The organism is Kitasatospora sp. NPDC059577 (genome assembly GCF_042735475.1).
GTDB lineage: Bacteria > Actinomycetota > Actinomycetes > Streptomycetales > Streptomycetaceae > Kitasatospora.
In genome coordinates, this window is sequence record NZ_JBHWBZ010000004.1 from 183,001 (window position 1) to 224,612 (window position 41,612).

Annotated in this window: 35 protein-coding genes and 1 pseudogene (1 of these 36 running past the window's edge); 12 read left to right on the forward strand and 24 right to left on the reverse strand. The window is 74.2% G+C overall.

The genetic code is table 11. The annotated features are described in order from the left end of the window. From ACFV0O_RS06250 to ACFV0O_RS06260, 3 genes are all read left to right on the forward strand, one after another. On the forward strand, positions 1-102 hold the final stretch of the coding sequence (locus ACFV0O_RS06250; protein WP_380337024.1) for an ABC transporter permease. It extends 726 nt beyond the left edge of the window; 102 of the gene's 828 nt are visible here — the last part of the coding sequence; its start codon lies beyond the left edge, outside the window; the stop codon is at positions 100-102. A gap of 96 nt (positions 103-198) precedes the next feature. Next, on the forward strand, positions 199-1,416 hold the full coding sequence (locus tag ACFV0O_RS06255) for a sensor histidine kinase (RefSeq protein ID WP_380337214.1): 1,218 nt from the start codon (positions 199-201) through the stop codon (positions 1,414-1,416). 77 nt (positions 1,417-1,493) lie between these two features. Next, positions 1,494-2,114 (forward strand): response regulator transcription factor, encoded by a 621-nt coding sequence (locus tag ACFV0O_RS06260; RefSeq protein ID WP_380337027.1) that lies wholly within the window; start codon positions 1,494-1,496, stop codon positions 2,112-2,114. Between the two features lie 50 nt (positions 2,115-2,164). Here the strand turns inward: ACFV0O_RS06260 and ACFV0O_RS06265 are convergent, their stop codons facing one another. From ACFV0O_RS06265 to purD, 4 genes are all read right to left on the reverse strand, one after another. Beyond that, positions 2,165-3,064, reverse strand: a complete 900-nt coding sequence (locus ACFV0O_RS06265; RefSeq protein WP_380337030.1) for a phosphoribosylaminoimidazolesuccinocarboxamide synthase — start codon at positions 3,062-3,064, stop codon at positions 2,165-2,167. A gap of 90 nt (positions 3,065-3,154) precedes the next feature. Next, the gene (locus ACFV0O_RS06270; RefSeq protein WP_360260111.1) at positions 3,155-4,693 is read right to left on the reverse strand and encodes a N,N-dimethylformamidase beta subunit family domain-containing protein; all 1,539 of its coding nucleotides are present in this window, start codon (positions 4,691-4,693) and stop codon (positions 3,155-3,157) included. A gap of 365 nt (positions 4,694-5,058) precedes the next feature. Beyond that, complete coding sequence (locus ACFV0O_RS06275; protein ID WP_380337034.1) at positions 5,059-6,642, reverse strand: hypothetical protein; 1,584 nt, start codon at positions 6,640-6,642, stop codon at positions 5,059-5,061. Positions 6,643-7,211: 569 nt separating this feature from the next. Further along, the gene (gene purD / locus ACFV0O_RS06280) at positions 7,212-8,459 is read right to left on the reverse strand and encodes a phosphoribosylamine--glycine ligase (protein WP_380337037.1); all 1,248 of its coding nucleotides are present in this window, start codon (positions 8,457-8,459) and stop codon (positions 7,212-7,214) included. Positions 8,460-8,827: 368 nt separating this feature from the next. On the opposite strand from purD, the gene ACFV0O_RS06285 reads away from it, so the two are divergent. Next, positions 8,828-9,613 carry an SLATT domain-containing protein gene (locus tag ACFV0O_RS06285; RefSeq protein WP_380337040.1) on the forward strand — a complete coding sequence of 262 codons (786 nt, stop codon included), beginning with the start codon at positions 8,828-8,830 and terminating at the stop codon, positions 9,611-9,613. Positions 9,614-9,681: 68 nt separating this feature from the next. Here the strand turns inward: ACFV0O_RS06285 and ACFV0O_RS06290 are convergent, their stop codons facing one another. From ACFV0O_RS06290 to ACFV0O_RS06300, 3 genes are all read right to left on the reverse strand, one after another. Beyond that, complete coding sequence (locus ACFV0O_RS06290) at positions 9,682-10,329, reverse strand: hypothetical protein (RefSeq protein WP_380337042.1); 648 nt, start codon at positions 10,327-10,329, stop codon at positions 9,682-9,684. Positions 10,330-10,443: 114 nt separating this feature from the next. Continuing rightward, positions 10,444-11,466 carry a GntR family transcriptional regulator gene (locus ACFV0O_RS06295; RefSeq protein ID WP_380337045.1) on the reverse strand — a complete coding sequence of 341 codons (1,023 nt, stop codon included), beginning with the start codon at positions 11,464-11,466 and terminating at the stop codon, positions 10,444-10,446. Between the two features lie 135 nt (positions 11,467-11,601). Next, positions 11,602-12,399 (reverse strand): carbon-nitrogen family hydrolase, encoded by a 798-nt coding sequence (locus ACFV0O_RS06300; RefSeq protein ID WP_360260101.1) that lies wholly within the window; start codon positions 12,397-12,399, stop codon positions 11,602-11,604. A gap of 173 nt (positions 12,400-12,572) precedes the next feature. Here ACFV0O_RS06300 and ACFV0O_RS06305 point away from each other — a divergent pair, with 173 nt between their 5' ends. Then, positions 12,573-13,394: a maleylpyruvate isomerase family mycothiol-dependent enzyme gene (locus tag ACFV0O_RS06305; protein ID WP_380337049.1), complete on the forward strand. Its 822-nt coding sequence runs from the start codon at positions 12,573-12,575 to the stop codon at positions 13,392-13,394. 156 nt (positions 13,395-13,550) lie between these two features. Continuing rightward, the gene (locus tag ACFV0O_RS06310) at positions 13,551-14,363 is read left to right on the forward strand and encodes a Bro-N domain-containing protein (protein ID WP_380337051.1); all 813 of its coding nucleotides are present in this window, start codon (positions 13,551-13,553) and stop codon (positions 14,361-14,363) included. 60 nt (positions 14,364-14,423) lie between these two features. Here the strand turns inward: ACFV0O_RS06310 and ACFV0O_RS06315 are convergent, their stop codons facing one another. The 3 genes from ACFV0O_RS06315 to ACFV0O_RS06325 all read right to left on the reverse strand — a co-directional run bounded on the left by ACFV0O_RS06315 (position 14,424) and on the right by ACFV0O_RS06325 (position 18,790). Then, positions 14,424-15,776 carry a nitrate/nitrite transporter gene (locus tag ACFV0O_RS06315; RefSeq protein ID WP_380337217.1) on the reverse strand — a complete coding sequence of 451 codons (1,353 nt, stop codon included), beginning with the start codon at positions 15,774-15,776 and terminating at the stop codon, positions 14,424-14,426. A 243-nt stretch (positions 15,777-16,019) separates the two neighbouring features. Next, entirely contained in the window at positions 16,020-17,252 is a 1,233-nt protein-coding gene (locus ACFV0O_RS06320; protein ID WP_380337054.1) for a M64 family metallopeptidase, read from the reverse strand. A 314-nt stretch (positions 17,253-17,566) separates the two neighbouring features. Continuing rightward, positions 17,567-18,790: a benzoate/H(+) symporter BenE family transporter gene (locus ACFV0O_RS06325; RefSeq protein WP_380337057.1), complete on the reverse strand. Its 1,224-nt coding sequence runs from the start codon at positions 18,788-18,790 to the stop codon at positions 17,567-17,569. A gap of 207 nt (positions 18,791-18,997) precedes the next feature. Here ACFV0O_RS06325 and ACFV0O_RS06330 point away from each other — a divergent pair, with 207 nt between their 5' ends. Then, positions 18,998-19,945 carry a hypothetical protein gene (locus tag ACFV0O_RS06330; protein WP_380337060.1) on the forward strand — a complete coding sequence of 316 codons (948 nt, stop codon included), beginning with the start codon at positions 18,998-19,000 and terminating at the stop codon, positions 19,943-19,945. A 222-nt stretch (positions 19,946-20,167) separates the two neighbouring features. Then, complete coding sequence (locus ACFV0O_RS06335) at positions 20,168-21,160, forward strand: hypothetical protein (RefSeq protein WP_380337063.1); 993 nt, start codon at positions 20,168-20,170, stop codon at positions 21,158-21,160. Between the two features lie 89 nt (positions 21,161-21,249). Here the strand turns inward: ACFV0O_RS06335 and ACFV0O_RS06340 are convergent, their stop codons facing one another. The 3 genes from ACFV0O_RS06340 to pdhA are packed head-to-tail and all read right to left on the reverse strand — an operon-like array spanning position 21,250 to position 24,839. Continuing rightward, the gene (locus ACFV0O_RS06340; RefSeq protein ID WP_380337066.1) at positions 21,250-22,695 is read right to left on the reverse strand and encodes a dihydrolipoamide acetyltransferase family protein; all 1,446 of its coding nucleotides are present in this window, start codon (positions 22,693-22,695) and stop codon (positions 21,250-21,252) included. A gap of 15 nt (positions 22,696-22,710) precedes the next feature. Next, complete coding sequence (locus tag ACFV0O_RS06345) at positions 22,711-23,685, reverse strand: alpha-ketoacid dehydrogenase subunit beta (protein ID WP_380337069.1); 975 nt, start codon at positions 23,683-23,685, stop codon at positions 22,711-22,713. Beyond that, complete coding sequence (gene pdhA, locus ACFV0O_RS06350) at positions 23,685-24,839, reverse strand: pyruvate dehydrogenase (acetyl-transferring) E1 component subunit alpha (RefSeq protein ID WP_380337072.1); 1,155 nt, start codon at positions 24,837-24,839, stop codon at positions 23,685-23,687. The genes ACFV0O_RS06345 and pdhA overlap by 1 nt, the downstream gene beginning before the upstream one ends. 426 nt (positions 24,840-25,265) lie before the next feature. Here pdhA and ACFV0O_RS06355 point away from each other — a divergent pair, with 426 nt between their 5' ends. After that, on the forward strand, positions 25,266-25,925 hold the full coding sequence (locus ACFV0O_RS06355) for a response regulator (protein ID WP_380337076.1): 660 nt from the start codon (positions 25,266-25,268) through the stop codon (positions 25,923-25,925). Between the two features lie 64 nt (positions 25,926-25,989). Beyond that, positions 25,990-27,090, forward strand: coding sequence for a phosphotransferase (locus ACFV0O_RS06360; protein WP_380337079.1), 1,101 nt, complete (start codon positions 25,990-25,992; stop codon positions 27,088-27,090). Between the two features lie 5 nt (positions 27,091-27,095). Here the strand turns inward: ACFV0O_RS06360 and ACFV0O_RS06365 are convergent, their stop codons facing one another. The 10 genes and pseudogenes from ACFV0O_RS06365 to ACFV0O_RS06410 all read right to left on the reverse strand — a co-directional run bounded on the left by ACFV0O_RS06365 (position 27,096) and on the right by ACFV0O_RS06410 (position 38,574). Further along, positions 27,096-28,826, reverse strand: coding sequence for a protein kinase (locus tag ACFV0O_RS06365; protein ID WP_380337082.1), 1,731 nt, complete (start codon positions 28,824-28,826; stop codon positions 27,096-27,098). A gap of 113 nt (positions 28,827-28,939) precedes the next feature. Further along, entirely contained in the window at positions 28,940-30,394 is a 1,455-nt protein-coding gene (locus ACFV0O_RS06370; RefSeq protein ID WP_380337085.1) for a protein kinase, read from the reverse strand. A 279-nt stretch (positions 30,395-30,673) separates the two neighbouring features. Further along, entirely contained in the window at positions 30,674-31,282 is a 609-nt protein-coding gene (locus ACFV0O_RS06375; RefSeq protein WP_360260077.1) for a bacterial proteasome activator family protein, read from the reverse strand. 281 nt (positions 31,283-31,563) lie between these two features. Then, a complete protein-coding gene (locus ACFV0O_RS06380) occupies positions 31,564-32,430 on the reverse strand; it encodes a hypothetical protein (RefSeq protein WP_380337088.1) in 867 nt (288 codons plus the stop codon). 161 nt (positions 32,431-32,591) lie between these two features. Then, positions 32,592-33,569, reverse strand: coding sequence for an NAD(P)H-quinone oxidoreductase (locus ACFV0O_RS06385; protein ID WP_380337091.1), 978 nt, complete (start codon positions 33,567-33,569; stop codon positions 32,592-32,594). A gap of 67 nt (positions 33,570-33,636) precedes the next feature. Further along, on the reverse strand, positions 33,637-34,683 hold the full coding sequence (locus tag ACFV0O_RS06390) for a potassium channel family protein (protein WP_380337094.1): 1,047 nt from the start codon (positions 34,681-34,683) through the stop codon (positions 33,637-33,639). Between the two features lie 22 nt (positions 34,684-34,705). After that, the gene (locus ACFV0O_RS06395; protein WP_380337097.1) at positions 34,706-35,932 is read right to left on the reverse strand and encodes a molybdopterin molybdotransferase MoeA; all 1,227 of its coding nucleotides are present in this window, start codon (positions 35,930-35,932) and stop codon (positions 34,706-34,708) included. Then, positions 35,929-36,871: pseudogene (locus ACFV0O_RS06400) on the reverse strand (NTP transferase domain-containing protein). Before ACFV0O_RS06400 ends, ACFV0O_RS06395 begins: the two are co-directional and overlap by 4 nt. 31 nt (positions 36,872-36,902) lie before the next feature. After that, positions 36,903-37,817 (reverse strand): MBL fold metallo-hydrolase, encoded by a 915-nt coding sequence (locus ACFV0O_RS06405; RefSeq protein ID WP_360260068.1) that lies wholly within the window; start codon positions 37,815-37,817, stop codon positions 36,903-36,905. Positions 37,818-37,926: 109 nt separating this feature from the next. After that, positions 37,927-38,574, reverse strand: coding sequence for an FMN-dependent NADH-azoreductase (locus tag ACFV0O_RS06410; protein ID WP_380337100.1), 648 nt, complete (start codon positions 38,572-38,574; stop codon positions 37,927-37,929). Between the two features lie 107 nt (positions 38,575-38,681). Between ACFV0O_RS06410 and ACFV0O_RS06415 the strand changes: the two genes are divergently transcribed. Next, entirely contained in the window at positions 38,682-39,095 is a 414-nt protein-coding gene (locus tag ACFV0O_RS06415) for a winged helix-turn-helix transcriptional regulator (RefSeq protein ID WP_380337103.1), read from the forward strand. 95 nt (positions 39,096-39,190) lie between these two features. Here ACFV0O_RS06415 and ACFV0O_RS06420 read toward each other — a convergent pair whose 3' ends face one another. Further along, complete coding sequence (locus tag ACFV0O_RS06420; protein ID WP_380337106.1) at positions 39,191-39,955, reverse strand: polyprenol monophosphomannose synthase; 765 nt, start codon at positions 39,953-39,955, stop codon at positions 39,191-39,193. 330 nt (positions 39,956-40,285) lie between these two features. Here ACFV0O_RS06420 and manA point away from each other — a divergent pair, with 330 nt between their 5' ends. Then, a complete protein-coding gene (gene manA / locus ACFV0O_RS06425; protein WP_380337109.1) occupies positions 40,286-41,482 on the forward strand; it encodes a mannose-6-phosphate isomerase, class I in 1,197 nt (398 codons plus the stop codon). Positions 41,483-41,612: the final 130 nt, after the last annotated feature.

Consider the following 41,612-nt stretch of genomic DNA (forward strand, 5'->3'; position numbering starts at 1 on the left):
AGCTGGGGCACCGCCGCCCCGCACCTCGTCACCGGCACGGTCTGGCTGGGCCTCGCGGTCTGGGGCGCGGTGCGCTACTTCCGCTGGGAGCCCCGCCGCTGAGCGATCGTCGGCAATCCGAAGGACCGCCCCCCGTTCGACCTCTGATATGAAGGCAGCAGCAGGATCATGGTCGGACCGGGGGGACAGCACGTGGACATGCGCTCACCGCTGCGCAGGTGGCGCGGCTTCGGCAAACCCCAGCGCGCCGAGATCTACTTCCGCTGGTCGATCTACCTGATGCCGCTGGCCGCGGTGCCGACGGCGCTGCTCAGCCTCGGCGCCCACCTCGACCAGTACTCGGCCGGCTCCGCCCGGGTCTCCCTGGCCGTCTCGCTGGCCACCACGCTGGTCGGCCTCCGGGCCTGCCGGACCTCGCTCGACCACTACCTCGGACGGCCCGCCGACCACCGCCGCTGGCTCGTGATCAACGGCGCGGTCACCGTCGCCGGCACCTGGGCCCTGCTGCTGACCGGCCCGACGGCGGACGGGACCGGCGCTCCGCCGTCCACCGTCCTGGTCACCACCGTCCTGCTGATCGTCGCCTACGGCCCGATCTCCATCGGCCTGCGGCTGTGGTGGTCCGCCCCGGCCGCCGTCCTCCTCGCCCTGCTGATCGCCCCGGCGATGGTCCTGGCCGGGCTGAGCGCCGCCACCACCGCCGGACAGCTGATCGGCACCCTGCTCGGGATGCCCTTCATCGCGGCGAGCTGCCGCAGCTTCGCCTGGCTGACGGCCGTGGTCTGGGAACTGGACGGCGCCCGCGAGACCCAGTCCCGGCTCGCCGTCGCCGAGGAGCGGCTGCGCTTCTCCCGCGACCTGCACGACGTGATGGGCCGCAACCTCACCACCATCGCGCTGAAGAGCGAGCTCGCCGTCCAGCTCGCCAAGCGCGGGCGCCCGGAGGCCGCCGACCAGATGGTCGAGGTGCAGCGGATCGCCCAGGAGTCGCAGCGCGAGGTCCGCGACGTCATCCGCGGCTACCGCACCGCCGACCTGCACGCCGAGGCGATCGGCGCCCGCGCGGTGCTCCGCTCCGCCGACGTCACCTGCGAGATCGACCTCGGCGAGGACGCCGACGGACTGCCGCCGCACGTCCAGTCGGTGTTCGGCTGGGTGATCCGCGAGGCCACCACCAACGTGCTGCGGCACAGCGAGGCCGAGCGCTGCCTGATCCGGCTGCGCCGGGAGGACGGACGGGCGGTGCTGGAGCTGGAGAACGACGGGGTGCCCGCCGTCCCGCTCCCCTCCCAGGGCGGTGGCACCGGGCTGCGCGGCCTGCGCGAGCGGCTCGCCGCCCACGACGGCGAGCTGACCGTGCCGACGGCCGGGACGGGCGTCTTCCGGATGCTCGCCACCGTTCCGCTGCCGGACTGAGCGGGCCGAACGCCCCGGCCGACCCGAGCGAACCGACCGACCCGAGCGAACCGAGCGAACCGAGGAAGTGCCGACCGATGACCGACACCGCGCCCGTCCGCGTCCTGCTCGCCGACGACGAGCACCTGATCCGCGGCGCGCTGGCCGCGCTGCTCTCGCTGGAGGACGACATCGAGGTGATCGCGCAGGCCGGCTCCGGCCCGGAGGCGCTGGCGATGGCGCAGTCGCACCGGCCCGACGTCGCGGTGCTGGACCTGCAGATGCCCGGCAGGGACGGCATCGAGGTGGCTGCCGAACTGCGCCGGCTGCTGCCGGACTGCCGCTGCATGATCGTCACCGGCCACGGCCGTCCCGGCTACCTGAAGCGGGCGCTGGAGGTCGGGGTGCGCGGCTTCCTGCCCAAGACCGTCTCGGCCGCGGACCTGGCCGGCATCATCCGCACCGTGCGCTCCGGCGGCCGGTACGTCGACCCGGAGCTGGCGGCGGACGCGATCAGCGCGGGCGAGACCCCGCTGACGCCCCGCGAGACGGACGTCCTGGAACTGGCCGCCGACGGCACCCCGATCGCCGAGATCGCCGCCCGGGCCGCGCTCTCCCAGGGCACCGTCCGCAACTACCTGTCCTCGGCGGCCACCAAGCTGGGCGCGGAGAACCGGCACGCGGCGGTGCGGATCGCCCGCGAGCACGGCTGGATCTGAGCAGCCGCGCCCGCGGGCGCTGAGCAGCCGCGCCCGCAGGCGTCATGGGGTCACTGCCAGGTGGTGCCGGTCAGCCGCTCGTACACCTCGATGTACTTGGACCGGGTCTTCTCCACGACCTCGGCGGGCAGCGCCGGCGGCGGCTGCTCGCTGTAGCGGTCCCAGCCGGAGGCCGGGGAGACCAGCCAGTCGCGGATCAGCTGCTTGTCGAAGGACGACTGCGAGCGGCCCGGCCGGTACTCGTCGGCCGGCCAGTAGCGCGAGGAGTCCGGGGTGAGCACCTCGTCGCCGATCACCAGCTCGCCGTCCGACAGGCCGAACTCGAACTTGGTGTCGGCCAGGATGATGCCGCGGTCGCGGGCGATGTCGCGGGCGCGGGCGTAGACGTCCAGGGTGGTGCGGCGCAGCTGGTTGGCCAGCTCGGCGCCGATCCGGCGGGCGGTCTCCTCGTAGGGGACGTTCTCGTCGTGCTCGCCGACCTCGGCCTTGAGCGCCGGGGTGTAGATCGGGGCGGGCAGCTCGGAGCTGTTCTCCAGGCCCTCGGGGAGCGCGATGCCGCAGACCGTGCGGCTCTCCTCGTACTCGGTCAGGCCGGAGCCGGCCAGGTAGCCGCGGGCGACCGCCTCGACCGGGATCATCTCCAGGCTCCGGCAGACCAGCGTGCGGCCCTTCCAGTCGGCGGGGGCGCCGGCCGGGACCTCGGTGGAGATCACGTGGTTGGGGACGATGTCCTCGATCCGCTCGAACCACCACAGCGAGAGCTGGGTGAGGATGCGGCCCTTGTCGGGGATCTCGTTCGGCAGCACCCAGTCGTGGGCGGACGTCCGGTCGCTGGCGACCATGACGAGCTCACCCGACTCGGTGCGGTAGAGGTCGCGCACCTTGCCGGTGTGCAGGTGGACCAGGCCGGGCACCTGGACCGGCTCGGGCTTGGTGACAAATCCGCTCAAGGTGTCTCAGTCCTCAGGGGTCGTTCGCGGGCGTGGGGCACTGCGAAAGGGGAGGTCACTGCCCCCGCAGTCTTTCACGCCCGGCGGACCTCAGTTCTTGCAGAGCCGGTCCAGCAGGTTGGCGGTGGCCCGCTGGATCCGCTCGTCGGTCAGTCCGGGGCGGCCGAGCGCGGGCGACCAGGCGAAGGTGCCGGCCGCGAAGACGTACGCGCCGCTGGGCGCCCGGTACAGCGAGGTCTCCTGGTAGCGGGTGCGGCCGGCCGGGTCCTGGTAGGGCGAGTGCGCCAGCAGGACCCGCTCGGTGTGCTCGGGCAGCGCCACCTTGGGGTAGTAGCGGTCGGCCTCGCCGGCGACCAGGCCGGGCAGCTCGTCGCCCTCCTGCAGGCCGGTGCCGTCCCAGAGCCAGTGCGCGGTGTGCCGGGCGACCAGCGGGACGGGCGCGGCGACCCGGCCCGAGTACTGCACGCCGAGCAGGTGCTGCTCGGGCTCCCCCGCGTCCCGCCACAGCGCGCTGGAGGCGCCGGTCGCGCCCGCCGCCGGACTGCCGGGCCCGACCTTCTGGCGCTTGCGGCAGTTGAGCAGCCGATTGGGCTCGCCGGAGGCGGCGGCGGTCAGCTCGACCCGCCAGTACATGGTGTTGGCGGAGAGGAACACCAGCGAGGTGCCGCCGTCCCTGGCCCGCTCGGCGGCCCGGCGCATCGGCGCGGACCAGTACTCGTCGTGGCCGGGGAAGACCAGCGCCCGGTGCCGGGACGGGTCGACCAGGCCGGCGTGCAGGTCGGTGGCGGTGGCGTAGGAGAGGTCGTAGCCGTAGCGCTCGGCCCAGCGGATGAAGTCGTACGCGTGGCCGACGTGCAGCGGCAGTCCGGCGGTCGCGTGCGGGCGGTCGAAGGAGACGGTGACGGCCGCCTCCGGCTCGCCGACCAGGCCGCCCAGGCCGTCCCAGGCGTGGTAGAGGCTGGCCCCGGTGCGACCGTCCTCGGGGAAGAGGTTGTAGGCCTGCCAGGTCACGTCGGGGAGCACCAGCAGCAGCTCGGCGGCGTGCCCCTGGTCGTCGAAGTCCCGCACGGTGAAAGGGATGTGGCTGCGGTGCAGCATGTCCGCGGTGGTCAGCACGGCGACGTACGAGCCGGGCTTCCAGTGCACCGGGACCTGCAGCCGCCAGGAGTGCCACCAGTGGTGGCAGGAGACCGTCCGGTCGACCACCAGCGGCGCGGGCTGGGCGAGGCCGGCGATCAGCGGGCTGGAGGTGACGTGGCGGGCGCCGTCGCCGCCGTAGTGGCCGATCCGGTAGACGTCCACGGTGAACTCGCGGGGCGGGTTGACGGTGACCCGGAAGTCGACCGACCCGCCGGGCCGGATCACCCCGGCCGAGGCGAAGCCCTTGATCTGCTGGTCCACGTCGTTGGCGCCCTGCGGGGTGCCGACCGGCGGCTTGGGGCGCACACCGGCGGTCAGCGGCTGCTGGCCGGGCGCGTCCACCGAGACGTACCAGGGGACGGCGCCCTCCGCCCCGGCCAGGTACTGGTCCGGACTGCGCAGCCAGGGCAGCGGTCCCTGACCGAAGGGGTCGGAGACGCTGTAGGCGTGCGTTCCGGACTCCCAGCGGGGGTTGAGTTCGGTGCCCACGCGCCCCTCCCAGGTGCACTTCCGTGACTCCTCGCCCGCCTCCGGGCGCTCCCGATCCGGTGTCGACGCTCCTCGCTCCGGCGCTCTCCCCCGGCCTTCCGGCCGGGGTACCCCCATCGCTCACGTGTTGCTCGTCGCTTTCGGCACCGGCGCGCCCTTCGGCTCCCGAGGCCCGGTTGGCACGTGCCCCCCGGGTGTGCGTGCGGTCCAATACACCACAGAGTGCTGGTGCTCCGTCACCCTCCGGCGCCAATTGGTGCCGGGAATCTCGCGGGCCGCCCGGAGGGGGCCCCCGGCCTGCGAGGACGACCGGCGGCCGGGCCGTCCGGGGGCGCGTGCGGGAGCGTCGAGCGCCGTCCCACCCGTCACAGCCGGACCGGCTTCTCCAGGCGGACGTCGGCCGCGTCCAGCCAGGCGCGCAGCGGGCCGTCCTGGCCCTGCTCGACGGCCTGGGCGACCGGGCCGGCCAGGTCGGTGCGGCGGACCCCGCCGAGCAGCAGCACCGGGCCGTCCAGCCAGTCCAGGCCGGGGGCGCCGCCGGCGGTGTCCACGGCCGCGCAGCAGACCATCGCGGTGACGTGGTCGACCAGCAGGTCGCGGCCGGAGCGGTCGGGTTCGAGCAGCGGCGCCGGGGCCGTGGTCCGGGCCAGCTGGGCGGCGAGGGCGGCGGCCAGCCGCTCGCCGTCGCCCTCGGCGAGCCGGACCAGCAGCCGGGTGAGGGTCGGGGCGCCGGGGCGGGACTGCGGGGCGAGGCGGTCCAGGGCCGCCTGCAGGGCGGCGGCGCCCGCCCGCCAGCCGGCGTCCACCGCCTCGGCCGGGTAGTCGGTCCACTCCAGCTCGTGCCAGGCGCCGGCCGCCGGGCGGCCGAAGAACAGCTCGGCGGCGAGCCGGGACACCGCCCGGTCGACGCTGCCGGGCTGCTCCAGCAGGTCGCAGGCGGGGCGGTCGCCGAGCCGGCTGCCGTAGCCGTCGGCCAGCCGGTCCCGACGGGAGAGCTCGGTCAGCGCGGAGACCACGCCGGCGTTGAGGTGGGCCGGGTGGCGGCCGAGCCGCCAGGCGGGCAGCGCGACCCGGGTGAGCAGCCGGTCCCAGCCGGCGTAGGCGAGGCCGACCTGTTCCTGGGCGGCGATCCGCAGCCCGTAGTCGACCGTCCTGGCCTGCTCGGAGGCCCAGGCCGCGACGGAGCGCTCCAGCTCGGCGGAGTGGCCGCGGCAGGCGCCGAGCAGTCGGCGGGTGATCCGGCGGGTGATCCGGTCGGCGAGGGCGGCCGGGCCGCGCCGCGGCGGCCGGGGCGGGGCCGCCAGGGTGCCGCCGCCGAGACCGGGGGCGGCACCCCGGCCGGAGTCCAGGCAGGCGTCCAGGCTGCGCAGGAAGCGGCGGGCGGCGGCGATCTCCGGGTCGGCGGAGGCGGCGCTGCCGGCCACCACGGGGGCGAGCAGGGCGCGCAGCTCGCCGGCCCGCATCCACCAGAGGAAGGGCGAGCCGATCACCAGCACCGGCGCGGGCGCACCGGGGTGCGGCCGCAGCGGGCCGGGGCGCCGCGGCGGCGGGACGTCCTCCAGCCAGCTGTCGCAGTCCGGGGTGAGGGCGACGGCGGAGGGCGCGGGGACGTCCAGCCGGCCGGCGAGTTCGTCGATCAGCCGGTACAGCTCGGGGGCCTCGGCGCGGTCCAGCGGGACGGCGGGGGTCCGGGGCGGCTCGGCCCGGCGCAGGGCGCGGGCGGTCAGCCCGGCGACCAGCAGGGTCAGCGCGGCGACGGCGCCCACCGCCCAGCGGGCGGCGTCCCAGCCGGCGGCGTCGGCCGCGCCGGGCGCGCCGATCCGGCCGGTGAACCGGCCCGCGAGCAGGACCACCGCCACGGCGGCGGGCAGGACGGCGGCGGCCCGGGCGAGGCCTCGGACCCGCAGGACCGCCTGGGCGTGAGCGCGCGCGGTGTCGACAGCGGCCATACGGTGCGGCACCCCCTTCGGAGTCCTCGGGTGCCCGGCTAGGGGCCCTGAGCCGACTCGAAACGATCGGTTCCGACCGGGAAGCGGAGGCGTCCGATCCCGGTAGTGCATGCTGCGTGGCGCTACTGACATTTTCGACGCCCCGGTGCGGGTGGTCGTTCCGGATCGCCCCGGTTTCCACTCGTCCCGGTGACATCGCCCGGATTCCGGACGCCGACGACCGGTCCGGTGCGAAGCACCCGGCGACCGCCCGGCCGGACGCCGTCCAGCATCCCCCCGCGGCAGCGTCGCTACCCGGCGGCGCCCCCCGCGCGCGAGCCCCGCACGCTGCGATCCAGCGCACCATAAGGCCGTGCGCGTGGTTACGTCAGCCGGATGCGGGTGCTGTCACTCGATGGGCTGGAATCCGTCCGCCGAACGGTACGGCCGCCCCCGGAGCCGCTCCGGCCCCGAAACGCCGGGGGCGCTGCGTCCATGGGAGTTGGTTCCCACGGTCCGCAGCGCCCTCGGAGCGGTCCCGACGCGGTCCCGGAGCGATCCCGGATCCGCCTCGGCTCGGTCTGACTCCCCTACGCGGTGGCCGCCTTCAGCGCGATGTCGGTGCGGTGCTGGCCGCCCTTGAGGGAGATCCGGTCCACCGCCGCGTACGCGTGCCCGCGCGCCTCGGCCAGGTCCGCGCCGGTCGCGGTGACCGACAGCACGCGGCCGCCGGCGCTCAGCACCTGCCCGTCCTCGCCCGCCCTCGTGCCGGCGTGCAGCACGAACGCGGTGCCGTCCGCCTCGGCCTCGGTCAGGCCCTCGATCGGGTCGCCGGTGCGCGGCGCGGCCGGGTAGCCCTCGGAGGCGACGACCACGGTGACGGCCGCGCCCTCGTCCCAGCGCAGCGGCTCCAGCTGGTCCAGGGTGCCGGTGGCGGAGGCCAGCAGCACCGCGGCCAGCGGGGTGCGGAGCCGGGCCAGCACGACCTGGGTCTCCGGGTCGCCGAAGCGGGCGTTGAACTCGATCACCCGGGTGCCGCGCGAGGTGAGCGCCAGGCCCGCGTACAGCAGGCCGGAGAACTCGGTGCCGCGGCGGCGCAGCTCGTCCACGGTCGGCTGCAGGACGGTCTCCAGGACCTCCTCGACCAGCCCGTCGGGCGCCCACGGCAGCGGCGAGTAGGCGCCCATGCCGCCGGTGTTGGGGCCCTCGTCGCCGTCCAGCGCGCGCTTGAAGTCCTGCGCGGGCTGCAGCGGGACCACGGTGGTGCCGTCGGTGATCGCGAACAGCGAGACCTCGGGGCCGTCGAGGTACTCCTCGATGACCACGCGCTCGCAGGACGCGGCGTGCGCCAGCGCGGCCTCGCGGTCGGAGGTGACCACGACGCCCTTGCCAGCGGCGAGGCCGTCGTCCTTGACCACGTACGGGGCGCCGAAGGCGTCCAGCGCCTCGGCGGCCTCCGCGGCGGTCGTGCAGACGTAGGAGCGGGCGGTGGGGACGCCGGCGCCGGCCATCACGTCCTTGGCGAAGGCCTTGGAGCCTTCGAGCTGGGCGGCCGCGCCGGACGGGCCGAACACCGGGATGCCGGCCGCGCGCACGGCGTCGGCGACGCCGGCGACCAGCGGGGCCTCCGGGCCGACCACGACCAGGGTGGCGCCGAGCCGCTCGGCCAGCCCGGTGACCTGGGCACCGTCGAGCTGGTCGACCGGGTGGACCGTCGCCACCTGTGCGATCCCGGCGTTGCCCGGGGCACAGTGCAGCTCGGTCACGGCGGGATCTTGGGACAGAGAGCGGCACAGGGCGTGTTCGCGGGCGCCGCCGCCGATGACGAGGACCTTCACGCCTCGGAAGCCTAGTCGGTGGCCTGTTCAGGCCGCTCTCCGGTCCCGTCGGATCGTCCAGGAGAAGAGCTCCGTACGCCGACGATCCAGGAGGATCCTCCAAGCCCGGAGGGGTCCGGAGCGCGCTGGGTGTCCGGGTCACGACCACGGGTCACCGGCCCCTCGCTCGGACGGGTGAAATCCCGCCGACCCCCGCAACCCGCTCACCTCGGGTTCCGATGGCCGAAACCGGTAACGATCAACCGGGAAGCTTCCCCACGGTCAGCCATTTGGCGGTAAGAAGTGCTGTTGGACAACCACCGGCAGACACCACGTCAGCCGATGCGCCGACAGACCCAGCCGCCCGCCCGCCACAGGGAGCCCCACAGGTGAGCCAGCCGGAAATGCAGCCCGAGGAGAGTGCCTGGGGCAAGGAGATCGGCGAGGAGGACCCGCCCGCCGCCGCCGTGGTCCGCCGGGCCCCGACCCGCCACCACACCGACCTGAGCACCCGCCAGTTCCCGCTCGGGGACTGGGGTGAGCCGGCCGAGCGGCTGGAGGAGCTCTACCGGTGGTCCGAGGAGCGGGCGGTGGAGGCCATCGAGTGGTACCGCCGGGACCGGGTCTGGAAGCGCCGGTGGGCGCGCCTGCTGCGGTTCGGCACGGCCGGCTTCGCGGTGGGCGGGGTGACCGCCCCGCTGGTCGACCTGGCCGGCGGCTTCGCGCACGGCACCGGCTGGGGCTACGTCGGCCTGGCGCTCTCCGCCGCCTGCTACGGCGCCGACCGGGCCTTCGGCCTCACCTCCGGCTGGATGCGGGACGTCTCCACCGGACAGGCCCTGCAACGCCGCCTGGAGGCCTTCCAGTTCGACTGGGCGTCGGAGTGCGTGCGCGAGGTGCTCGGCCCCACCGAGGGCACCGCGGGCGAGGCCGCCGAGCGCTGCCTGGGCGTGCTGCGCCGGTTCTGCGAGGACATCTCCGACATGGTCCGCACCGAGACCTCGGAGTGGATGCTGGAGTTCCGCGCGTCGATGACCCAGCTGCCCACCCAGACCCCGGGGAGCTGGGGCGGACGCTCCGAGCCGGGGGTGGGCGCCCAGGTGCGGGTGCTGCCGCCGCCGGGCACCCGGCCCACCATGCCGCGCCAGCGGCCGCCGGAGGGGCCGCTGCGGTAGGGCGCCGCGGGCGGGCAGCCACTGCGGGCGGCTCCGACGGGCGGGCGGGCGGGCGGGCCGGCCGGGCGCTACGCGAAGACGATCATCGAGCCCTGGGTGACGCTCCTGGTCGCCGCCGCGTACAGGCCCGACCAGGCGTGCCGCTCCCGGGCGAAGGGGTGCACGTCGTCGATCGGCGGCCCGAAGGGCTGTTCCAGACCGGTCGGGCCGAGCGGCCGGGTCGGGTCCGGCGGGTTGAGCGGGTCGATGCCCAGCGCCGGTGCCACGGCCTGCAGTTCGCGCAGCAGTCCGTGGCTGGAGCCGAGCGGGCCGCCGGAGGCCAGCAGCGCGTCGTCCACCAGCGGCACCGCGAACTCGACCGGCACGTACGCGCCCGCGTGGTCGAAGTGCCAGACCAGGTGCGACTGTTCGGCGCTGCTCTCGAACATCTCCAGCAGCTGCTCGTAGTCGCCGCCGAGCGCGTCGACCGGGGTGATGTCCAGACCGGTGAGGCCCAGCAGGAAGGCGCGGCGCAGGAAGTGCAGCGAGTCGTAGTCGAAGGCTGCTATCGGCTCGACCGCGCCGCTGATGCCCGGGACGTACTCGTAGACCGGCACCTCGGGCAGCCCGCGCGAGGCCAACACCGTGTTGTAGAGGGCTAGATCGTCCCGGAAGGGGTTGTCGGGGCTGTGGCTCAGCACGTCCACCAACGGGACGAGCCAGAGGTCGCAGGCCATGGCCGGCAGTTCCTCTCCGGGCGGCGGGGGATCGCCCTCGGGGCGGGGCGACGACGGGGGGGTCGGTACCCGGACGGCCCTTTCGCGGGGCCCCCGGTCCGATGCCCGACCACCCTACCGGCCCGGGGCGGCGTGCGGGCCGGGCCGTCCCTGCGGGGCCTCGGGGGGCGGCGCGGACAGCCGACGGCCGAACCGGCCGTACGGCACCGAGCGCGGCTGCGGCACCAGGCCGAGGCCCAGTCCCAGCTCACGGCCCAGTTCGCGGCCGACCTCGTCGCCGCGCGGGGGCCGCTCGGCGCGGGCCGCACCGGGCTCGGCGGCCGGTCCCGGCGGGGGCCCGGGCAGGGGCTCCGGGGCCGACGGCCCGCCGGGGCCCGGCGGCTCCGGCGGCGTCTGCGGTCCGGTGGTCTCGGCGAGCAGCCCGAGCACCGTCACGGACTCCAGCGGCTGCCCGGCCAGCTCGGCCAGCAGCCGGGCGGTGTACAGGTTGTACTCGCAGATGATCCGGTGCGCGCCGGCCAGGTCGTGCGCCTCGATCGCCCCGACCAGCTCCGGGTGGCGGTCCCAGCAGACCCCGGCCAGGCTGGGCATCTCCCGCAGGTAGGGGGCGGCGAACATCCAGGACTGCACCCGCAGCCAGTCCAGGTACTCGGCGATCCGGCGGTTGCCGAGCAGTCCGGCGACCTCCTGCCAGAACCTGCGGTCGCAGCCCACCATCACGTCCAGGTTCCCGGCCCGGGCGGCCCGGACGGCCGCGTCGGCCCGGCGGTGCAGCGAGGGCAGCCGGCTGAGGTCGGGCAGGGCCCGGCGGGTGACGAACTGGCGGTGGAAGCTGTCGGTGAGCAGCACCCGGGACTCGAAGATCTCCAGGAAGTCGTCCCAGCACAGCTCGGGCACCGTGAAGCCGCGGTGGTGCTCGGCCCGCAGCAGCCCCTGCGCGCCGAGGTCGACCAGCGCCTCCCGGGCCGGGGTCGCGGAGACGCCGTACAGCTCGGCGATCTCCTTGACGGTGAAGTTGCGGCCGGCCGCCAGGCGGCCGGCCATCATCTCCTCCCGCAGCGCACCCGCGATCTGCTCGCGCAGGCTGTTGCGCTGGATGACGGGGCGGGGGGCGTCGCCTGCGCCGTTGACGGGCATGGGCGCGACCTCCTCGGGCGGTCCTACCGTGCCGGCCCTCTTGGGCCGACGGGAACACGACGAGTGCTCATCTTCTCAAACCCGCCCGGGCCGGGTCCGAACCAACCCTCCCGAACGCCGCCCGCCCGGCCCGGATCAGCGCTGGACCGGCGCCGGGATCCCCAGCAGGCGGTCCCGCAGCACCGGGAAGTCCGCACGCGCCGCGGCCACCTCGGCCGGGTCGAACTCGACCGTCAGCACCTCCTCCTCCGTCCCCGCCTCGGCCAGCACCCGGCCCCACGGGTCCACCACGATGCTGTGCCCGGCCTGCTCCACCCCCGCGTGCGTCCCGGCGGTGTTGCACGCCAGCACGAAGGCCTGCTCCTCCACCGCCCGGGCCCGGGCCAGCAGCGTCCAGTGCTCGCGCCGCCGGGCCGGCCAGGCCGCCGGGACCACCAGCAGCTGCGCACCGGCGTCCAGCAACGCCCGGAACAGCTCCGGGAAGCGCAGGTCGTAGCAGGTGGCCAGGCCCAGCGTGGCGAAGTCGGTGGGCGCGGTGACGATCTCCTGACCGGCGCCCATCACCACCGCCTCGCCACTGTCGAAGCCGAAGCGGTGGATCTTGCGGTAGGTGTGCACCAGCTCGCCGTCCGGGGCGAACAGCATCGAGGTGTTGTAGATCGGCCCGTCCGGGTCGCGCTCGACGATCGAACCGGCGTGCAGCCAGACCCCGGCAGCCCGGGCGGCGGCCGCCATCGCGTCCGAGGTGGGCCCGTCCAGGCCCTCCGCGCCGTCCGACCAGAGGTCGTACGCGAAGCCGCCGAGCGGCCACAGCTCCGGCAGCACCACCAGGTCGGCGCCCTGCTGCGCCCGGACCAGCGCCGCCGCCCTGGCCCGCCGCTCGGCGGGCGGCTCGGCGTCGGAGACCGCGAGTTGGATCAATGAAGCGCGCACAGTACCACCGTCCACGGCAATAGACCTACGATCGTCACCCGAAAGCGCTGCCCAGCTGTCCCCCGGCAGCGTAACGTGCGGTTAGCGTGCGCGCCCGGAAGCCGGACCATCCCGGTCGGCGGTGACGGCGGGGCGCGGACGGCAAGGAAGCTGACGGAGGGCCGGAGATTCCCGTGACGGACAACCAGACCGTGCAGGCTTACACGGAGGCGTGGGCCCAGAGCATCGAGTCCATATCGGAGCTGGTCGCCCCCCTCCCCGAGGGCTCCTGGAACCGGGCCACCGAGTGCCCCGGCTGGTCCGTCCGGGACGTCGTCTCACACGTCATCGCGGTCGAGTCCGAGCTGCTCGGCGACCCGCGCCCGATCCACTCGCTGCCGCGTGACCTCCGTCACGTGACCACGGAGTTCGCCCGCTACGTCGAGCTGCCGGTCGACAAGCGCCGCTGCCACACCGCGCTGGAGATGACCGGCGAGCTGGAGTACACGATCATCCGCCGCTCCCGGGCGCTGCGGAACGCCAAGCAGACGCCCTCCGAGCCGGTGCGCTGGCCGGCCGGGCCGCTCGCCCGGGACGTCCCGTACCACGAGCTGCTGCGGATGCGGGCCTTCGACGTCTGGGCGCACGAGCAGGACCTGCGCCGGGCCCTGGACGCCCCCGGCAACCTGGACGCCCCGGCCGCGCTGATCGCCCGGGACCTCCTGCTGGAACTGCTGCCCAAGGCCGTCGCCAACAAGGCCGGCGCCCCGGCCGGGACGGCCCTGGTGCTGGACGTCACCGGCCCGGTGGAGTTCCTGCGCACCGTCCGGGTCGACGCCACCGGCCACTGCACCGTGGACGAGTCGATCAGCCTGGCCCCCGACGTCCAGCTCACCATGGGCTGGGAGACGTACGTCCGGCTCGCCTGCGGCCGCGGCCGGCCGGGACCGGTCTCCGTCGAGGGGGACAAGGAGCTGGCCGAGCGGGTGCTGGCGAACTTCTCGGTCACCATCTGAGCTCCGGCCCCCACCACCCGGCGTGCACGCACCACCGCACGCCGGGTCGGCACCACTCGTGCGTCCATGCGTCAACCCGGCACCAGCCACCTCACCTGTTCGGCCTCGTTGTTCCCGGCGGTCCTGCCATCACCCGGAAGAACGAGGAGCAGTCCCGTGGACGACGAACAGAGGGCGATGGTGCTGGTGCGGTCGAGCTTCCCGGTCACCGGGCAGCCGATCAGAGTCGTGATGATCGACGGGGAGCCGTGGTTCGTCACGACGGACGTGTGCCGGATCCTGGGCCGCGGCAACCCGACGGACGCCGTCAAGGTGCTGGAACCCCACCAGCACCTCGTCGTCGACCTTCGATCGGTAACCCTTGTTCGGAACAAGGGTTACAACGTTTCCGCAGGTCAGAAAGCCTACCGGCGGGGGAATCCACTACTCGGCGTCGTCAGTGAAGCCGGTCTGTACGGCCTCCTGATGAGGTCGGACAAAGCCGCTTCCAGGCCGTTCCGGGAGTGGGTCACCGACGACCTCCTGCCCTCCGTCCGCCGCGGGGACACCGACGTCCCGACCCAGCAGCGGAGGATGGCGGAGACCCTGGCCGAGGCGATCGGACAGCAGGTGGAGGTCATCGCCGAACTCGATCGCGAGGGTTGGCCCCGGGTCTACCTGCGGTCCGACGGGACCGTGCACTGCAAGCACGGGGAGATGCGCTTCGACGTACCGACACGCGAGGACGACAGCGGCCCGCCCTTCGGCGGCTACTTCTCCTGTCCGAGTGTCGAGCGGGTCGGCATCAGGGGTGGCACGGCCGTCCCGCGGTGCTCGAAGGTCAAGATCGTGGATCTGGTCCGCATGCTCGTCCTGGCACCTGCACCGCTCCCTGTCGGTGACGGACCGCTGACCGTGGAGCTGCACGGCGCGCGGATCCTCGGAACGGCCCGGCAGATTTCGGACCTGATGCGCGAGTACGGCCGCTGAGCCGCGTGCGCATGCTCTCGGAAATTCCGAGGGCCTGCGCATGTCCGCAGGTCGGAAACCCTACGCCCCGGCCGCCGCGACCTTCCGGCGCAGCCGCAGGATCATCGCCGCGCCCACCGCCAGCGGGACGTACTGCCAGCAGAACGCCCAGCGGAAGGCGGTCGCCGAGTACGACCCGGCGCCGTCCGGGGAGAGCGCGTCCAGCAGCACGCCGATGCCGAACAGCGTGATCATCGTGCCGATGAAGCCGCCCATGTTGACGATGCCGGAGGCGGTGCCGAGCCGCTCCGGGGGGTTCCCCGAGCGCGCGTAGTCCAGGCCGACCAGCGAGGCCGGGCCGTTGCTGCCCATCACCAGGATGATCCCGACCAGCAGCCAGGTCGGCGGGTGCCCACCGGGCCAGGACAGCACCAGCGCCCAGCCGAGCGCGGTGGTCACGATGACGGTCAGCACGATCGGCATCCGGGCACGCGCCGTGGCGGAGAGCAGCCGCCCGAAGACGAAGCCGAAGGTCATGTTGCTGAGCACCAGCAGGGTCAGCAGCCCGCCGGCGCCGGCCCGGGACATCCCCTGCGCCTCGACCAGGTAGGGCAGGCCCCAGAGCAGGCCGAAGGCGTTGCCGGGGAACTGGGTGGTGAAGTGCACCCACAGGCCCAGCCGGGTGCCCGGCTCCCGCCAGCAGGCCGCGACCTGTCGGCGGAGGCCCGGCCGGTCGCGCCGCTCCACCGGCCGCACCGGGGCTGCCGGCGCGGCCGACGCCTGCGGCGCTTCCGGGGCTCCGTGGTCCGGTGACTCCCGGAGGAACAACGCGACCAGTGCGAACACGGCGACGCCGAGCAGCGCGATCGCGGCGAAGGTGGGGGTCCAGCCCTCGCTGTGCAGCGCCTGCGCCAGCACCACGGTGGTGACCAGGTTGCCACCCATCCCGGCCAGACCGGTCAGCTGGGCCACGAACGGGTTCCGGGCCGCCGGGAACCAGCGGGCGGCGATCCGCAGCACGCTGATGAAGGTCATCGCATCGCCGCAGCCGAGCACCGCCCGGGAGGCCAGCGCGGGGGCGAAGGAGGAGCTGAACGCGAAGGCCAGCTGTCCGGCGCTCAGCAGTACGACCCCGAGCAGCAGCACCCGGCGCGGGCCGAAGCGGTCCACCAGCAGACCGACCGGGATCTGCATGGCCGCGTAGACCAGCACCTGGAGGATCGAGAAGGTGGAGAGCGCCGAGGCGCCGATGCCGAAGCGGTCGGCGGCGTCCAGGCCGGCCACGCCGAGGCTGGTGCGGTGGATGACGGCCAGGACGTAGACGCTGACGCCGACGGACCAGGCCAGCCAGGCCGCGCGACCGCCGGGCGGTGCGGGGGCGGGTTCGTGGACGGCCGGGGGCTCGGCGCCGGGCCGGGGAGCGGAGGCGGACAGGGGTGCTGCTGGACTGGCGGGCTCCACGGTCATAGTGCGACCAGGTTAGTCATCCCATGATGGGAGGCCCAGGGCGGGGTTCGGTCGCCCCGGGGCGCACCCGCGACCCCCCGGGCCCGCGGATCCGCCGGTGCGCTCCCCGGCTCCCCGACCCCGGCCCGGCCCCGGAACGCGGACGCCCCGACCCGGCCCGGCCCGGCCCGGTTGCGGAACGCGAACGCCCCGGCCCGGTCGCGGCCCGCTTCAGCCCGTCAGGGTCCAGGACACCGAGCGGGTCATGAAGCGGTCCCGGAAAGCCTCGTCCCGCACCCAGTCGGTGGTGTCCCGGACGGTCGCCGTCACGGTGGCCGTCCGGCCCGGAGCCACGTCCAGCTGCGCGGTGTCCAGCCAGGAGCCGTCGGCGGACTGCGGCGTCACCGGGACGCCGTCCACCTTCCACTCCACCTTCAGCTGCCGCGGCCCGGTCAGCGGCAGCGGCCGGACGTCGAGCCGGGGCCGCCCCGTCACCTCGCCGGGCGCCGGGTGCGGGGCGTCGGTCGGGCGGATCTTGCGGTACAGCTCCTCGATGATCGCCTCGCGCGAGGGCAGGTTGTAGGCACTGCCCAGGGTCCGCATGACCGAGTCCTGGGTCGGCCGGTAGAGGCCGTTGGCGCTGCGGTACGCCCCGACGACGCCGGCGCCGTCCGGGGACACCGCACCCAGCCAGCGCCACCACTTGGTCTGCTTCCTGCGCATGTCGTCGGCGTTGAGGGCGGAGAGGTTCGGGTAGTCGGCGTCGTCGGGGGCGCTGTCGTACTCGTCGCCGAGGTCCCCCACGGTGTGCCCGATCTCGTGCTGGATGATCCGCCCGGCGTCCTGGCTGCCGCCCGCCAGGGTGGTCACCCCGGTGCCGCCGGCGCCGCCGTACTCGGTGGAGTTGGCCAGCGCTATGAGGTACTGCGGCCCGGCGCCGTCCCCCGCGTACCGGGCGGTGGCGGCCTCGTCGGCGCAGAGCAGCCGGGCGGTGCCCTCGCACCAGAAGTGCATGCCGAGCGGGGTGGCCGGGTTGCGGCCGCGGCTCTCGCTCTCGGCTATCCCGGAGGACGGGGAGACCACCTCGACCCGCCTTATGTTGAAGAAGCCCTGGTAGGTGCGGAAGGGCTCGATGTCCATCAGCGCGTGCCAGGCCCTGTCGGCCTGCTGGTGGAACAGGTCCTGCTCGCCGGTCGTGTAGCCGTCGCCGAGCAGGACCAGGGTGATCCGGTTGGCCGGGTCCCCGGTGCGGCGTATGTCGACGGTCGGGGCGGCCGCGGGTATCCGCTGGTCGGCGCGGAGCGCGGTGTGCGGCGGCACCGCCCGGTCGGCGGGGGCCCCCGGCCCGATCACGCCGAACGGCGAGGGGCCGGCCAGTTCCAGGGCGGCGGGGAGCAGGGCGGTGGACACCAGCACGAGCGCGGCCAGACTCCGAACGAGACGGCCAGGGTTGCCAGACGGCATACGGGTGCGTCCTCGGGGTTCCGGTCACCCGGCGTCGCCCGGGTGGTGGAGCGGAGACGTACCCGGACCGGCGTGTCGCCCCCACCGGCGGACGCAAATGTCACCGACCTGGCCGAACGATCCGCATCCTCCCAGCCGTGCGGGTCATACCAATCATCAACCCTCACGGCTCCGGCACCGGTTCCGCCCGGCGACCCCGGCACCGGTTCCGCCCGCGACCCCGGCACCGTTCCCCCGTACGGATCCCGCCGCGCTCCCGGTACCCCGCCCTCAGCGATCCGCCGCCGCGCCCTCAGCGATCCCCCGCCGCCGCCTCAGCGCTTCCGGAAGCCGAGCACCAGATGGGTGCCCAGCCCGAAGAGCAGTCCCCAGAAGGCCGAGCCGATCCCGAACAGGCTCATCCCCGAGGCACTCGCCAGGAAGGTCACCACCGCCGCGTCCCGTCCGCGCTCCTCCGCGACCGCCGCGGCCAGGCTCCCCTGCAGCGAGGCCAGCAGCGCGACCCCGGCGATCACCGCGATCAGCTCCTTCGGCAGCCCGGTGAACAGGCTCACCAGCACCCCTCCGAAGCTGCCCACCAGCACGTACAGCACGCCCGAGGACATCCCCGCGACGTACCGGCGGCGCGGGTCCGGGTGGGCCTCCGGGCCCGAGCAGATCGCCGCCGTGATCGCCGCCAGGTTCACCCCCGGCGAGCCGAACGGCGCCATCAGCACCGACACCGCACCGGTCGAACCGATCAGCAGCCGGTCGTCCGCCCGGTAGCCGAACGCGCGCATCACCCCGAGGCCCGGCGCGTTCTGCGAGGCCAGCGCGACGATCGTGAGCGGCAGCGCCAGCCCCACCAGCGCCGACCAGGAGAACGCCGGCACGGTCAGCACCGGCACGGTCGGCCCGCCCTGCCCCAGGTGCGGTGACAGCCCGACGGTGAGCGCCGCCAGCACGCCGCCGACCAGCAGCGCGACCGGCACGGCGTACCGCGGCGCGAACCGCCTGGCCAGCAGGAAGGCCGCGAAGCTGCCCAGCACCAGGGCCGGAGCACTGTGCACGGCGCCGAAGATCCCGGCGCCGAAGGAGAACAGGATGCCGGCGAGCATCGCGTTCACGATCCCCACCGGCACCGCCGCGATCAGCCGGCCGAACCAGCCGGTCACCCCGAACAGCGCCACCACCACCGCGCTCACCAGGAACGCCCCGACGGCCTCCCGGTACGGGTAGTCGCCCAGGCTGGTCACCAGGAGCGCGGCCCCGGGGGTGGACCAGGCGGTGATCACCGGTGTCCTGGTCCACCAGCTCAGCGCGAAGCCGCTCACCCCGCTGCCGATCGCCACCGCCCAGATCCAGGACGCGGTGTGCGCCGTGTCCAACCGGCCGGCGGACGCCGCCGCGAGCACCACCACCAGCGGTCCCGAGAAGGACACCGCGACGCACACCAGTCCGGCCAGCAGCGCCGGCCCCGACACGTCCCGCCGCAGCGACCGACGTTCCCCGCTCTCGACCGGCGTCGTCTCCGGTCGGATCGTCAGCTCATCCGTCATCCCGGCAGTATCCCGAAGCACCCCTGCGAAGGCTCCCGAAAAAGTTTTTGAACCCACCTGCAACCCCCGCCGGGGATGCGCGTCCATACAAGTGAAGGCACGGAGAGCGAGACCGGCAGAGCCGGGGGGCGCTTCCGCTCGATGGGAGCGGGGCCGGTCACCTTCACACCACACACCGTCAGTCACATGACCCTGGGGAGTCACGTCATGCGCACGCCCGTTATCACCCGTTTTGCGAAGAACGACCGCGCGCTCTCCGGCCGCCGCCGCATCGCCGTCCTCGCCGCCACCACCGTCCTCGCCGGCGGCATCCAGTTCCTCGCCACCGACAGCGCCTGGGCCTGCGGCGCACCGGACGTGGCGGCCACGTCGACCCGCACCGCCCAGACCGCCCCGGCCGTCCAGCACAAGGGCACGGTCGAGAACGGGTTCTTCATGACGCCGTCCCTGGCCATCACGGCCGGCGGCTCGAAGGTCGAGATCCCGGTCGAGGTCGTCAACTTCACCGGCGCCCCGTACCGCGCGGTCACCCCGGCGCTCGCGCTCTACAACGAGAAGGGCGCGCCGCTGCGCACGCAGGACCTGACCGTCGAGGTGGGCGGCCCCAAGGGCTGGGAGAAGGTCTCCCTCGTACGCGGCTGCGACCCCAACCTCTACGCGGTCGGCAAGCACAGCGAGCCCCTGGCCGACGGCCGGGCCGCCCACTTCACCTTCCGGGTCGGCCTCTCCGCCAAGGCCCCCGCCGACCTCCACGAGATCCGGGTCGGCCTCGCGGCGAACACCGAGGACGGCGAGCACGCACCGTGGGTCTTCAAGACCATGTCCGTGTCGTTCCCCGCGTCGAAGCCCCAGCAGCCCACCGCCACCGCGAAGCCGACCACCCCGGCCAGGACCGCGAAGCCCGCCGAGCCCGCGAAGCCCGCCAAGCCCGCGCCCACCAAGGCCGCCGAGCCGGCCGCCGACCACACCCCGGCCAAGGCGCCCGCCGCGACCCCCACCGCCGCACCGGCCACCACCGCGCCCGCCGGCACCCCCGAGCTGGCCCAGACCGGCGCGTCCGGCACCGACACCTTCCTCGCCGTCAGCTCCGCCGCTCTGCTCGCCCTCGGGGCCGGCGTCCTGCTCGCCGTCCGCCGGCTCCGCCACCAGCGCTGACCGGCGCCGACCGCCATCCGAGGGGGCCGAACGGACCTCGGCCCCCTCGGGCGAAAAAAAATCTCGAACCACCTGCAACCCCCGCCGGGGATGCGCGTCCATACAGATGAAGGCACGGAGAGCGAGACCGGCAGAGCCGGGGGGCGCTTCCGCTCGATGGGAGCGGGGCCGGTCACCTTCACACCACACACCGTCAGTCACATGACCCTGGGGAGTCACGTCATGCGCACGCCCGTTATCACCTGTTTTGCGAAGAACGACCGCGCGCTCTCCGGCCGCCGCCGCATCGCCGTCCTCGCCGCCACCACCGTCCTCGCCGGCGGCATCCAGTTCCTCGCCACCGACAGCGCCTGGGCCTGCGGCGAGAAGGTCGGCGACACCACCGCCGTCACCGCCCCTGCCGCCCCGACCGCCAAGCACGACGGCAACTACAGCATCGACTTCCACATGACCCCGGACGGCCAGACCATCACCGCGGGCGGCGCCAAGGTCGAGATCGGCGTCGGCGTCACCAACTTCACCGGTGCCCCGTACCAGAACGTCTCCGCGGCGCTCGCGCTGTTCAACCCGAAGGGCGGCCTCCGCAGCGAGGACCTCACGGTCGAGGTCGCCACCGCCGGCGGCTGGAAGCCGGTCGGCCTCCGCCACGGCTGCGACCCGACGCTCTTCACCGTCAACTCCCCCGCCACCACCACCGCGCGCCTGGAGAACGGCCGGGCCGCCAATTTCATGTTCCGGGTGGGTATCTCCGCGAAGGCGCCGAAGGACCTGGCCGACCTCCAGGTCGGCCTGGTCGCCGCGGCCCCCGGCTTCCCGGACGAGATCGGCGAGAGCCACACCTTCCACGTCGCCCGGACCGCCGAGCCCGCCAAGCCCGCGCCGACCACCCCGGCCAAGCCCGCCAAGCCCGCCAAGCCCGCACCGACCACCCCGGCCAAGGAGACCAAGAAGGCCGAGCCCGCCGCCGACAAGACCCCCGCCAAGGCCCCCGCCAAGGCCGCCGAGCCCGCCAAGGCCCCCGCCGCCGCTCCCGCCACCCCGGCCGAGATCCCGGCCACCACCACCCCGGCCACCACCGCGCCGGCCGGCACCCCCGAGCTGGCGCACACCGGCGCCTCCTCCACCAACACCTTCCTCGCCCTCTCCTCCGCCGTGCTCCTCGCCCTCGGAGCCGGCGCCCTGATCGCCGTCCGCCGACTCCGTCCCCAGCGCTAGTCGACGAACGGGAAGGACGAAGGGGCCCCTCCTCCGCACGGCGGTGCGGAAGAGGGGCCCCTTCGTCGTCACTCAGGACCTGCGGGCCGTCAGCCCCAGGTGATCAGGCGCTTCGGGTACTCCAGCAGGGCGGCCACGTCGGCCAGCACCTTGGAGCCCAGCTCCCCGTCCACCAGGCGGTGGTCGAAGGAGAGCGCCAGCGTCGTCACCTGACGCGGGACGACCTTGCCCTTGTGCACCCACGGCAGTTCCCGGACCGCACCGAAGGCGAGGATGGCGGCCTCACCGGGGTTGAGGATCGGGGTACCGGTGTCGACGCCGAAGACGCCGACGTTGGTGATGGTGATCGTCCCGCCCTGCATGTCGGCCGGCGAGGTCTTGCCCTGGCGGGCGGTCTCGACCAGCTCGCCGAGCGACACGGCCAGCCCCGAGAGGGTCTTGGCGCCGGCGTCCTTGATGTTGGGGACGATCAGGCCGCGCGGGGTGGCCGCGGCGATGCCGAGGTTCACCTGGCCCCTGATGACGATCTCCTGGGCCGCCTCGTCCCACTGGGCGTTGACCTCGGGGTGCCGCTTCACCGCGGTGAGCAGCGCCTTGGCGACCAGCAGCAGCGGGCTGACCCGGACGTCGCGGCCCAGCTCGCCGCTCTCCTTGAGCCGGCGGACGAACTTCATCGTGCGGGTCACGTCGACCTGGACGAACTCGGTGACGTGCGGGGCGGTGAAGGCCGAGGCCACCATCGCCTGCGCGGTCGCCTTGCGGACGCCCTTGATGGGCACCCGGACATCGCCCGTGCCGGACACCGGCAGCGGCGCCACGACCGGCTCGGCCACGACGGCCGCGGCGGTCTCGGCCACGGGGGCGGCCGGCGCCGCCGGAGCGGCCTGGGCCGCGGCGTGCGCGTGCACGTCCTCGCGAGTGATCACGCCGTCCCGGCCGGTGGGGGTCACCGCGCGCAGGTCGACACCCAGGTCCTTGGCCAGCTTGCGGACCGGAGGCTTCGCCAACGGCCGCTCCCCGGCGGGCAGGTCGACCGGCAGCGCCGGAGCAGCCGGGGCCGCCGGAGCGACCGGAGCCGCCGGAGCGGGCACGGCCGGGGCCGGCGTGGCCGCGGTGACCTTGGTGGTGGTCGTCCGCCGGGCCCGGCGCTGGCTGCCGCCGGTGCGCGGGCCGTACCCGACCAGCACCTCGCGGCGCTCGGGCTCGGCCTCCTCGGCGGGGACCGGGGCGGCCGGAGCGACCGCTGCGGGGGCGGCCGGAGCCGCGGCGCCCGCCTCCCCGGCGACCGCGATCGAGATGATCACGGTACCCACGTCGACGGTCGCGCCCTCGGGGAAGTGCAGCGCCTCGACCACCCCGTTGAACGGGATGGGCAGCTCCACCGCGGCCTTGGCGGTCTCCACCTCGCAGACGACCTGCCCGTCGGTGACGGTGTCACCGGGCTTGACGTACCAGCTGAGGATCTCGGCCTCGGTGAGGCCCTCGCCCACGTCGGGCATCTTGAACTCGCGGAGCGAGCGAACTTCGGTGGTCATCTTCGCTCCCCGGTATCAGTACGCGAGCGCGCGGTCGACGGCGTCGAGCACGCGGTCCAGGTCGGGGAGGAAGGCCTCCTCGACGCGGGACGGCGGGTACGGCGCGTAGTAGCCGCCGACCCGCAGAACCGGTGCCTCCAGGTGGTAGAAGCACTTCTCCGTGAGCCGGGCGGCCAGTTCGGCGCCCATGCCCAGGAAGACCGGTGCCTCGTGCACCACGACGGCCCGACCGGTGCGCTTGACCGACTCCTCCAGGGTGGTGAAGTCCACCGGGGAGAGCGAGCGCAGGTCGACGACCTCCAGCCGGCGGCCGTCCTCCTCGGCGGCCGCGGCGGCCTCCAGGCAGACCTTGACCATCGGGCCGTACGCGATCAGCGTCGCGTCGGTGCCGGGCCGGACGATCCGGGCGTCGTGCATGCCCAGGTCGGCGGCGTCACCGACCTCGCCCTTGTCCCAGTAGCGGCGCTTGGGCTCCAGGAAGATGACCGGGTCGTCGGACTCGATGGCCTGCCGCAGCATCCAGTGCGCGTCGTGCGCGTTGGAGGGGGTGACCACGCGCAGACCGGCGGTGTGCGCGAAGTACGCCTCGTGCGACTCGCTGTGGTGCTCGACCGCGCCGATGCCACCCGCATAGGGGATGCGGATGGTGACCGGCATCTTGACGTGACCGAGCGCGCGGGCGTGCATCTTCGCCAGCTGGGAGACGATCTGGTCGAAGGCCGGGTAGACGAAGCCGTCGAACTGGATCTCCACCACCGGGCGGTAGCCGCGCAGTGCCAGGCCGATCGCGGTGCCGACGATGCCGGACTCGGCGAGCGGGGAGTCGATCACCCGGTCCTCGCCGAAGTCCTTCTGCAGGCCGTCGGTGATCCGGAAGACGCCACCGAGCTTGCCGATGTCCTCGCCCATGAGGAGGGTCTTCGGGTCGTTCTCCAGCGACTTGCGCAGCGCCCCGTTCAGCGCCTTCGCGATGCTCAGCTGACCGGCCATCAGAGGTTCTCCCCCGCCTCGAAGGACGCCGCGTACTCGACGTACTCGGCCCGTTCCTCATCGACCAGTGCGTGCGGCTCGCTGTACACGTGGTCGAAGATCAGGGTCGGGTCCGGGTCCGGCATGCCGCGCACGCCCTCGCGCACCCGCAGCCCCAGCTTCTCGCTCTCGGCGTCGACGGCGGCGAAGAACTCCTCGTCGGCCAGGCCCTCCTTCTCCAGGTGGGCGCGGAGCCGGGTGATCGGGTCCTTGGCCTTCCAGGCCTCGGTCTCCTCGGCGTGCCGGTAGCGCGTGGGGTCGTCGGAGGTGGTGTGGGCACCCATCCGGTAGGTGAAGGCCTCGATCAGCACCGGGCCGTTGCCGTTGCGGGCGTGGTCGAGCGCCCAGCGGGTGACCGCGAGGCAGGCCAGCACGTCGTTGCCGTCGACCCGGACGCCGGGGAAGCCGAAGCCGGAGGCGCGGCGGTACAGCGGGATCTTGGTCTGGGTGGTGGTGGGCTCGGAGATCGCCCACTGGTTGTTCTGGCAGAAGAACACGACCGGCGCGTTGTAGACCGAGGCGAAGGTGAAGGCCTCGTTGACGTCGCCCTGACTGGAGGCGCCGTCGCCGAAGTACGCGATGACCGCGTCGTCGGCGCCGTCCTTGGTGATGCCCATCGCGTAACCGGTGGCGTGCAGCGTCTGCGAGCCGATCACGATGGTGTACAGGTGGAAGTTCTTCTCGTTCGGGTCCCAGCCGCCGTGGTTCACGCCGCGGAACATGCCGAGCAGGTTCAGCGGGTCGACGTCGCGGCACCAGGCCACGCCGTGCTCGCGGTAGGTGGGGAAGGCGTAGTCGCCGGTGCGCATGGCACGGCCGGAGCCGACCTGGGCGGCCTCCTGGCCGAGCAGCGAGGCCCACAGGCCCAGCTCGCCCTGGCGCTGCAGTGCGGTGGCCTCGCCGTCGAACCGGCGCACCAGCACCAGGTCGCGGTAGAGGGCGCGCAGCTCCTCGGGAGTGGTGGTGAGGGGGTAGTCCGGGTGCTCGACACGCTCGCCTTCCGGCGTGAGCAGCTGGACGAGTTCCGGCTGGGCGTCCTTACCCGTGGCGCGGAGGGTGTCAGGAACAGCGGGGGCCGCCTTCTTGCGAGCCCTCGCCGTGCTTTTGACGGTCACGTTCACTCCTCGGTCTGTCCGGCCGCCCGGGGTCGCCGGTGACCGGTCCGGTCACCGCCTCGCGGGGCGCGCGTGGGTGTGCGCACCTACTGCGGGGCAGGTGGTGATCCTGTTCCGACGGCGTCCCTCACGAGAACGTTACCCAGCGTCCGCCCCTGGCGCGCTTGCGCTAGGACGTCCTACTTGTTCAGGGCCTACAACCCCGAGGGTGCCGCGCTCGGACCGCCGTCGGAAGGGTGGGGGTGACGGGCGACGTGACGCAGCTCTCAATCCGAGCGCCTTCAGGACACCAGCGCACGTTATCCGGGCGGACGCCCGTACGTAAGGGGGTTCTCGGTATCGGTTTCGGATGGGTCTGGCCGGATCACGTCTTTACGCCGGTGCGAACGATAGGTCTTTCCTACGGTGATATGGGAGGCTTTGGACGTGGCTGATAACGGACGAATCAGGGTATTCCTGCTCGATGATCACGAGGTCGTCCGGCGGGGCGTGCACGACCTGCTCTCGGTCGAGGACGACATCGAGGTGGTCGGCGAGGCCGGGACGGCCGCCGAGGCGATCACCCGGATCACCGCGGTGCACCCCGACGTCGCGGTGCTCGACGTCCGGCTGCCGGACGGCAACGGGGTCGAGGTCTGCCGCGAGGTCCGCTCCAGGCTGCCGGAGATCAAGTGCCTGATGCTGACCTCGTTCTCGGACGACGAGGCGCTGTTCGACTCGATCATGGCCGGCGCCTCCGGCTACGTCCTGAAGGCGATCCGCGGCACCGACCTGATCACCGCGGTCCGGGACGTCGCGGCCGGCCGCTCGCTGCTCGACCCGGTCGCCACCAGCCGGGTGCTCGCCCGACTGCGCGACGGCGGCGAGAAGGAGGACGAGCGACTGTCCCAACTCACCAAGCAGGAGCGGCGGATCCTCGACCTGATCGGCGAGGGGATGACGAATCGTCAGATCGGCAACGAGTTGCACCTGGCCGAGAAAACGGTGAAGAACTACGTCTCCAGTCTGCTCGCCAAGATGGGCATGGAGCGACGCACCCAAGCGGCCGCCTTCGTGGCGCGGCACCAGGCCGACCACCAGTACTGACCCAGGGCTACACAGTCCTGACGGTTTGTCAAGGACCCCCGCTGAGGGGCCATACCCTCTGGCTGTGACTTTCAGCCAGACCCTCGCCTGCGCCCCGGCCCGTCCCGACCTCTCCGCACCGCCGATGGGGACCCTCAGTCCGCCCGTCCCGCACACCGCGCTCGCCGAGGTCCTGGCCCGTTACCGGGTGGGGCGCCTGTCGACCGCCGAACCGGTCGCCGAAGGCCTGCTGAACCGGGGGTACCGGGTCACCACCGAGGCCGGTTCGTACTTCCTGAAGTGCTACGTCGACACCGCCACCGCCAGCCGTCCGAAGATCCTCGCCCACCACCGCGCGATGGCCGCGCTGAACACCCTCGGACTGCCCGTCGCACCCCCGCTGGCCTGCGCCGAACGGTCCGGCACGGTGGCCGGCTGGGGAGGGCGGCTGTTCGCGCTGTTCCCGTGGACGGACGGCCGGCACCGGCACGGCAGCGAGCTCGACCTCCCGCAGTGCGAGGCGCTCGGTGCGCTGCTCGGCCGGCTGCACGGCGCGCTCGACGACATCTGCGCCCCCCTGGATCCGCCCGCCGGCTACCGCAGCGCCGACCCCGCGGACAGCGCCGACCTCGCCCGCGACCTGCGCGGCCGCGCCCGTGCGCACCGCCCGCACGGGGAACTGGACGCGCTGGTCGAGCAACGGCTCACGGAACGGCTGGAACTGCTCGCCGAGCACGCCCACCGCCGCCCGGTCCCGCTGGCCGCCCCGCCCACCGGCTGGACCCACGGCGACTTCCACGGCCTCAACCTGCTGTACGACGACGGCCCGGCGGGCGGGCGGGTGAGCGCCGTCCTGGACTGGGACAAGCTCGGGCCGCAGCCGCGCGCCGAGGAGGCCGTCCGAGCCGCCACCCTGCTCTTCAACGACCGGGCGTCCGGCGTCCTGGACCTGGTCCGGGTCCGGCGCTACTCACAGGCCTACCGGGCCTCCGGCGCCGCCACCGCCGAGCACCTGGCCGCAGCCGCCCACCGGGTGTGGTGGGAGCGGCTGAACGACTTCTGGATGCTGCAGTGGCGCTACCAGCGGGCCGACCACCGGGCCGACCCGCTCTACCCCGGCTCGGCCGGGCAGCTGGCGTGGTGGTGCCAGGAGTACGAGCAGGTCCTGGACGCCTTCGCCAACTGACCGGGTCAGGGGGTCTGCGTCCCCGTCGGCTTCGGGTCCGGCTTCGGCGGCGGGTTGCTGGGCGTGCCGCCACCGCCGCCCGAGGTCGGCGTCGTCCCTCCGGTCGGCCCGCCGGTCGAGCTCGCCGACGCCGACATCGACGACGTGTGACTGGGCGTCGTCGTCGGCGACGGCGTCATGGTGTGCTTGCCCGAACCCGGCGACGGCGACATGTTGGTGCCGTTGTTCCCGGTGTTGTTGCCGCTGTTGTTGTTGCCGGGCTCGGTCGGCTGCTGCGGCTTCTTGCTGTTGGAGAGCGAGGGCTGCGGGCTCGGCAGCCCGCTCTGGGCCGGCGTGGTGGGCTCGGGCGTGCTGACCACCGGCGCGGGGGTCGGGGGCACGACATGGTCGTTGGTGCCGCCGACGTCACCGCCGGTGAGCGCGAACGCGATGCCGGCACCGGCCGCGACCAGCACGGCGATACCGCCGGCCACCCAGGCCCACGGCCCGCGCCGCCGGCGGTACCCGTCGTCGTGGCCGTCGTCGTCGCCACCGCCGTACCCGCCGCCGGCCGCCGAGTAGGACGAGGCGGGGGTGTGCGGGCCGTTCCCGCCCGGGTAGGGCAGCGCGGAGGTCTGGTCGCCCGGGTGGACCACACCGAAGGCCGCGGTGGCCGCCGCCTGGTCCGGCCGGAGCACCTGGGTCGCACCGGTGTCGCCGGCCGCGCCGACCCAGCCGGCCCCGGCGGCGCCGTGCATCTCGCGCAGCGCGTGCTGCAGGTGGGCGCGGAACTCGTCGGCGTCCTGGAAGCGGTCGTCCGGGTTCTTGGCGAGCGAGCGCAGCACCAACGCGTCGAGGCCGACCGGCACCCGGCCGTTGGCCTGCGAGGGCGGCACCGGCGGGTCCTGGACGTGCTGGTAGACCACCGAGAGCGGGGTGTCGCCGGTGAACGGCGGGCGCAGCGTGAGCAGTTCGAACAGCATGCAGCCGGCCGCGTACAGGTCGGAGCGGTGGTCGACCGGCTTGCCGAGCGCCTGCTCGGGCGAGAGGTACTGCGGGGTTCCCATGACCATGCCGGTCTGGGTCATCGTGGTGGCGCCCCCGGTCAGCGCCCGGGCGATGCCGAAGTCCATCACCTTGACCGCGCCGGTGGTCGTGATGATCACGTTGGCGGGCTTGATGTCGCGGTGGACGATGCCGTGCCGGTGGCTGTAGGCGAGCGCCTCCAGCACCCCGGCGATGATGATCAGCGCCTGGTCGACCGGCGGCGCGTCCTCGTCCGCCAGCAGCTCGCGGACGGTCCGGCCCTCGACCAGCTCCATCACGATGTACGGCGTGGACTCGTCCCCGACGTACTCCTCGCCGGTGTCGTAGACCGAGACGATGGAGTGGTGGTTGAGCGCCGCGACGGCGTGTGCCTCGCGGGTGAAGCGCAGCCGGGCGACCTCGTCCTGGGCCAGTTCGCCGCGCAGCAGCTTGACGGCGACGGTGCGGCCCAGCCGCACGTCCTCGGCGGCGAAGACCTCGGCCATGCCGCCGCGGCCCAGCCGGTGGGTCATCCGGTAGCGGCCGTCGCCGACGGTGCCCAGCGGTGCGGCACTGCCGCGACCGGGGGTGTGCGGGCCTCCGGCGCCGAAGGCGGGCGGCAGCGCCGAGGTCGCGGCCTCGCTGCCGGGCTCCGGGATCCTCGGCGTCCCGCCGGTCCGGCCGGCCGCTCGGGCACCCGCGTCGTCGTCCGGCTGCTGCGTCTGTGCCATCGCTCCTCGCCCCGGGCGTTCGCTCGGATCGCGGTGCCCTGTCGCTTACGTATTCCCCGAACGCTACCGCCTCCGGGAAGCGCACGTGGCATGCCCGAACCGGCTGGAAACCGTCAGAGCAGGCCATTCCGGTCGGCCGGGAGGTCGACCACCAGCACGTTCGCCGGGCGGTCGGCGTGGCTGAACTTGCCGCCGGTCTTCTTGTCGGCGTTGTCGACCACGATCGCGATGATGATGCCCGCGAGCACCAGCACGCCGATGATGATCCCGACCACGACCACGACCGTCGAACAGCCTCCGCCGCCGGGCGCCTTCGGCTGCTGGTACGGCGGCATCTGCTGCGGCGGCGGGGTGTGCGCCTGCTGCGGCCCCCCTTGCTGGAGGTACTGCGGGTGCGGCGTGTGCGGGGCCTGCGCACGCGGCGCCTGGAAGGCGGGCGGCGGGGTCTGGTACTGCTGCTGCCCCTGCTGGAGGTACTGCGGGTGCGGCGTGTGCGGGGCCTGCGGACGCGGGGTCTGGTAGGCCGGCGGCGGGGTCTGGTACTGCTGCGGCTGCCCCTGCTGGAGGTACTGCGGCTGCGGCGTGTGCGGGGCCTGCGGGGCCTGCGGGGCCGCGTGCACCGAGCGCGGGCCCTCGTTGATCACCAGCGGGGTGCTGGCCTGCAGCTTGTGCCCGCTGCCGCCGCCCTTGGCGGCCTCGATCAGCCGCTCCGCCTCGTCCCGCATCGCCGCCGCGCTCTGGAACCGGTGCGCCGGGTCCTTGCGCAGCGCCTGGGCGACGAAGGCGTCCACCTCGGGGGGCAGCGAGTGGTTGAGCGTGGAGGGCGCCGGCGGCTCCTCCTGGACGTGCTTGTAGGCGATCGAGAACGCCGAGTCGCCGTCGAAGACCAGCTGGCCGGTGATCATCTCGAAGAGCATCACGCCGACCGAGTACAGGTCGGAGCGGGCGTCCACCGGCTTGCCGAGCGCCTGCTCGGGCGAGAGGTACTGCGGGGTGCCGACCACCATGCCGGTCTGGGTCATCGACGTCACGCCGGACTCCAGCGCCCGGGCGATGCCGAAGTCCATGACCTTGACGTTGCCCTTGCGGTCGAACATGACGTTGCCGGGCTTGATGTCGCGGTGCACCAGGCCCATGTCGTGCGAGGCCTCCAGCGCGTTCAGCACGCCGACGGTGACCCGCAGGGCCGCCTCGGTCGGCATCGCGCCGTACTGGCCGATCGCCTCGTTGATCGCCTCGCGCAGGCCCTGGCCGTCGATCAGCTGCATGACGATGTACGGCGTGCTGGAGCCGTCCGGGGCGACGTCCTCGCCGCTGTCGTACACCGTGACGATGTTCGGGTGTTCCAGCCGGGCCACCGCCTGGGCCTCGCGGCGGAACCGCTCCTTGAACGAGTCGTCCCGGCCCAGCTCGCTGTGCATGCTCTTCAGCGCGACCTGCCGGTCCAGCACGCTGTCGTAGGCGAGGTGCACGGAAGCCATGCCGCCCTCGCCCAGCAGCCGCTGCAGCACATAGCGGCCGTTGCCCAGGGAGAAGCCCTCGACCGCCGCGTTGCCGTGCTCGCTCATGGTCCTCTGCTCCCCCTCGGCGCGGGCATGCTGCCGCATCCGTGACGTTCGGTCTCGGCCGTGCGTGGTGGGCCCGGCCCGCTGGCCCGGCGGACCCCTGTCGCGGCGGCTCGACCGGCCTGCGACAGGGGTCAGGGTATCGGCTCGCGCCGACGGTGATCGGCCCAGGGCCGTTCCGGGGCCCGGGCGGGCGGCTCCGGATCCCGGCGGCACGGCCCGGGACGGATCGTCGTGGTACGTCCGGTCCGGCGGACCGCCCGGCCGCACCGGCGGGTACCGCTACAGGTACGGACCGGAGCGGATGCCGCGGCCGTGGCCCGGCTCGTCCTCGTCCTGGTCCCCTCCGTGCAGGCCCGGCGGCAGCGCCCGGCGCATCTGCTCCAGCTGGGCCCGCGCCGCCATCTGCTGGGCGAACAGCGCGGTCTGGATGCCGTGGAACAGGCCCTCCAGCCAGCCGACCAGCTGGGCCTGGGCGATCCGCAGCTCGGCCTCGGTCGGGATGCTGTCCTCGGTGAACGGCAGCGACAGCCGTTCCAGCTCGGCGACCAGCTCCGGGGCCAGACCGAGTTCGAGTTCCTTGATCGAGCTCGCGTGGATGTCCTTCAGCCGGGCCCGGCTCGCCTCGTCGAGGGGAGCCGCCCGGACCTCCTCCAGCAGCTGCTTGATCATGCTGCCGATGCGCATGACCTTGGCGGGCTGCTCGACCATCTCGGTCACCGGGAGCTCACGCGGCACGTCGCCGTCGTCGTCCCCCACCGGGGCGGTGAACCCCGGGCCCACCGGCATCCCGTCCGGTCCGACGATCAGCACCTTCTGGCCGTCCTGCGGCTGCCCGCCGGCCGCCTGGTAGGGCTCCTGCGACGAGCGCTCGTTCATCGGATTCGTCATGAACAACATTCTCTCTCACTGGGGTTGGTCGGGCGGAAGCCCCCGTTCGTCCCGCCGTCCTGCGCCACCCGTGACGAAGGTACGCCTCCGCGCGCCGCGCGGGAATCCGTACGGGTACTCAGATCACGCGGCCCGCGCACCGACCGCCCGTCCCCGCCCACGCCCACGGAACCCGCACCGAACCTCCACCCCCTCCGGCGCGCCGCGGCCCGCGGCGGCTCCCCGTCCGCGGGCCGGCCATCCCGCGGGTCGGTCCTCCCGCAGGTCAGTCCTTCCGCGGGTCAGTCCTTCCGCAGCCTCAGGCCGATCAGCCCCAGGCCGCAGCCGATCAGGCCCAGGCCGACGCCCAGCGGGAGCTGGGTGGTGGAGGCGTCCTGCCAGCGCGCGGGCAGGACGAGGGGGATGCCGACGGCCGCGACGGCCTGCCCGGAGGCGGCCGTGACGGCGTCCGGCGCCGCGGCGTCGCCGGGGGCCGCCGGGTCCGGGGTGCCCGGGTCGGCGTCCGACCGGTCGGCCTCGGCGCCCTGGTCCGGGGCCTGCTCGGGAGCCCGGTCCGGGGCCTGGTCCGGGGCCTGGTCCGGGGCCTGGTCCGGGGCCTGGTCGGGAGCTCGACCGGGGGCCTGGTCGGCCGTCTGGTCCGGCGCCTGTTCCACGGTGGCGCCGGAGCGTTCCGGCAGCGACGCCGGGCGGTGCCGGAACGACCGCGGGAAGTCGTCGACCTGGTGCGGACGGGGCGCCGGGTGCTGCGGCGGCGCTGCCGCCGGCCTGGGCACGGACGCCGTCGCCGACGCATCGCCGCCCGGTGCGGCCGCGTCGCCCGCCGTCGCCTCGCCGTCCGGCGTCGCCTCGTCGTCCGGGTCCTCACTCGCCGTGGTCGACCCGGCACCCGGCGTCGAAGCGGAGGAGGAAGAAGCGGAAGACGAAGGAGAGGGAACGGAAGAAGGGGACGGGAAAGGGGACGGGGACATCCCCGCCGAGGGCGACGGCATGGCCACCGCCGCCGACGCGGCGGCCAGCGGGAGCGTGAGCCCCAGGACGGCCGCCGCCAGCAGTCGCTGGGCGCGGCCCGAGCCCGGGCGGCGACGGGTGCGACGGTGGTGCGGCGCTACGGGCAGCGGCCCGAGGCGGGCGTGCGGGGATGCGGCCACGGTCGGAGTCCTTCCGACGGCCGGCCCCGCCCGGGGGCGGGGTCGGCGGCGGGACAGCTCCGGACCAGCGTCGCACGGCCCGACAGTCCGGGCATTTCAGACACGGCTCACGGGTCCCGCCCGCAGGCCCGCAGCCCCATGGCCCTCACGCCCTCACGCCCTCAGGCCCGCAGCACGACCTTCCCGACCTGCTCCCCGGCCTCCAGCACCCGGTGCCCCTCGCCCGCGTCGGTCAGCGGCAGCACCCGGTCCACCACCGGCTTCACCACCCCGGACTCGACCAGCGGCCACACGTGCTCCCGCACCGCCGCCACGATCGCCGCCTTCTCCCCCAGCGGCCGCCCGCGCAGGTTGGTGGCGATCACCGCCGCCCGCTTGCGCAGCAGCGCGTTGAGGTCGAGTTCGCCCTTCACCCCGCCCTGCAGCCCGATGATCACCAGCCGCCCGTTGACCGCCAGCGCCTCCACGTTCCGCTGCAGGTACTTGGCGCCCATGATGTCCAGGATGACGTCCGCCCCGGCCCCGCCGGTGGCCTCCCGGAGCACCTCGACGAAGTCCTGCTGCCGGTAGTCGATCACGATGTCCGCGCCCAGCTCGGTGCACCGGGCCAGCTTCCCGGCGCTGCCCGCAGTGACCGCGACCCGCGCGCCGACCGCCTTGGCCAGCTGGATCGCCATGGTCCCGATGCCGCTCGCGCCGCCGTGCAGCAGCACCGTCTCGCCGGGCCGCAGGTGCGCGGTGAGGAAGACGTTGGACCACACCGTGCAGGCGACCTCGGGCAGCGCCGCGGCCTGCTCGGGGGTGAGCCCCGCGGGCATCGGCAGCAGCTGCCCGCTCGGCACCGCGACCCGCTGCGCGTAGCCGCCGCCGGACAGCAGCGCGCACACCTCGTCGCCGACCGCCCAGCCGGCCACCCCGGGCCCGAGCGCGACGATCCGCCCGGCGCACTCCAGCCCCGGGTAGGGCGAGGCGCCGGGCGGCGGGTTGTAGAAGCCCTGCCGCTGGAGCAGGTCGGCACGGTTGACGGCGGTGGCCGTCACCTCCACCAGGACCTCGCCCTCGACGGGCACCGGATCGGGCACCTCGGCCCAGACCAGTGCCTCGGGGCCGCCGGGTACGGGAATCGTCATCGCATGCATGTCCCGAACCTACTGCGCGTCAGGCCGGTCGGCGGGGCAGGGACCGCACCGTGCGGCCGACGTCGTGTCAGCCGGACGACCTGATGACGATCACCCGGTCGGTGAGCTGCAGCACGGCCGCCTCCGGCGCGTTGTAGTTGAGCACCCGCCGGCCGCGGACCACCGCGACCACGAGGTCCTCGCACTCGCGCGGGCCGTGCCCGGCCTCGGCCCGGGTGACCGGGCGTTCCATCACGTCCAGCCCGTTGCCGTACGTCAGCAGGTCCTCCATCACCGCCCCGGCGTGCGGGCTGAGCATCGACAGCCCGAGCAGCCGCCCGGCCGAACTGGAGCTGGTGACCACGACGTCGGCGCCGCTCTGCCGCAGCAGCGGGGCGTTCTCGTCCTCCCGCACGGCGGCGACCACGGTGGCGCCCTTGTTCAACTGCCGTGCCGTCAGCGTGATCAGGACCGCGGTGTCGTCCCGCTCCGGGGCGATCACCACCCGGGCCGCCGAGGCCAGGCCGGCCCGCACCAGCGTGTCGGTGCGGGTGGCGTCGCCGACCACCCCGACCAGGCCGTGCTGCGCGGCCTGGTCGATCACCTTGCGCTGCGGGTCGACGACGACGATCTCCTCCTTCTTCACCCCTTGCCCGAGCAGGGTGTCCACCGCGCTGCGGCCCTTCGTCCCGTACCCGATGACGACGGTGTGCTCGTGCACCGTGGACCTCCAGCGGTTCAACCGCCATTGCAGGCGGGTGCGTTCGGTGAGCACCTCCAGCGTGGTGCCGACCAGGATGATCAGGAACAGCACGCGCAGCGGGGTGACCACGAAGATGTTGGTGAGCCGGGCACTGTCGCTGTACGGGGTGATGTCGCCGTACCCGGTGGTGGAGAGCGTCACGGTGGCGTAGTACGCCGCGTCGAGGAAGCTGACCCCGCCCCCGGCGTTGTCGTTGTAGCCCGCCCGGTCGACGTAGACGATCAGCGTGGTGGCGATCAGCACGGCGAGCGCCAGCAGCAGCCGCGAGCCGACCTGCCGCCCGGCGGGTGCGGCCCGGCGGGCGGGCAGCACGATCCCGGCGTCCGCCCACGGTTCCGTCCCCGGCGCCCGGACGCGTCGGAAGCGGCTCATGCGGCCGCCCCGCTCCGCCCGTTCACGGCACCTCCAGCAGCTCGACCGTCTCCCCCGCCGCCGCCCCGCCGGGCGGGACCACGGCCAGCGCCTCGGCCCGGGCGAGTCCGCGCAGCATCGCGGGCCCGTCGAAGGCGAGCGGGACGACGCCCTCGGCCGTGCGCCGGACGGGCTGCAGCCGGGTGTCCGCCGGGTGCCCGGGCAGCGCGGCCGCGACGGGTGCGAGCGCGGGGGCACCGACGGTCCGTCCCCCGCGGGCGTGCAGCAGCGGCAGGGCGAGCGTGACCATCCCGGCGACGGCGGCCAGCGGGTTGCCCGGCAGGCCGACCAGGTGGCGCCCGCCGGGGAGTTCGGCCAGCAGCATGGGGTGTCCGGGCCGGACGGCGACGCCGTCCACGAGCAGCCGGGCGCCGGACTCGGCGAGCGCCCGGTGCAGGAAGTCGACGGGCCCGGCGGCCGTCCCGCCGGTGGTGACCACGATGTCGGCGGTGGAGTGCCGCAGCGCGTCCCGCAGCAGTAGGAAGTCGTCGCGCACGTACCGCACTTCGGCGACCTCGGCACCGGCGGCCCGCAGCCAGGGCGGCAGCAGCGGCCCGAGCGCGTCCCGGACCAGGCCCGGACCGGGGATCCCGGAGTCCAGCAACTCGTCACCGAGGACGAGCAGTTGGACGACCGGACGGCGGCGGACCAGCAGCCGGTCGTGGCCGCAGGCGGCGGCCAGCCCGAGCACGGCGGGCCCGATCTCGGTGCCCTCCGGCAGCAACTCCTCGCCCCGGCGGCACTCCTGGCCGCGCGGACGGACGTCCTGGCCGGTGGTCAGCTGCCCGGGGCCGCAGTCGCGCAGCAGCGCGCCGTCCGTCCGTCCGTGCTCCCGGCGCAGCACGGCGGTGGCGCCGACCGGCAGCCGGGCGCCGGTGGCGATCTCCACGGCGGAGCCGTCGGCCAGCGGCGCCGGGTCGGCCGCCCCGGCCAGCACCCGGCCGGCGACCCGCCACGGGCCGGGCCCGGCGACCGCCCAGCCGTCCATCGCGGAGGTGTCGAAGGCGGGCAGGTCGGTCAGCGCGCCGAGCGGCTCGGCGAGGGTGCGGCCGAGCCCCTCGGCCAGCGGCAGCGCGACCCCGGGCAGCGGGCGCAGCCCGGCCCGGCGCGCGGTCTCCCGGGCCCGGGACCAGCTCGACCCGGCGGGGGCGGTGGCCGGCGCGGGGCCGGTGGACGGCGCGGTCACGGTGTTCTGCCCGACCGTGCTCACTGCTCGCCCGGGCGGTCGGCGGCGATCCACCCCTCGGCGAGCACCTCGGTCCGCCGGGCGGCCTCGGCGACGGCCTCCGGCCCGCCGCCCTGCCGGGCGGCCGCGTAGCCGATCAGGAAGGCGGTCAGCGGCGCGGCGGGCCGGGCCACTCCGTGCGCGACCACCCGGGCCGTGTCGAGCAGACCTCGGACGTCCACGTCCAGGTCGATGCCCAGGTCGGCCTTGACCTCGGCGATCCAGTCATCCAGCGTGCGCTCCATGCGCCCATGCTGCCTGATCGGCGGTTTCCCCGAGGTGTTCGCCCCGTGTGCGGGGCGCGTCGTTTCCCTCACGGCGCGGTGTCCGGTGCCGTGAGGTTCAGTTCCGGTCGCGTTCCCTGGCCTGCTCCAGGTCCTCCCAGGTGTCGCAGTCGTAGGCGACGCCGTCGGTGTCGGCGACCCGCAGCTGCGCCAGTTCGCCGACCAGGCGGCGCAGCGGCTGACCCTCCGGGTCGCCGAGGGCGGCCAGCGCGGCGCGCAGCGGGGCGGTGCGGTACGCGGCGGCGAGCGGCTGGTCCCGGCCGCCCGCGTCGACCAGCACGGCGGCGGCCACCGCGGGCCCGGCGCCGTCCAGGGCGGCGACGAGCCGGTGCACGGTCCGCCGGTCCAGGAAGGGCAGGTCGGCGGCGAGCAGCAGCACGGTGTCCGCGGTGACCAGGTCGAGTCCGGCCGCGACGGCGGCGACCGGACCGCCGCCGGGCGGCTGTTCCCTGGTCCAGCGGACGCCGGTGCGCGCGGTCGGCCGGGCCGGGCCGACCACGATGGTGGTGCGGGCCTCCGTGCAGGCGGCGAGCACCCGGTCGAGCAGGGTGGTCTCCCCCACCGTCAGCCCGGGCTTGTCGGCCCCGCCGAGGCGCCGCGCGGCCCCGCCGGCCGGAACGATCACGTCGTACGGCGTCATGCGGCCAGTATCCGCCCGGTCGCGGCGGACCCTACTCGTCCGGGTCGTCCTCGACGATCTCCGCGTCGATGATCCCGTCCTCCGCGGCCGACCGGGCGGTGTTGGCCGCGGCGCCGAGGTCCAGGATGACCGGCAGGGTCAGCTCCCCGTACCGCTGGTTCACCGCGGTGACCAGGGCTTCGGGGTCGTGCGGGTGCCGGGCCAGCAGCCGGTCGAAGTCCTGCAGGTACCCGCCGGTGAAGGCGAGCACCCGGGCCGCGTCGTCGCCCTGGTCGGGGGCCCGGTGCCCGGCGATCACCCGGTCCGCGCCGAGGTCGGCGATCCTGCGCAGGTTGTGTCCCCAGGTGGTGCGCTGGGCCGGGGTGGTGTCGGCGGTCCAGACGTGGGTGCCGTTGTAGACGAAGTCCCCGGCGATCACGGTCCGGATGCTCGGCACGTGGACGACCGTGGAGTCCCCGCAGTCGCCCTGGCCGAGCAGCAGGACGGGGATGACCTGGCGGTCCAGCATGAGCGGCTGCGGCAGCAGCGGGGCGGGGACCAGCGGGTGGTCCGGGATGTCGTCGCCGTACACCGGCTTCCACTGGGCGACCTTGGCGGCGGCGGTGCGCCGGATGCCCTCGACCACCGCCGGTGCGGCCAGCAGCTGCGCCTCGGGGAAGAGCTTGAGCACCTCCTCGGCGCCGAAGTAGTGGTCCGGGTGCTGGTGGGTGACCACGATGGCGAGCAGCCGGCGGCCCTTGCCCGCGACCCACTCGGCCAGTTCGCGCCCGGCGCTGCGGGTGAGCTGGGCGTCCACCAGGATCGCGGTCCGCTCGCCGAGGATCAGCGTGGAGGTGGCGAAGAAGGCCGACTCGGGGCCGGTGAAGACGGCGGCCTCCAGCGGCGCCGCGGGTGGGGCGTCCGCACGCTCCGCGCCGGCGCTCTCGTCGGGCGGGGACGACGTCACGGGCTGCTCCCTCGGGTGGGCGGTCGGATGTGCTGCGCCCTACAGCATGGGAGCACCGCCGCCCGATTGCGCGGAAGGCGCGCCCGGCGGGCCCGCCTTCCGCCTCACGTCACGCCGCGACGCGGGCGGCGAGCTCCTTGCCCCGGCGGGCGGCCTGCTCCAGGGCCCGGGCCTTGGACTCGGCGGCGTTCGGGATGAAGTCGGCCATCGCCGGGACGGCCGGGGCCAGGGTGAACTCCGGGACGATGAAGTCGACCTCCAGGCCGAGCATCCCGGTCAGCACCTTCTCCAGGTAGGTGGTGACGAACTCGAAGGGCTCGCGCGGGGCGCCGGGCGCGTAGGAGCCGCCGCGGGTGGCGACGACGGTGACCGGGGTGCCCTTGGCGGAGGGCGTCTCACCGGCGGTGCGGCCCATCAGGATCACCTGGTCCAGCCAGGCCTTGAGGGTCGACGGGATCGTGAAGTTGTACATCGGGCTGCCGATCAGCACGGCGTCGGCCCGCTCCAGCTCGGCCATCAGTTCGTCGCGCAGCGCGAAGGCGGCGGCCTGCTCGGTGCTGTGGACCGCGGCGGGCGCGAATCCGGCGGTGATGCCGTGCACGTCCAGGTGCGGGAGCGGCTCGGCGGCGAGGTCCCGGTGGATCACCGTGCCCCCGGGGTGCTCCGCCTGCCAGGCGGCCCGGAAGGCGGCCGTGACCTCGCGGGAGACGGAGCCGTCGGTGACCGCGGAGGAGTCGATGTGCAGGAGCGTGGGCATGGCGGGACCTCCAGAGAATAAGTAGCTGCCGATTTCGCTGCAACTGAAAGTACGGTAGCAGCTTACTTTTCTGCAGTCACTAGTGACCTGTCGAGTACGCTGGATCCATGGCCCAGCACGAGGTAGTGACCGACGGAGTCCCGAGCGCCCTCGACCCGGGCGGCAACGGCGCCCGCGGCGCGTCCTGCCAGAACGTCGACCTGGCCCTCGGCCGGGTCTTCACCCTGCTCGGCAAGCGCTGGACGGGCATGCTGCTGGGCGTGCTCAACAACGGCGGCCAGGCCTACTTCTCCGAGCTGCGCCGCGCCGTCCCGGGCATCAGCGAGCGGATGCTCTCCGACCGGCTGACCGAGCTGGCCGAGGCCGGACTGGTGGTCCGCGAGGTCGACGCCGGCCCCCCGCTGCGGGTCAGCTACCGCCTCACCGAGGGCGGCGTCGCGCTCAAGCCCGCGCTCCACGAACTGGCCGTCTGGGCCGACCGCTACCTGCCGGAGAGCGCCCTCAGGGGCGGCGGCTGCTGACCCCGCCGGGGCGCCCGCTCCCCACCCGGACACACGGAAGGGCCCGCCCGCTGTCACCAGCGGACGGGCCCTTCACCCACGCGTGTCCTCCGTCGTCAGCGCTTCTTCGCGCCGCGCAGCCGGGCCAGCCGGTCGGACAGACCCCAGGAGGTCACCCGCCACAGCGCCTCGACCACGATGGTGCGGCTCATCTTGGACGCACCCAGCTCGCGCTCGATGAAGGTGATCGGCACCTCGGCGACCTTGAACCCGGCCTTCACCGTGCGCCAGGCCAGGTCGACCTGGAAGCAGTACCCGGCCGAGGCGACCTCGTCCATGCCCAGGCCCAGCAGGGTCTCCTTGCGGAACGCCCGGTAGCCGCCGGTGACGTCCTTGATCGGCACGCCCAGCATCAGCCGGGAGTAGGTCGAGCCGCCGCGCGAGAGCAGCAGCCGCGACTTCGGCCAGTTCACGACCCGGCCGCCCGGCACCCAGCGGGAGCCCAGCACCAGGTCGGCGCCGCGCAGCGCGCCCAGCAGCCGGTCCAGCTCCTCGGGCTGGTGCGAGCCGTCCGCGTCCATCTCGACCAGGACGTCGTAGCCGTTGTCGATGCCCCAGCGGAAGCCCGCGAGGTAGGCGGCGCCCAGGCCCTCCTTGCCCTTGCGGTGCATGACGTGCACGTTCGGGTCCTCGACGGCCAGCTTGTCGGCCAGCTCGCCGGTGCCGTCGGGGCTGTTGTCGTCGGCGACCAGCACGTGCGCCTCGGGCACCGCGGCACGGACCCGGCCGACGATCCGCTCGACGTTCTCCGCCTCGTTGTAGGTCGGGATGATCACCAGGACCCTGCCGAGATCAGCAAAACTCTGCTGGTTCACGGTCACGTACAAACCTCTCGGCCGATGGCGGGGAATCTCGGAACACCGTCGCCCGCACTCTGGAACGCGGCTGCACCGGCAGCCCCTCCGACGGGATGACCACGGTGGAGAACTGCGCGCAGGGCGGAGACTACTGCGTCCTGGCATCCTACTACCGCGCCCGGGACCCACCGGTCCGTCCATGGCACTCCCACCGGACCCCCGCCGTTTCCCCGTGGGTGACACCGGTCGGCTAGGGTCGATGCCCTTGCCCGTGCCCGGACCGCCCGCACCGCCGGGCCCGCCCCCGGCGATCCGGCACACCCGCCCAGACAGCGAAGGAGTAGGACCGCGCGCATGGACAGGCTCGTCAACACCATCCGCCCGTACGCCTGGGGGTCGCTCACGGCCCTGCCCGAGCTGCTCGGGCAGCAGCCGAGCGGTGAGCCGCAGGCCGAGCTGTGGATGGGCGCCCACCCCGGCGACCCGTCCCGCGCCGACCGCGGGGACGGCCCGCGCCGGCTGGACGAGCTGATCGCGGCCGACCCCGGGGCCGAACTGGGCGCCGCGAGCGTGGCCAGGTTCGGTCCGACCCTGCCGTTCCTCTTCAAGGTCCTCGCCGCGGGCACCCCGCTGTCGATCCAGGCCCACCCCACGCTCGACCAGGCCCGCGCCGGCTTCGCCGCCGAGAACGCCCTCGGCATCCCGCTGGACGCCCCCCGACGCAGCTACCGCGACGCCAACCACAAGCCCGAGATGGTCTGCGCGCTGGGCGGGTTCGAGGGCCTGTGCGGCTTCCGCCCGCCGATCGAGACCGTCGAGCTGATGGCCCGGCTCGGGGTGCCCGGACTGGACCCGCTGATCGACCTGCTGTGCGTCGAGGACGAGTCCGAGGCGCTGCGCGGCACGCTGGCCGCCATCCTCACGATGGACGAGGACACCGCCACCAAGACCGTCCGGGAGACCGCCGAGGTGCTGGCGGAGCAGGACAGCGGCGACCCGGACTGGTACTACGCCCCGTACGCCCGGATCGCCAGGGACTTCCCGGACGACCGCGGCGTGATCGCCGGCATGCTGCTCAACCACGTCCGGCTGCGGGCCGGCGAGGCGCTCTACCTGGGCGCCGGGGTGCCGCACGCCTACCTGTCCGGCGTCTGCGTCGAGCTGCAGGCCAACTCCGACAACGTGCTGCGGGCCGGCCTCACCCCGAAGCACATCGACGTGCCCGAACTGCTGAAGGTCGTGGTCTTCGAGGCCGGCGCCCCCGCGGTGCTGACCCCCGTCCCGGTCGGGGCGACCCCGGGCGAGGAGCTCTACCCCGTACCGATCGACGAGTTCCGGCTCTCCCGCTTCGCGCTGGACGGCGTCGAGCGCGCGATCGACGGCCGCACCCCGCAGATCCTGCTCTGCACCGAGGGCGGCGTGCGGCTGACCGCCGCCGACGGCACCGTCCTGGACCTCGCCCGCGGGGAGTCCGCCTTCCTGCCCGCGACCGGCGAACCGACCCGCCTGTCCGGCACCGGCACCCTCTTCCGCGCCACGGTGACCATCTGACCCCCTGACGCGCCACGGACCGCGGGGCGCGGGGGGGGGGGGGGGCCCGGCGCCCCCCCCCCCGGCGCGCCCCCCCCCCGCCCCGCGCCCCCCCCCCCGCCCCCGCCCGCGCGCGCGCGGGGGGCCCCCC

Bases quoted from the DNA above. Each gene is read 5' to 3' on its own strand.
- ACFV0O_RS06255 (WP_380337214.1), top strand. From the start codon at position 199: ATGCGCTCACCGCTGCGCAGGTGGCGCGGCTTCGGCAAACCCCAGCGC.
- ACFV0O_RS06260 (WP_380337027.1), top strand. From the start codon at position 1,494: ATGACCGACACCGCGCCCGTCCGCGTCCTGCTCGCCGACGACGAGCAC.
- ACFV0O_RS06275 (WP_380337034.1), bottom strand. From the start codon at position 6,642: ATGGCCGCTGTCGACACCGCGCGCGCTCACGCCCAGGCGGTCCTGCGG.
- ACFV0O_RS06290 (WP_380337042.1), bottom strand. From the start codon at position 10,329: ATGGCCTGCGACCTCTGGCTCGTCCCGTTGGTGGACGTGCTGAGCCAC.
- ACFV0O_RS06295 (WP_380337045.1), bottom strand. From the start codon at position 11,466: ATGCCCGTCAACGGCGCAGGCGACGCCCCCCGCCCCGTCATCCAGCGC.
- ACFV0O_RS06320 (WP_380337054.1), bottom strand. From the start codon at position 17,252: ATGCCGTCTGGCAACCCTGGCCGTCTCGTTCGGAGTCTGGCCGCGCTC.
- ACFV0O_RS06325 (WP_380337057.1), bottom strand. From the start codon at position 18,790: ATGACGGATGAGCTGACGATCCGACCGGAGACGACGCCGGTCGAGAGC.
- ACFV0O_RS06330 (WP_380337060.1), top strand. From the start codon at position 18,998: ATGCGCACGCCCGTTATCACCCGTTTTGCGAAGAACGACCGCGCGCTC.
- ACFV0O_RS06335 (WP_380337063.1), top strand. From the start codon at position 20,168: ATGCGCACGCCCGTTATCACCTGTTTTGCGAAGAACGACCGCGCGCTC.
- ACFV0O_RS06340 (WP_380337066.1), bottom strand. From the start codon at position 22,695: ATGACCACCGAAGTTCGCTCGCTCCGCGAGTTCAAGATGCCCGACGTG.
- ACFV0O_RS06345 (WP_380337069.1), bottom strand. From the start codon at position 23,685: ATGGCCGGTCAGCTGAGCATCGCGAAGGCGCTGAACGGGGCGCTGCGC.
- ACFV0O_RS06365 (WP_380337082.1), bottom strand. From the start codon at position 28,826: ATGGCACAGACGCAGCAGCCGGACGACGACGCGGGTGCCCGAGCGGCC.
- ACFV0O_RS06370 (WP_380337085.1), bottom strand. From the start codon at position 30,394: ATGAGCGAGCACGGCAACGCGGCGGTCGAGGGCTTCTCCCTGGGCAAC.
- ACFV0O_RS06375 (WP_360260077.1), bottom strand. From the start codon at position 31,282: ATGACGAATCCGATGAACGAGCGCTCGTCGCAGGAGCCCTACCAGGCG.
- ACFV0O_RS06385 (WP_380337091.1), bottom strand. From the start codon at position 33,569: ATGCATGCGATGACGATTCCCGTACCCGGCGGCCCCGAGGCACTGGTC.
- ACFV0O_RS06390 (WP_380337094.1), bottom strand. From the start codon at position 34,683: ATGAGCCGCTTCCGACGCGTCCGGGCGCCGGGGACGGAACCGTGGGCG.
- ACFV0O_RS06410 (WP_380337100.1), bottom strand. From the start codon at position 38,574: ATGCCCACGCTCCTGCACATCGACTCCTCCGCGGTCACCGACGGCTCC.
- ACFV0O_RS06415 (WP_380337103.1), top strand. From the start codon at position 38,682: ATGGCCCAGCACGAGGTAGTGACCGACGGAGTCCCGAGCGCCCTCGAC.
- manA (WP_380337109.1), top strand. From the start codon at position 40,286: ATGGACAGGCTCGTCAACACCATCCGCCCGTACGCCTGGGGGTCGCTC.